At 59.7% G+C, this 56,755-nt stretch carries 50 protein-coding genes (1 of these 50 cut by a window edge); 24 read left to right on the forward strand and 26 right to left on the reverse strand.

What is annotated here, in order from left to right; translation table 11 throughout:
- Nucleotides 1-253: 253 nt before the first annotated feature.
- Together ACP7A4_RS15720 and ACP7A4_RS15725 are read right to left on the reverse strand one after the other, a co-directional pair.
- Complete coding sequence (locus tag ACP7A4_RS15720; RefSeq protein WP_426247742.1) at nt 254-1,747, reverse strand: CoA-acylating methylmalonate-semialdehyde dehydrogenase; 1,494 nt, start codon at nt 1,745-1,747, stop codon at nt 254-256.
- An 81-nt stretch (nt 1,748-1,828) separates the two neighbouring features.
- On the reverse strand, nt 1,829-3,178 hold the full coding sequence (locus tag ACP7A4_RS15725) for an aspartate aminotransferase family protein (RefSeq protein WP_048364310.1): 1,350 nt from the start codon (nt 3,176-3,178) through the stop codon (nt 1,829-1,831).
- A gap of 123 nt (nt 3,179-3,301) precedes the next feature.
- Here ACP7A4_RS15725 and ACP7A4_RS15730 point away from each other — a divergent pair, with 123 nt between their 5' ends.
- From ACP7A4_RS15730 to ACP7A4_RS15740, 3 genes are all read left to right on the forward strand, one after another.
- A complete protein-coding gene (locus ACP7A4_RS15730; protein WP_426247743.1) occupies nt 3,302-4,222 on the forward strand; it encodes a LysR family transcriptional regulator in 921 nt (306 codons plus the stop codon).
- Between the two features lie 61 nt (nt 4,223-4,283).
- Nucleotides 4,284-4,886: an IMPACT family protein gene (locus ACP7A4_RS15735; RefSeq protein WP_426247744.1), complete on the forward strand. Its 603-nt coding sequence runs from the start codon at nt 4,284-4,286 to the stop codon at nt 4,884-4,886.
- Nucleotides 4,887-5,295: 409 nt separating this feature from the next.
- A complete protein-coding gene (locus tag ACP7A4_RS15740; protein WP_059761704.1) occupies nt 5,296-5,979 on the forward strand; it encodes an SDR family oxidoreductase in 684 nt (227 codons plus the stop codon).
- A 34-nt stretch (nt 5,980-6,013) separates the two neighbouring features.
- Here the strand turns inward: ACP7A4_RS15740 and ACP7A4_RS15745 are convergent, their stop codons facing one another.
- Nucleotides 6,014-7,099, reverse strand: a complete 1,086-nt coding sequence (locus tag ACP7A4_RS15745) for a calcium:proton antiporter (protein ID WP_426247745.1) — start codon at nt 7,097-7,099, stop codon at nt 6,014-6,016.
- A gap of 224 nt (nt 7,100-7,323) precedes the next feature.
- Between ACP7A4_RS15745 and ACP7A4_RS15750 the strand changes: the two genes are divergently transcribed.
- Nucleotides 7,324-8,277 carry an adenosine deaminase gene (locus ACP7A4_RS15750; protein ID WP_048364315.1) on the forward strand — a complete coding sequence of 318 codons (954 nt, stop codon included), beginning with the start codon at nt 7,324-7,326 and terminating at the stop codon, nt 8,275-8,277.
- Nucleotides 8,278-8,346: 69 nt separating this feature from the next.
- On the opposite strand, the gene ACP7A4_RS15755 is transcribed toward ACP7A4_RS15750, so the two are convergent.
- Nucleotides 8,347-9,252 carry a LysR family transcriptional regulator gene (locus ACP7A4_RS15755; protein WP_059761701.1) on the reverse strand — a complete coding sequence of 302 codons (906 nt, stop codon included), beginning with the start codon at nt 9,250-9,252 and terminating at the stop codon, nt 8,347-8,349.
- A gap of 122 nt (nt 9,253-9,374) precedes the next feature.
- On the opposite strand from ACP7A4_RS15755, the gene ACP7A4_RS15760 reads away from it, so the two are divergent.
- Both ACP7A4_RS15760 and ACP7A4_RS15765 read left to right on the forward strand, forming a co-directional pair.
- A complete protein-coding gene (locus ACP7A4_RS15760; RefSeq protein ID WP_059761700.1) occupies nt 9,375-10,388 on the forward strand; it encodes a zinc-binding alcohol dehydrogenase family protein in 1,014 nt (337 codons plus the stop codon).
- Nucleotides 10,389-10,512: 124 nt separating this feature from the next.
- Entirely contained in the window at nt 10,513-10,683 is a 171-nt protein-coding gene (locus tag ACP7A4_RS15765) for a hypothetical protein (RefSeq protein WP_371260596.1), read from the forward strand.
- Between the two features lies 1 nt (nt 10,684).
- On the opposite strand, the gene ACP7A4_RS15770 is transcribed toward ACP7A4_RS15765, so the two are convergent.
- Both ACP7A4_RS15770 and ACP7A4_RS15775 read right to left on the reverse strand, forming a co-directional pair.
- Nucleotides 10,685-11,881 carry a multidrug effflux MFS transporter gene (locus tag ACP7A4_RS15770; protein ID WP_059761699.1) on the reverse strand — a complete coding sequence of 399 codons (1,197 nt, stop codon included), beginning with the start codon at nt 11,879-11,881 and terminating at the stop codon, nt 10,685-10,687.
- A gap of 117 nt (nt 11,882-11,998) precedes the next feature.
- Nucleotides 11,999-12,205 carry a heavy-metal-associated domain-containing protein gene (locus ACP7A4_RS15775; protein ID WP_426247746.1) on the reverse strand — a complete coding sequence of 69 codons (207 nt, stop codon included), beginning with the start codon at nt 12,203-12,205 and terminating at the stop codon, nt 11,999-12,001.
- 147 nt (nt 12,206-12,352) lie between these two features.
- Between ACP7A4_RS15775 and ACP7A4_RS15780 the strand changes: the two genes are divergently transcribed.
- The 3 genes from ACP7A4_RS15780 to cueR all read left to right on the forward strand — a co-directional run bounded on the left by ACP7A4_RS15780 (nt 12,353) and on the right by cueR (nt 15,633).
- A complete protein-coding gene (locus ACP7A4_RS15780) occupies nt 12,353-12,733 on the forward strand; it encodes a hypothetical protein (RefSeq protein WP_203302986.1) in 381 nt (126 codons plus the stop codon).
- 97 nt (nt 12,734-12,830) lie between these two features.
- The gene (locus tag ACP7A4_RS15785; protein WP_426247747.1) at nt 12,831-15,218 is read left to right on the forward strand and encodes a heavy metal translocating P-type ATPase; all 2,388 of its coding nucleotides are present in this window, start codon (nt 12,831-12,833) and stop codon (nt 15,216-15,218) included.
- Nucleotides 15,219-15,231: 13 nt separating this feature from the next.
- Nucleotides 15,232-15,633, forward strand: a complete 402-nt coding sequence (gene cueR, locus ACP7A4_RS15790) for a Cu(I)-responsive transcriptional regulator (protein ID WP_048364321.1) — start codon at nt 15,232-15,234, stop codon at nt 15,631-15,633.
- 13 nt (nt 15,634-15,646) lie between these two features.
- Here the strand turns inward: cueR and ACP7A4_RS15795 are convergent, their stop codons facing one another.
- The 3 genes from ACP7A4_RS15795 to ACP7A4_RS15805 are packed head-to-tail and all read right to left on the reverse strand — an operon-like array spanning nt 15,647 to nt 18,404.
- Nucleotides 15,647-16,453 (reverse strand): sulfite exporter TauE/SafE family protein, encoded by an 807-nt coding sequence (locus ACP7A4_RS15795; protein WP_059761695.1) that lies wholly within the window; start codon nt 16,451-16,453, stop codon nt 15,647-15,649.
- Between the two features lie 7 nt (nt 16,454-16,460).
- The gene (locus tag ACP7A4_RS15800) at nt 16,461-18,026 is read right to left on the reverse strand and encodes a bifunctional protein tyrosine phosphatase family protein/NAD(P)/FAD-dependent oxidoreductase (RefSeq protein ID WP_203302989.1); all 1,566 of its coding nucleotides are present in this window, start codon (nt 18,024-18,026) and stop codon (nt 16,461-16,463) included.
- A gap of 48 nt (nt 18,027-18,074) precedes the next feature.
- Complete coding sequence (locus tag ACP7A4_RS15805; protein ID WP_059761694.1) at nt 18,075-18,404, reverse strand: ArsR/SmtB family transcription factor; 330 nt, start codon at nt 18,402-18,404, stop codon at nt 18,075-18,077.
- A 92-nt stretch (nt 18,405-18,496) separates the two neighbouring features.
- Here ACP7A4_RS15805 and ACP7A4_RS15810 point away from each other — a divergent pair, with 92 nt between their 5' ends.
- On the forward strand, nt 18,497-19,360 hold the full coding sequence (locus ACP7A4_RS15810) for an MBL fold metallo-hydrolase (protein ID WP_426247748.1): 864 nt from the start codon (nt 18,497-18,499) through the stop codon (nt 19,358-19,360).
- Nucleotides 19,361-19,406: 46 nt separating this feature from the next.
- Here the strand turns inward: ACP7A4_RS15810 and ACP7A4_RS15815 are convergent, their stop codons facing one another.
- Together ACP7A4_RS15815 and ACP7A4_RS15820 are read right to left on the reverse strand one after the other, a co-directional pair.
- Entirely contained in the window at nt 19,407-20,300 is an 894-nt protein-coding gene (locus tag ACP7A4_RS15815) for a PA4780 family RIO1-like protein kinase (protein ID WP_048364325.1), read from the reverse strand.
- A gap of 207 nt (nt 20,301-20,507) precedes the next feature.
- A complete protein-coding gene (locus ACP7A4_RS15820; protein ID WP_426247749.1) occupies nt 20,508-21,302 on the reverse strand; it encodes an AraC family transcriptional regulator in 795 nt (264 codons plus the stop codon).
- Between the two features lie 82 nt (nt 21,303-21,384).
- On the opposite strand from ACP7A4_RS15820, the gene ACP7A4_RS15825 reads away from it, so the two are divergent.
- Complete coding sequence (locus tag ACP7A4_RS15825) at nt 21,385-22,416, forward strand: bile acid:sodium symporter family protein (protein ID WP_059761691.1); 1,032 nt, start codon at nt 21,385-21,387, stop codon at nt 22,414-22,416.
- A 58-nt stretch (nt 22,417-22,474) separates the two neighbouring features.
- Here ACP7A4_RS15825 and ACP7A4_RS15830 read toward each other — a convergent pair whose 3' ends face one another.
- Nucleotides 22,475-23,749 carry an acetyl-CoA C-acetyltransferase gene (locus ACP7A4_RS15830; RefSeq protein ID WP_059761690.1) on the reverse strand — a complete coding sequence of 425 codons (1,275 nt, stop codon included), beginning with the start codon at nt 23,747-23,749 and terminating at the stop codon, nt 22,475-22,477.
- A gap of 122 nt (nt 23,750-23,871) precedes the next feature.
- Between ACP7A4_RS15830 and ACP7A4_RS15835 the strand changes: the two genes are divergently transcribed.
- The 7 genes from ACP7A4_RS15835 to ACP7A4_RS15865 all read left to right on the forward strand — a co-directional run bounded on the left by ACP7A4_RS15835 (nt 23,872) and on the right by ACP7A4_RS15865 (nt 30,837).
- On the forward strand, nt 23,872-25,224 hold the full coding sequence (locus ACP7A4_RS15835) for a 3-oxoacyl-ACP reductase (protein WP_426247750.1): 1,353 nt from the start codon (nt 23,872-23,874) through the stop codon (nt 25,222-25,224).
- Between the two features lie 3 nt (nt 25,225-25,227).
- Nucleotides 25,228-26,082, forward strand: coding sequence for a MaoC family dehydratase (locus ACP7A4_RS15840; protein WP_059761688.1), 855 nt, complete (start codon nt 25,228-25,230; stop codon nt 26,080-26,082).
- 149 nt (nt 26,083-26,231) lie between these two features.
- Entirely contained in the window at nt 26,232-26,537 is a 306-nt protein-coding gene (locus ACP7A4_RS15845) for a MazG-like family protein (protein ID WP_048364331.1), read from the forward strand.
- Complete coding sequence (locus tag ACP7A4_RS15850; protein ID WP_426247751.1) at nt 26,534-27,283, forward strand: methyltransferase domain-containing protein; 750 nt, start codon at nt 26,534-26,536, stop codon at nt 27,281-27,283. The genes ACP7A4_RS15845 and ACP7A4_RS15850 overlap by 4 nt, the downstream gene beginning before the upstream one ends.
- Nucleotides 27,284-27,307: 24 nt before the next feature.
- Nucleotides 27,308-27,934, forward strand: a complete 627-nt coding sequence (locus ACP7A4_RS15855) for a DUF4136 domain-containing protein (RefSeq protein WP_059761686.1) — start codon at nt 27,308-27,310, stop codon at nt 27,932-27,934.
- Between the two features lie 24 nt (nt 27,935-27,958).
- Nucleotides 27,959-28,558, forward strand: coding sequence for a DUF4136 domain-containing protein (locus ACP7A4_RS15860; protein WP_059761685.1), 600 nt, complete (start codon nt 27,959-27,961; stop codon nt 28,556-28,558).
- A 275-nt stretch (nt 28,559-28,833) separates the two neighbouring features.
- Nucleotides 28,834-30,837 (forward strand): pilus assembly protein TadG-related protein, encoded by a 2,004-nt coding sequence (locus tag ACP7A4_RS15865; protein ID WP_426247752.1) that lies wholly within the window; start codon nt 28,834-28,836, stop codon nt 30,835-30,837.
- Here ACP7A4_RS15865 and ACP7A4_RS15870 read toward each other — a convergent pair.
- Nucleotides 30,834-33,587 (reverse strand): PAS domain-containing sensor histidine kinase, encoded by a 2,754-nt coding sequence (locus ACP7A4_RS15870; RefSeq protein ID WP_426247753.1) that lies wholly within the window; start codon nt 33,585-33,587, stop codon nt 30,834-30,836. The genes ACP7A4_RS15865 and ACP7A4_RS15870 overlap by 4 nt on opposite strands.
- On the reverse strand, nt 33,584-34,024 hold the full coding sequence (locus ACP7A4_RS15875; RefSeq protein WP_426247754.1) for a TadE/TadG family type IV pilus assembly protein: 441 nt from the start codon (nt 34,022-34,024) through the stop codon (nt 33,584-33,586). The genes ACP7A4_RS15870 and ACP7A4_RS15875 overlap by 4 nt, the downstream gene beginning before the upstream one ends.
- Nucleotides 34,025-34,095: 71 nt before the next feature.
- On the opposite strand from ACP7A4_RS15875, the gene ACP7A4_RS15880 reads away from it, so the two are divergent.
- Together ACP7A4_RS15880 and ACP7A4_RS15885 are read left to right on the forward strand one after the other, a co-directional pair.
- Nucleotides 34,096-34,569: a prepilin peptidase gene (locus ACP7A4_RS15880; protein ID WP_426247755.1), complete on the forward strand. Its 474-nt coding sequence runs from the start codon at nt 34,096-34,098 to the stop codon at nt 34,567-34,569.
- Between the two features lie 119 nt (nt 34,570-34,688).
- Nucleotides 34,689-35,468, forward strand: a complete 780-nt coding sequence (locus ACP7A4_RS15885; RefSeq protein ID WP_426247756.1) for a response regulator transcription factor — start codon at nt 34,689-34,691, stop codon at nt 35,466-35,468.
- A gap of 127 nt (nt 35,469-35,595) precedes the next feature.
- Here the strand turns inward: ACP7A4_RS15885 and ACP7A4_RS15890 are convergent, their stop codons facing one another.
- Genes ACP7A4_RS15890 through cpaB form a run of 8 tightly spaced genes read right to left on the reverse strand, consistent with a single transcriptional unit; the run spans nt 35,596 to nt 43,017 of the window.
- The gene (locus ACP7A4_RS15890; protein WP_059761679.1) at nt 35,596-35,865 is read right to left on the reverse strand and encodes a DUF3613 domain-containing protein; all 270 of its coding nucleotides are present in this window, start codon (nt 35,863-35,865) and stop codon (nt 35,596-35,598) included.
- Between the two features lie 13 nt (nt 35,866-35,878).
- The gene (locus ACP7A4_RS15895) at nt 35,879-36,571 is read right to left on the reverse strand and encodes a tetratricopeptide repeat protein (protein ID WP_059761678.1); all 693 of its coding nucleotides are present in this window, start codon (nt 36,569-36,571) and stop codon (nt 35,879-35,881) included.
- Between the two features lie 14 nt (nt 36,572-36,585).
- The gene (locus ACP7A4_RS15900) at nt 36,586-37,470 is read right to left on the reverse strand and encodes a type II secretion system F family protein (protein ID WP_426247757.1); all 885 of its coding nucleotides are present in this window, start codon (nt 37,468-37,470) and stop codon (nt 36,586-36,588) included.
- A gap of 1 nt (nt 37,471) precedes the next feature.
- Nucleotides 37,472-38,356 (reverse strand): type II secretion system F family protein, encoded by an 885-nt coding sequence (locus tag ACP7A4_RS15905; RefSeq protein ID WP_426247758.1) that lies wholly within the window; start codon nt 38,354-38,356, stop codon nt 37,472-37,474.
- 10 nt (nt 38,357-38,366) lie between these two features.
- Complete coding sequence (locus tag ACP7A4_RS15910; protein ID WP_426247759.1) at nt 38,367-39,644, reverse strand: CpaF family protein; 1,278 nt, start codon at nt 39,642-39,644, stop codon at nt 38,367-38,369.
- Nucleotides 39,641-40,831 (reverse strand): pilus assembly protein, encoded by a 1,191-nt coding sequence (locus ACP7A4_RS15915; protein WP_059761674.1) that lies wholly within the window; start codon nt 40,829-40,831, stop codon nt 39,641-39,643. The genes ACP7A4_RS15910 and ACP7A4_RS15915 overlap by 4 nt, the downstream gene beginning before the upstream one ends.
- Nucleotides 40,828-42,054, reverse strand: coding sequence for a type II and III secretion system protein family protein (locus tag ACP7A4_RS15920; RefSeq protein WP_059761673.1), 1,227 nt, complete (start codon nt 42,052-42,054; stop codon nt 40,828-40,830). Before ACP7A4_RS15920 ends, ACP7A4_RS15915 begins: the two co-directional genes overlap by 4 nt.
- Nucleotides 42,055-42,081: 27 nt before the next feature.
- A complete protein-coding gene (gene cpaB / locus ACP7A4_RS15925; RefSeq protein WP_426247760.1) occupies nt 42,082-43,017 on the reverse strand; it encodes a Flp pilus assembly protein CpaB in 936 nt (311 codons plus the stop codon).
- A 343-nt stretch (nt 43,018-43,360) separates the two neighbouring features.
- Here cpaB and ACP7A4_RS15930 point away from each other — a divergent pair, with 343 nt between their 5' ends.
- Both ACP7A4_RS15930 and ACP7A4_RS15935 read left to right on the forward strand, forming a co-directional pair.
- Nucleotides 43,361-43,588, forward strand: a complete 228-nt coding sequence (locus ACP7A4_RS15930; protein ID WP_426247761.1) for a Flp family type IVb pilin — start codon at nt 43,361-43,363, stop codon at nt 43,586-43,588.
- A gap of 51 nt (nt 43,589-43,639) precedes the next feature.
- Nucleotides 43,640-44,050 (forward strand): response regulator, encoded by a 411-nt coding sequence (locus ACP7A4_RS15935; RefSeq protein ID WP_059761671.1) that lies wholly within the window; start codon nt 43,640-43,642, stop codon nt 44,048-44,050.
- Between the two features lie 108 nt (nt 44,051-44,158).
- Here the strand turns inward: ACP7A4_RS15935 and ACP7A4_RS15940 are convergent, their stop codons facing one another.
- The 3 genes from ACP7A4_RS15940 to pbpC form a co-directional block, all read right to left on the reverse strand.
- Nucleotides 44,159-45,841: a ShlB/FhaC/HecB family hemolysin secretion/activation protein gene (locus ACP7A4_RS15940; protein ID WP_203303001.1), complete on the reverse strand. Its 1,683-nt coding sequence runs from the start codon at nt 45,839-45,841 to the stop codon at nt 44,159-44,161.
- A gap of 182 nt (nt 45,842-46,023) precedes the next feature.
- Nucleotides 46,024-47,973, reverse strand: a complete 1,950-nt coding sequence (locus tag ACP7A4_RS15945; RefSeq protein ID WP_426247762.1) for a collagen-like triple helix repeat-containing protein — start codon at nt 47,971-47,973, stop codon at nt 46,024-46,026.
- Nucleotides 47,974-48,353: 380 nt separating this feature from the next.
- Nucleotides 48,354-50,696, reverse strand: a complete 2,343-nt coding sequence (gene pbpC / locus ACP7A4_RS15950) for a peptidoglycan glycosyltransferase PbpC (RefSeq protein ID WP_426247828.1) — start codon at nt 50,694-50,696, stop codon at nt 48,354-48,356.
- A gap of 87 nt (nt 50,697-50,783) precedes the next feature.
- Here pbpC and ACP7A4_RS15955 point away from each other — a divergent pair, with 87 nt between their 5' ends.
- Nucleotides 50,784-51,077, forward strand: a complete 294-nt coding sequence (locus ACP7A4_RS15955; protein WP_048364350.1) for a hypothetical protein — start codon at nt 50,784-50,786, stop codon at nt 51,075-51,077.
- Nucleotides 51,078-51,126: 49 nt separating this feature from the next.
- On the opposite strand, the gene ACP7A4_RS15960 is transcribed toward ACP7A4_RS15955, so the two are convergent.
- The gene (locus ACP7A4_RS15960) at nt 51,127-56,019 is read right to left on the reverse strand and encodes an alpha-2-macroglobulin family protein (protein ID WP_426247763.1); all 4,893 of its coding nucleotides are present in this window, start codon (nt 56,017-56,019) and stop codon (nt 51,127-51,129) included.
- Nucleotides 56,020-56,193: 174 nt separating this feature from the next.
- On the opposite strand from ACP7A4_RS15960, the gene ACP7A4_RS15965 reads away from it, so the two are divergent.
- Nucleotides 56,194-56,755, forward strand: partial view of an MATE family efflux transporter gene (locus ACP7A4_RS15965; protein WP_426247764.1) — the beginning only. 785 nt of this gene lie beyond the right edge of the window; only the first 562 of its 1,347 coding nucleotides appear in the window; its start codon is at nt 56,194-56,196; its stop codon lies off the right edge, out of view.

The raw sequence follows: 56,755 nt of genomic DNA on the forward strand, positions 1-56,755 counted from the left end.
TTACACGCTGCTGTCAACACCTCATTTCCTGCTTCGATGATTTGAAGCTAGCATCGCCGAAAACCGTTCAACTCATTGATACTCAAGGAGTTTTCCGTTTCGACTACGCCGGAAGTGGGGCGAATTATAGGCCGCTGGAATCCTGCGTCAAGCACTGATTTCACATTTCTGTCAAATCGCTATAAAAGTGCAGAAATGCAGAGGCCAGCCTTAAGGCTGGCCTCTCGCCAGGTATCGTGCACCTACCTGCGTCTTACAAGCTCGGGAAAGCGAACTGCGATGCTTCATGACTGGCGCGTTGCGGCCAGCGCTGAGTAATCGCTTTGCGACGCGTGTAAAAGCGCACCCCGTCCGGCCCATATGCATGCAGGTCACCAAACAAGGAGCGCTTCCAGCCACCAAAGCTGTGATAGGCCACCGGCACAGGTAACGGCACGTTAACCCCCACCATCCCCACTTCGATCTCATCACAAAACAGACGTGCCGCCTCGCCATCACGGGTAAAGATGCACGTTCCGTTACCGTACTCGTGATCGTTGATCAACTGCATCGCTGCCTCCAGGCTATTCACCCGAACGATGCACAAGACCGGTCCAAAAATCTCCTCTTTATAGATACGCATTTCTGGCGTCACACGATCAAACAGGCAGCCGCCCAAAAAGAAGCCTTCCTCGTGATCCTTAACACTCAGCCCGCGCCCATCCACCACCAGCTCTGCGCCAGCAGCTACACCTTGCGCCACATAGCCGCTGACCTTGTCACGCGCCGGGCCGGATACCAATGGCCCCATGTCCAGACCGCATGAAGTTCCCGCGCCAATTTTGAGCGCCTTGATCTGCGGAACCAGCTTGGCCACCAACGCATCCGCAACCTGATCGCCCACACACACAGCAACAGAAATCGCCATGCAGCGCTCGCCGCACGAACCATAAGCTGCGCCCATCAACGCACTCACCGCATTGTCCAGGTCAGCATCCGGCATCAGCACCGCATGGTTCTTCGCACCACCCAGCGCTTGCACACGTTTGCCGCGCTTGGTCCCTTCGGCATAGATGTACTCAGCAATCGGCGTCGATCCTACAAAACTCAGAGCTTTGACTTCCGGCGCCTCGATCAATGCATCCACAGCGGTCTTATCGCCATGAACCACGCTCAAGACCCCCTTGGGCAGACCCGCCTCTTGCAGCAACTGTGCTATTAGCAGTGTTGAACTTGGATCACGTTCCGAGGGTTTCAAGATGAAACAGTTACCGCACACAATCGCCAACGGGTACATCCACAGCGGAACCATGGCTGGAAAGTTGAAAGGCGTAATCCCGGCAACCACACCTATCGGTTGAAAGTCTGACCACGCATCAATGTTCGGCCCTACGTTACGGCTGTACTCACCCTTCAAGATTTCCGGAGCCGAGCACGCGTACTCAACGTTCTCAATCCCACGTTTCAACTCGCCCGCAGCATCTTCTAACGTTTTGCCATGCTCTTCGCTGATCAACTGTGAAATGCGCGATTCGTTCTGTTCCAGCAACTGCTTGAACCGGAACATCACTTGAGCGCGCTTGGCTGGAGGCGTATTACGCCAAGCCGGAAACGCCGCCTTAGCCGTGTCTATGGCTTTTTGAACGGTCTCGCGGCTGGCCAAAGGCACCTGATGAATCACTTTGCCTGTCGAGGGGTTATACACATCCGCCGTACGACCGGCGTCACTCACCATCTCACCATTGATCAAATGTTGAATCGTGCTCATTGCAACTCCAAAAACATGCTTGCAGGCGTGAACGGTACACGCCTGTCCAAAAACGAAAATGTCTCTTCTATATAGAAGGGATCAGTCGACCTGATTCAACGCCTCTCCCACTGCATCGAACAATCGATCCAATTCTTGGGGTTTGCTGTTAAACGTTGGCCCAAATTGAAGCGTGTCACCGCCAAAGCGCACGTAGAAACCCGCCTTCCACAGTTTCATTGCCGCATCGAAAGGCCGCACGATCGCATCGCCATCTCGCGGGGCAATCTGAATCGCTCCGGCCAAACCATAATTGCGAATATCGATTACGTTTTTAACGCCTTTCAAACCATGCAACGCATTCTCAAAATACGGCGCTATTTCAGCCACGCTTTGTACCAGGCTTTCTTTTTGTAGCAGATCCAGCGCGGCAATCCCCGCAGCACACGCCACGGGGTGCGCCGAATAGGTATAACCGTGTGGGAACTCAACCGCATACTCAGGCGTAGGTTGATTCATGAAAGTCTGATAAATCTCGGTGGTCGCAATAACGGCGCCCATCGGAATCGCACCGTTCGTGACCTGTTTGGCGATGCACATCAAATCCGGTGTGACGCCGAAGCTGTCAGCGCCGAACATCGAGCCGGTACGACCAAATCCGGTAATCACCTCATCGAACACCAGCAAGATGTTGTGCTGATCGCAGATTTCACGCAGACGTTTCAGATAACCCTGCGGCGGGACCAGGACACCAGCCGAACCCGCCATCGGTTCGACAAACACAGCGGCGATGTTCGACGCGTCATGCAACTCGATCAACTTGAGCAGTTCATCAGCCAACGCGATTCCGCCCAACTGCGGCATACCGCGCGAGAATGCGTTGCTGGCCAATAGCGTGTGCGGCAAATGATCGACGTCCGCCATCGCCTGACCAAACATCTTACGGTTGCCGTTCACACCGCCCAGGCTCGTGCCGCCAATGTTCACGCCGTGGTAACCACGGGCACGACCAATCATTTTGGTCTTGGTCGACTGGCCCTTCAGGCGCCAATAAGCACGCACCATTTTCACTGCGGTATCCGCACACTCGGAGCCTGAGTCCGTATAGAACACATGATTGAGCGTACCTGGCGTCAGCTCGGTGATTTTCTCGGCCAACTGAAACGACAGCGGGTGTCCATACTGAAAGGCTGGCGAGTAATCCAGCGTGCCCAATTGTTTGGCGACCGCTTCCTGGATCTCGGTGCGGGTATGTCCAGCCCCGCACGTCCACAAACCTGACAATGAATCGTAAATTTGCCGACCTTTGTCATCCGTCAGATAACTGCCTTTGGCGCCGATGATGAAACGCGGGTCGCGATGGAAGTTACGGTTTGCCGTGTAAGGCATCCAGTGAGCATCCAGCTTGAGCTGGCTAGCCACGTTTAACTCGGCGTTTTCAGGCATGTTCATCAGCAAAACCTCGCAAGACAGAAAGCAGCGTGGGATCCAAATCCTTGTTGCAGCTAAATTGCCACGCCTATAAAGTCGGTGAAATCCAACTTTTCTAACCTTTAGTTAGGTGCTTACTAAACTATGAGCAATCGCCGCTCCGATGCTTTAGCGCAAGTCAGTGACTTTGATATACGCCTGCTGCGCATCTTTCGCAGCGTTGTGGAGTGCGGCGGGTTTTCAGCGGCCGAAACTGTTCTTGGTATAGGCCGCTCAGCCATTAGCCAACAAATGAGCGACCTGGAGCAGCGCTTGGGTTTGCGCTTGTGCCAACGTGGGCGAGCAGGGTTTTCCCTGACAGAAGAAGGTCGCGAGGTGTATCAGTCGTCGCTGCAATTGCTCGGTGCCCTTGAAAGCTTTCGTACAGAGGTCAACGGCCTGCATCAACACCTGCGCGGCGAGTTGACGATCGGCCTGACTGACAACCTCGTTACCCTCCCCCACATGCGCATCACCCATGCACTGGCCCAACTCAAAGAGCGTGGCCCGGACGTGCAAATCCAGATCCGCATGATTTCGCCGAATGAAGTCGAGCAAGGCGTGCTCGATGGACGCCTCCATGTAGGGGTGGTGCCTCAGGCCAGCGCACTCTCCGGCCTTGAGTATCAGCCGCTCTACAGCGAACGTTCGCTGCTTTATTGCGCCGTTGGCCATCCGTTGTTCTATGTGGATGACCATCAGCTACCCGATCAACGGCTCAATGAACAAGACGCCATTGCGCCAACCTTTCGCCTACCGTCCGATATTCAAGCGCACTACCAGGCACTCAACTGCACCGCCAGCGCCTCGGACCGTGAAGGCATGGCGTTTCTGATTCTTACCGGGCGCTACATCGGCTACCTGCCAGACCACTACGCCAGTTTGTGGGTTCAACAAGGCCGCCTGCGCGCTCTTAAACCCGCAGCACGCTTTTATGACTTGAGTCTGGCCTCGGTCACCCGCAAGGGTCGGCGCCCGCACCTGGTACTCGAAAGTTTCCTTGAGAGCCTTGAAGCGACACGCTAACGTTCGCCCACCTTGTACCCCATCGCGATGGTCCTAAACCTGCCTCCAGCCCGGAACTGATATGCCCTCAACCCTGACCGGCCTTTGCGAGTATCGCGAAGAAATCCGTAAAAGCCGCTTTATCACCTTCGCCGCACCGATCACCAGCGCCCAACAGGCACATACGTTTATTGATCAACACAGCGACCTCAACGCCTCCCACAACTGCTGGGCGTGGAAACTGGGCGATCAATACCGCAGCAGCGATGACGGAGAACCCGGCGGCACTGCCGGACGCCCGATTTTGTCCGCGATAGAGGCCCAGGACTGCGATCAAGTTGTGGTCTTGGTGATTCGTTGGTACGGCGGTATCCAATTGGGGACTGGCGGGCTGGCCCGGGCCTACGGCGGCGGGGCAAACAAATGCCTGCAAAATGCCGACAAGTTTCCCTTGATCACGCGGGTGGCACTGCGGTGCGCATGCAGCTTCAGCGAATGGGTGTTAGTCAAACTGCGTATCAGCGAGCTAAATGGCGTACTCCGCGAAGAAACCTTTACCGCTAACGGCGTTGATTTACAGCTGGCCATAGCCGAAGAACACATTCAGGCACTGCAACAACAACTTGCCGACCTCAGTCGCGGCAGGATTGTGCTTGAACGTTATCCACTCAAAGCGAATGACTGATCGCCCTTATTCCCACACAAACAGTTGCCCACAGCCACTGTGCACCCGACTGTGGATAACCTGAGCAAACACGCCTGAAAGCCACGGCCTGCGGGGCTTACAGAACTTTGTACGTTTTATGACCAATTCCACCCCGCTCACTTAAAACTGTCCTACAAACAGTGCGTTAAGCGTCTTTATTGCCCTAAGACACTTATCCCGCAGCGCTTATAACCCTGCGCACGAGTTGCACACAGTTCCTGTGGAGCAACCTGTGGATAACCCGTGCAAACCCAACGCGAATGCGCTGCCTGTAAAGTCCGCCTCAGTCTGTACGTTTTTTAACCAACCCGTATGGGTGTGCATCCGCCCCGTGAAGGAGTAAAACCTTCAGCGGTGATCCCTTCCTTCCTCTATAAGGACGCAACTTATGACTGTAAAAAAAGCACTCATCATCGGCGCATCACGTGGGCTGGGCTTGGGCCTGGTGAAAGAACTTTTGAACGATGGCTGGGACGTCACGGCCACGGTTCGCAATCCGGACAATGCACAGCCCCTTAAAACGCTCGGCGCGGTGCGTGTCGAACAACTGGAAATTGACGAGCAACAGGCCATCAAGGCACTGAGCAAGAAACTGGACGATGAGGTTTTTGATCTGGTCTTTATAAACGCCGGTATCAAAGGCCCGGACGATCAACTCTCGGGGGATGCCAGCCTTGCCGACATCGGCCAACTGTTTCTGACTAACAGCGTGGCACCGATCAACGTGGCACAGGCTTTTGTCAGCAAAATCCGAAAAGGCAGTGGCGTTCTGGCCTTTATGAGTTCCGGCATTGGCAGCATCAAGTCACCCGACGCACCAGAAATGGCGCTTTACAAAGCCAGCAAAGCCGCACTTAACTCGATGACCAACACATTTATCGGCCAACTGGGTGAAGACCGCCCTACCGTGCTGACCCTGCACCCTGGCTGGGTGAAAACTGATATGGGCGGTGAAGACGCAGAAATTGATGTGCCCACCAGCACCCGTGGCCTGGTCGAACAGGTAAACGCGTACGCGGGCAAAGGTGGCCATCACTTCATCGACTACCAAGGTCAAACCATTCCCTGGTAAGCAGGCTGGGCGGTAGGCGTCTACCGCCCTTCAGTTAAAGGCCCAACAACGACAGCATGATGAACGTCGCAAACAGCACAAAATGCGTCATGCCTTCAATTGCATTGGTCTCGCCGTCATTCAAGTTGATGGCGCTGACCACCAGCGTGATCAACACCATCACCGTTTGCACCGGCGTCATCGCCATCTGAAACGGCTGACCGGTGTACAAAGCCATCGCCTCCATCACTGGCACGGTCAAAATAACCGTCGACAAAGAAGCACCCAACGCCACGTTAACCACCGACTGCATCCGATTGGCCAATGCTGCGCGCAAAGCCGTCAAAATTTCCGGGGCCGCAGAGATCGCCGCCACCAGTATCGCCGTGATGACCGGCGGTGCCCCCGTCCCTTCCAAACCAAGGTCGAGGGTCTTGGACATCACTTCAGCCAGTGCGCCGATCACAATGATGCCGAACACCAACACCCCAATCGACAACTTCAAATGGGCGGGCGAGCCTTCAGGGGCGCGCTTGCGGCCTTTTTTCTCCGGGTAGCTGTAGCTGAAAAAGTAGCTGTGCGGCCCGACTTGCATGCGCAGGAACAAGGTGTAAAGCAGCACCATCGCGCCAATGGTGAACGCCGAGTAAATTTTCCAGTCTGCTTCGGGGATAAATTCGGGCACCACCATCGACACGCCCATGGCGGTCAAAATCATCACACTGTAGGTGCGCGCAGAGTCGTCGTTGTAGGACTGCTCACCGTGCTTGATGCCGCCCATCAACGCTGCCAAGCCGAGGATGCCGTTGATATCGAGCATCACAGCCGAATAGATCGTGTCCCGTACCAACGTCGGTGATGCTTCATTGCTCATCATGATCGCGAGTATTACGACCTCAACCAACACGGCTGACAGCGTCAGAATCATCGTCCCATAGGGGTCACCAAACTTTTCGGCCAAGACTTCGGCGTGATGGGCCACGCGCATGGAGGCACACACGATGGCCGCGATCAGCACAAAGCCTGCGATCAATGCCGTCATCTGCCCGCTGCTGAGCAACCAATGCTCCAGCGGGAAGGCCACACACGCCATAACAATCGCCAGCAGCAGGAGTTTTTCATCTTTCAATAAAGTCAGCATCGCGAGCCTTTTTGCCTGAGAACCAATACACGTCGTTGGGTTACAGACTGCCGCAGCCCGCTAACGTTTCGTTACATATTAGTTCACGACCCGTGTCACTCGATGGATTCAAACCTGTGCAGTCACCGCGCGGGGACAAATAGCTTGGTCGGGTTTTACCAAATATGTCGCAGCTGACCTGTAGAATGCCGCCATCTGCACCTGATTTGATGAGAAAAACTGTTATGTACGACTGGCTCAACGCCCTGCCAAAAGCTGAACTGCATTTGCACCTTGAAGGCTCTCTGGAACCTGAACTGCTGTTCGCCCTGGCTGAACGCAACAAAATCGCCCTGCCGTGGAACGACGTTGAAACGTTGCGCAAAGCGTACGCGTTCAACAACCTGCAAGAGTTCCTCGACCTGTATTACCGGGGCGCTGACGTCTTGCGTACCTCGCAAGACTTCTATGACCTGACGTGGGCGTACCTGTTGCGCTGCAAAGAGCAAAACGTGATTCATACCGAACCGTTCTTTGACCCCCAGACCCACACCGACCGTGGCGTGCCGTTCGAAGTGGTACTCAACGGCATCGCCGCTGCACTCAAAGACGGTGAGCAGCAACTGGGCATCAGCAGCGGTTTGATCCTCAGTTTCTTGCGCCACCTGAGCGAAGAAGAAGCCGAAAAAACCCTCACCCAAGCCCTGCCTTTTCGCGATGCTTTTATTGCGGTCGGCCTGGACAGCTCGGAAATGGGCCACCCGCCCAGCAAGTTTGTGCGCGTGTTTGACCGTGCCCGTGACGAAGGCTTCCTGACCGTTGCCCATGCAGGTGAAGAAGGCCCGCCCGAATACATCTGGCAAGCCCTCGACCTGTTGAAAATCGAGCGTATCGACCACGGTGTGCGAGCGATTGAAGACGAACGACTGATGGCGCGCATCATCGAGGAGCAAATCCCGTTGACCGTGTGCCCGCTGTCCAACACCAAGCTCTGCGTGTTTGATCACATGTCGCAACACAACATCCTCGAGATGCTGGAGCGCGGTGTGAAGGTGACCGTGAACTCCGATGACCCGGCGTACTTCGGCGGTTACATGACCGAGAACTTCCACGCGCTGCACACCCATTTGGGCATGACCCAGGATCAGGCCAAGCGCCTGGCGCAAAACGGTCTGGATGCCCGTTTGGTCAAGCCGTAAACACGAGCGCCACCAACGCTGCGATCTTTTGAGCGAGCACCGCAAAACGATCGCAGCCTTGGGCAATTGCTACAGGTCACGCGCCAACATTGCACAACGCTCACTGAGCATGTCACGCAACAATTTCACCGGTTTACTCAACTGCGCGCGGTGTGCACACAGCATATTTAATGGCGCCCGCTCGCCCTCAAGCTCTGGCATCAGCACCTTGAGCCTTCCCGCACGCACATCTGCCGCCACGTCCAGCCAAGACTTGTAAGCAATGCCCGCCCCGGCCAACGCCCACAAACGCACCACATCAGCATCATCGCTGAACCTGTCGCCGCTCACTGTCAGCCCCAACTCTCGCTTGCCATCATGAAACTGCCAATGGTCGTGCACCCGTGTGCCGAGCATGTACAACAGGCAATTGTGTTGCAGCAATTGTTCAAGCTGGCGCGGTTCGCCAGCGCGCGCGATATAGGCGGGCGAGGCACATAACACCCGGCGATTGTCCGGCGCGACCGGCAACGCAACCAAACTGGAGTCCTCAGGTTCGCCATAGCGCAAGACGATGTCCACCGGTTGGCGAAACAGATCAACAATCCGATCCCCCAGCAGCAGCCGCACCGTCAGCTTCGGATGCTCACGCTGAAACTCATCCAGCCACGCCAGCAATACATTGCGCCCGAAGTCCGAGGGTGCTGACAGCTGCAACACGCCACTCACTTGATCCTGCCCGCGCGCCAAAAGCCGTCGTCCTTCATCCAGACTGCTCAGTGCCTTGCGTGCATAGTCGAGAAAGCCCTGGCCTTCTGCGGTCAAACGCAAGCTACGCGTGGAGCGCGCCAGCAAGCGCGCGCCCAGCTGAGTTTCGATCCGTTTGAGTGCCGCACTCGCTACCGCAGGTGACATGTCCATTACTCGCGCAGCCGCAGACAAGCTGCCCAGGTCAGCGGCGCGTACAAACAATTGCAGGTCGTCAAAACGCAGCATGGTGAATAAAACCGTCGATTATCAAAAAAATATTGAAAGAGCCTGCTGTTTTAGCCGGTTTTACTGCGCGGTGAAATAGCGAATCATCGCCTTCTCCAGTTTCCCTTCACAGGATGCGCCCCATGAAAGCTGTCGCTTACTACCATTCGCTGCCGATTCAAGACCCGCTGGCCCTGCAAGACATCGAGCTGCCCGAACCGATTGCCGGGCCACGCGACCTTTTGGTGGAGGTCAAAGCGATCTCGGTCAACCCTGTGGACACAAAGGTGCGTGAAAACGTACAGCCCGACGCGGGCACGGCCAAAGTCCTGGGGTGGGACGTAGCGGGCGTGGTCAAGGCCGTCGGCAGTGACGTGAGCCTGTTCAAGGTGGGTGACAAGGTGTTTTACGCAGGTTCCATCGCCCGCGCAGGGGCCAACAGTGAGCGTCATGTAGTCGACGAGCGCATTGTCGGGCACATGCCAAAGAGCCTCGGTTTCGCTGAAGCCGCGGCACTGCCACTGACCGCCATCACCGCATGGGAGTTGTTGTTTGAGCGCCTCGCCATCGCCCAAGGCCAAACGGATTTGCAACAAAGTTTGTTGATTGTCGGCGCAGCAGGCGGCGTCGGCTCCATCCTGACGCAACTGGCCAGCCAGCTCACGGCGCTTAAGGTGATTGGCAGCGCCTCGCGTCCTGACACTCAAGCCTGGGTACGCGAGCTGGGCGCCGACGTTATCGTCGACCACAGCCAGCCGTTAAGCGCCGAGCTGAAACGCCAAGGCATCGACGCCGTCACCCACGTGGCCAGCCTGACCCAGACCGATCAGCATCTGGACCAACTGGTCGAAGCGCTGGCCCCACAGGGCAAGCTGGCGTTGATTGATGACCCCAAGACCCTCGACATCACCAAGCTCAAACGCAAAAGCCTGTCGCTGCACTGGGAGTTTATGTACACCCGTTCGCTGTTCCAAACCCAGGACATGATCGAGCAGCATCACCTGCTGAACCGCGTCGCCGAGCTGATTGATGCTGGCACCCTGCGCACCACGGTCGGCGAGCACTTTGGCGCCATCAACGCGAGCAACCTGCGACGTGCCCATGCACTGCTGGAAAGCGGTAAAGCCAAGGGCAAAATCGTACTCGAAGGGTTCTGATCAAACACGAGAAGGGACGGATGCGGCCATTTTTCAACCGTCAGTCAGAGACTTGATGCCCGTCATATTTCATCGCGTTTTCGGGCATACACTGGCCTCCTTTGCGAACCTGAGGAGGCCAGAAATGAAAATCCTGATAAAAGCGTTAGCAAGATCCCGCGACTGCCAATGGCAAGTTCAAATCGACCAGCAAGCCGTTAACTTTCGCAGTGAATCCGAGGCCAGAGCCTTTGTGGATACACTGCGAACACGCCTGCAAGCCCCGCACAGATTGCCTGAGCGCATGGCGGGGTAGATCAGATCGACGTTTGAGCGGCAATCCGCGCGGTGTACAACCGCCGGGTTGCCACCGCAATCGCCACTGCCAGCACACCGCACAAGCTGATGACCATCGCCATCGGCATGGCACTGCCATCATGCAGCAACCCCACCAACCAGGCGGCCGCTGCGGCCACGCTGAACTGCAAGCAACCCAGCATGGCCGACGCACTGCCAGCACGTGCGCCCTGCCCGCTCATTGCACACGCCGAGGCATTCGGGATGATGCAGCCAAGGCTGGCGATGCAGATAAACAGCGGGATCAATAGCGGCCACAGCTGTTCAGTGTGCAAAGAACTGATCGCCAACAGCGTCAAGCCCGCCGCCAGATACACCCACACCATGCGCGACAGCAAAAAGGCCGGGCCGCGTTTGGCCAGCAAACGGGCGTTGATTTGCGCCACCAAAATAAAGCCTGCGGCGTTACTGCCAAACAGCCAGCCGTAGTGCTCGGCGGGCACGCCATACAACTTGATGAACACAAACGGCGAGCCCGCGATATAAGCAAACATCCCGGCCATTGCGATCCCGCCGGTCAATGCATGCCCCAGAAACTCGCGATCTTTGAGCAACCGACCGTATTGACGCAGCGCACCCGACAGCGGTTGACGCGGCACGTTGGCCGGCAAGCTTTCCGGCAGGCCCAATGCCACTGCCAAGGCCGCCAGGGCGCTGAAGCCCGTCAACACGATGAAAATCGCTTGCCAGCCATACAGATTGACCAGCAAACCACCGAGCATCGGCGCCAGAATCGGTGCCAGCCCCATGACCAGCATCAGTTGCGAAAACACTTTCGCCGACCCCACCGCATCGCACTTGTCGCTGACAATCGCCCGCGACAGCACCATGCCCGCACACCCCCCAAGGGCTTGCACAAAGCGCGCCCCTATCAGCCATTCCAGCGACGGCGCAAACGCGCAGGCAAAGGAGGCCGCAGTGAACAGCCCCACGCCAACCAACAAAGGCAGGCGCCGACCGAAACGGTCCGCGATGGGGCCGTACACCAACTGGCCAATGGACAAGCCCAGAAAATAAACGGCCAGCGTGAGCTGGATGTGCTTTTCATCGGTTGCGAATGCTTGCGCCATCGCCGGGAAGCCCGGCAAGTAAAAATCGATGGCCAAGGGACCGAAGGCGCTTAAGGCGCCCAGAATCAGGATGGTTCTAAAGTTCATCAGGTGTCCAGGTCATGCTGCTGTCTGCGCGGCCCGATAGTCTAGCCGTGCCTGAACACCTTGAACATAAAGATAGCGAGCTAGCTAATAAAAACCTGACGCGCCACCGGCAAAAGTTTATTCACCCGGGGCGGTACGCGCTTCAAACCCGGCCGTGGTGATGACGTCGATGATTTGCACGGCGGGCAGAGGGCTATCAACTTTGACCATATGGCTCGCCCGATCCACTTCTACTTTGGCGTCTTTGTCTAAGCTCTGCACCGCACGGGTCACTGCACCCACACAGCCGCCACAGGTCATACCGTCAACTTTAAATGTTTGCATGATGATTGCTCCTTGGTTAGAGAGGCGTTGAGTGTTGGCCTTGCCATCGTGGCAAGGTCAAGCGTGATGTTGCCAACCGATGCTGGCAATCTGTTTCGCGGTCGGCCAAGCTGCAAACCTTATGATTTAAAAACAGGATACGTAGCCATGCGCTGGTCCGCTTTGAGCCTAGTCAGCCTTTTGGGCCTTGCCAGCTTGCCGATGTGGGCAAATGCGAGTGAGGACTACGGGGTGTTAATCATTTCCCGCGAACGTCTTGAGGTGCCCACCAACTGTGAGATTGGCCTCTATGTAAATGACCAACTGGCCGGACGCTTGTTCCAGGAACAAGCCACAGCGTTCAATTTCCCGCCGGGCAAAATCAGCTTGCAGCTCAAACTTTTGCCCGGGCAAGTCCCAGGCTGCTTGCCCGGCATGCTCGCGACACCTTTACAAGCCATTACCTTGAAGGCAGGCGATGTCCGTAAATATCGCATTGCCCAGAAAGAAAAAGGGATGTACCTGCTACCCGCCAAGCTGGAGTATTAAGCGCGACTCAAAGGTCGCAAGTCACGATCAACAAGGGGCCTTGACCTTGCCACGGGGTCAAGGTCGATTCTATGGATAGATAACTTCTTGAGGAGGATTGCTCGTGCCCACCCAATACGACCTGCCTATCGCTGGCATGACCTGCGCCAGTTGTGCTGGACGCGTGGAAAAAGCCCTGGCCAAAGTGCCCGGCGTTACAGCGGTCAGCGTTAATTTGGCGACTGAACAAGCCCGCGTCGAAGCGCCCGCCGACAGCCTGCCTGCACTGGTTGAAGCCGTCGCCCACGCCGGTTATAGCGTGCCCAGCCATAGCCTGGAGCTGAGTATTGGCGGCATGACCTGCGCCAGTTGTGCGGGTCGTGTTGAAAAAGCACTGGCCAAGGTCGCCGGCGTCAAAAGCGTCAGCGTCAATCTGGCCAGTGAGCGGGCACATGTCGACTTGCTGGGCCACGTCGATCCCGCCGTACTGATTGAGGCTGTTGGCCAAGCAGGCTACACCGCTCAATTGACCGACAATGTGCAAGCCGTTGAAGACGATCAACACACACGTCTGCGCCGTGAGCGATGGTCCTTGGTGGCCGCCATTGTGTTGGCGTTGCCGCTGGTGTTGCCGATGTTGGTCGAGCCTTTTGGCCTGCACTGGATGCTGCCTGCGTGGGTGCAATTTTTGCTCGCCACCCCGGTGCAATTCATTCTGGGTGCGCGCTTTTATGTCGCCGCCTGGAAAGCCGTCAAAGCCGGTGCGGGCAATATGGACCTGCTGGTCGCGCTGGGCACCAGTGCCGGTTATGGGTTGAGCCTGTACGAATGGGCCATCGCAGCGCCCGGCAGCATGCCGCACCTGTATTTCGAAGCGTCTGCGGTGGTCATCGCCCTGGTGCTATTGGGCAAATACCTCGAAAGTCGCGCCAAACGCCAAACCGCCAGCGCTATCCGCGCGCTTGAAGCGTTGCGCCCCGAACGCGCCCTGCGAGTGGTCGATGGTCAGGAACAGGACGTAGCCATCAGTGACTTGCGCCTCAACGATCTGGTGCTGGTCAAACCCGGCGAACGTTTCCCGGTAGACGGCGAAGTGGTCGAAGGTCAAAGCCACGCCGACGAAGCCCTGATCAGCGGTGAAAGCCTGCCCGTGCCCAAGCAGCCTGGGGATAACGTCACCGGCGGCGCCATCAACGGCGAAGGTCGCCTCGTGATCAAAACCCTGGCCCTGGGCACCGAAACCGTTCTGGCCCGCATCATTCGCCTGGTTGAAGACGCGCAAGCCGGTAAAGCCCCGATTCAGAAGCTGGTGGATAAAGTCAGCCAGATTTTCGTCCCGGTGGTGTTGCTCATTGCCTTGGCGACCTTACTCGGCTGGTGGTTCTATGGCGCGCCAATTGAAACCGCGCTGATCAACGCCGTGGCCGTACTGGTGATCGCCTGCCCATGCGCACTGGGCTTGGCCACACCGACCGCAATCATGGCTGGCACTGGCGTCGCGGCCCGCTACGGCATTTTGATTAAAGATGCCGAAGCGCTGGAGCGCGCCCACGAAGTCAGCGCCGTGGTGTTCGACAAAACCGGCACCCTGACCTCCGGCACCCCGCAAATCGCTCACTTCAGTGCGCTGGATGGCGATGAAGCACGCTTACTGCAAGCAGCAGGCGCCTTACAACGTGGCAGCGAACACCCCTTGGCCAAAGCCGTGCTGGACGCTTGCGCGGCGCGAAACCTGAGCGTGCCCGACGTCACCGACAGCCAGTCACTGACCGGGCGCGGCATTGCCGGCACGCTGTTGGATCGGCGGCTGGCGCTGGGCAATCGTCGCCTGCTGGAAGAAACCGGCCTCAACCCCGGCACCCTTGCCGACGCGGCCACCGCCTGGGAGGCCGAAGGCCGCACCTTGTCGTGGCTGATCGAGCAAAGCCCGCAGCCCCAAGTGCTGGGCCTGTTTGCCTTTGGTGACACGCTCAAAACCGGCGCGCTGAGCGCGGTGCAGCAACTCACCGAACGCCACATCAGCAGCCACCTGCTGACGGGCGACAACAAAGGCAGTGCCCGGGTTGTGGCCGAGGCACTGGGCATTAAAGACGTACACGCCGAAGTGCTGCCCGCCGACAAAGCCGCAACCGTGGTCGAGCTGAAAAAGACCGGCGTGGTGGCGATGGTCGGCGACGGCATCAACGACGCCCCGGCGCTCGCCGCAGCCGATATCGGGATTGCAATGGGCGGCGGCACTGACGTGGCCATGCACGCAGCGGGCATCACGTTGATGCGCGGTGATCCGCGACTGGTGCCCGCCGCCCTGGAGATCAGCCGCAAAACCTACGCCAAAATCCGCCAAAACCTGTTTTGGGCGTTTATCTACAACGTGATCGGTATTCCGTTGGCCGCCTTTGGCTTCTTGAACCCAGTGCTGGCGGGCGCCGCAATGGCCTTCTCCAGCGTCAGCGTGGTCAGTAACGCACTGTTACTGAAGTTCTGGAAACCCAAGGACCTTGAGTGAGGAGACAGTCGTCATGAATATCGGCCAAGCCGCCAAACACAGTGGGTTGAGCGCCAAGATGATTCGTTATTACGAAGCCACCGGCCTGCTCAAGCCTGCCCACCGCAGTGACAGCGGCTACCGCCTGTACAGTGACGAGGACTTGCACACCCTGGCGTTTATCAAACGCTCGCGGGACCTGGGGTTTTCATTGGAAGAAGTCGGCAAACTGCTGGCCTTGTGGCAGGACCGCCAGCGCGCCAGTAGCGATGTAAAAGCCCTGGCGCGTCAGCACATCGACGAACTGAACCAAAAGATCGTCGAACTGAGCAGCTTGCGCGACACCCTGCAAGACCTGGTTGACACCTGCCAGGGAGATCACCGCCCCGACTGCCCGATTCTCAAAGGGTTGGAGTCGGGGAGTTGCTGCGCCTGAATCGGCTGTTTCGTCAAAGGCTCATCATGAGCACTTTGGCGAACATCAACACACTGACCGCCGCACATAGCACCGCAAAACCTTGTTGCAACAACTGAGCGGACACCTTGGGTGCAATCATTCGGCCCACGATCATCCCGGCGAGTGTCGCCGCAATAAACACCACACCGTCGCCCGACAGGCTCACGCCCTGACGCATCAAGTTGCCCAGCGTGCCAAGCGACACCAGCGCCACCACCATCAGCGAAGTGGACACCACCGCGTGGATACGCACGTCACTGAACTTACGAAAAGCCGGCACGATCAGAAAGCCGCCGCCCACACTCAACAACCCGGTCAGCAAACCCGATGTAGCGCCGATCGACACCAGCGTCATGCTGCACCGCGCATTCCAGGTCAAACGCCCGGTGCTCGGGTTGAGCATGCAGTTTTTCTCCAGCACACTTTCGCTCGCGTCCTCGCGCGCATCGGCTCGCGCCTGCCAAAACATGCGCCCGGACACAAACACCATCACCGCGCCAAACAGCAGTACCAGCACCTTGGCCGGCAACAGCTTGGCCAGATACAACCCCAGCGGCGAAGTGATTGAGCCGATCAACGCCATCAACGCAGCCGCCTTGTAACGCACCAGGCCTTTACGCAGCCCGTCCAGCGCACCCAGCGCCGCCGCCGTGCCCACCGCCAACAAGGCGACAGGCGTCGCTTGCGCCAGGGTCCAGCCCAAACCCAGGGTCAACGCCGGAATCGCCAGAATGCCGCCCCCGGCGCCGGTCAACCCCAACACCACGCCCACCAACATACCTAACAGAATGATCAACATGGCCGGCTCAGTTATCCGAGCAGTCGGTGAACCACTCGCGCCCTTTGAGCATGCCTTGCCAATAAAACCACGGCAGGAAAGAGGCCTTGAGGAACCACGCCGAGGAGCGTGCCACGCTCGGGTCCAGCGCGAAGGTGGGCAGCAGTTTCCCGCCATAACCGAATTCGGCCAGAATCACTTTGCCTTTTTCGACCGTCAGCGGGCAGGAGCCATAACCGTCATAACGCTTGGGCAATGCCGCCCCTTTGCGCAAAGCGATCAGGTTTTCAGCCACTACCACGACCTGCTTGCGCACTGCCGCTGCGGTTTTGGCATTGGGCGTACCGCACACATCCCCCAGCGCAAATATGTCGGCATGACGCGGGTGTTGCAGCGTGGCCGGGTCGGCCTCAAACCAGCCGCCACTGTCGGCCAACGGGCTGCGGCGAATCACATCCGGTGCTTGTTGCGGCGGGACGACATGCAGCATGTCGAAGGTTTTGGCATGCCGCGTGACGTGGCCGTCAGCATCGGTCACCTCAAACCACGCGGTTTTGTTCGGGCCATCAACCTTCACCAGCGTGGACTGGAAGGCCAGCTTGGCCTTGTAGGCTTCAACGTATTTCATCAGCGGCGGCACAAAGATGGGCACACCGAACAGCACGGTGCCCGCCAGGTTGAACTCCACGTTCATGGCATCCAGCACCCCCTGTTTGCGCCAATGGTCACAGGCCAGGTACATCGCTTTTTGTGGCGCACCTGCACACTTGATCGGCATGGGCGGTTGGGTAAACAGCGCAGTTGCGCCGCGCAGAGTGCGCACCAGCTCCCAGGTATAAGGTGCCAGGTCGTAGCGATAGTTGGACGTCACACCGTGCTTGCCCAACGTGTCTTCCAGCCCTTCTATTTTTTCCCAGGCCAGCTCAAGCCCCGGGCAGACGATCAATTGTTGATACGCCAGTTCAGAGCCATCACTCAACAGCACCACCTTGCGCTCCGGGGCGAAAGCCGACAGCGACGCCTTGATCCATGTCGCGCCTTTGGGCATCACCGCGGCGGTGGCCCGCACGGTGTTTTTAACGTCATAGGCGCCACCGCCCACCAGCGTCCAGGCGGGCTGGTAGTAATGCTCGGCACTGGGTTCGACCACCGCAATGCGCAGCGCTGAATCACGTTTGAGCAAACTGGCACTCACCGAGATACCCGCCGAGCCACCGCCAATCACCACCACGTCGTAGGCGGCCTCATCGCGAGCCGGTTGGGTGGCTGACTCATACAGTTTGGAAGAACGGTTGCCCGTGCGGCAGAAGGCCAGAATCGGTGTGGGCAGTTGCGCCAGCAATGCGCGCATCTGCTCAACATCCTGCGCGGTGGCGCCACGGGTGCTTATCGGCAGGTATACAAACCTCAGGCCCAGAGCTTGCGCCGCCTGCTGCAAGGCTGCGTGCTCGGGTTGTTGGGGCCCACCTTCATGATCGGGCCGATTGCACATCACAGTGGCAAATCCCAGCGCGGCTAATGAGTGGAGATCAGACTGACCGATTTGACCCGCCACCGAAAAGGACGCGTCGATTCGCTTGATGTTTTGCTCCATTGAGCACTCCAGGCACCGTAAAAATGAAAAATCAGGTCTCGCCGCGCGTCACTTTTTCAGCGCTTGGCCGCAGTACAAACCCGACAGGGTTTGCATCACAGAGACCACTTCGAAACTGGCGAGCGAGTAAAAAATAAACTTGCCCATGCGCCGGGTATTGACCACCCCTTCATCACGCAAGACACCCAGTTGTTGAGAAAGCGTAGGCTGTCGAATACCTGTCAGCGCTTCAAGCTCGCCCACGTTGCGCTCACCCTGGGTCAGTTGGCACAGCAATAACAGGCGATCTTCGTTGGCCAGCACCTTGAGCAGCGTGCACGCTTTGGACGCAGAGTCGCGCAGTAGCCCGATTTCTTCGCCAGTAAGTTGAGCACTCATGTGAGCCTCCGTGACATGATGGCCGACAGTTTACGATTCGATAATATATGTTTCAATATATTGATTACTGTATCAATTGATGTGAGGCCGCCATGCTCCCCGAAATCAAGGGCTTTTACGATCCCGCAACGTCCACCGTCAGCTACGTGGTGTACGAAACCAACGGTTGCGCCTGCGCGATCATCGACCCCGTACTCGATTACGACGCTAGCGCCGCACGTATCAGCACCCACAGCGCAGACCTGATCGCTGAGTTTGTGCAGGCACAGGGCCTGACCGTGCAATGGCTGCTGGAAACCCACGCCCACGCCGACCACCTGTCCGCCAGTGCCTACCTCAAGCAAAAACTGGGGGGCCAAATCGGCATCGGCGCGCCCATCACTCACGTACAACGGGTGTTCCGCGACATTTATAACCTCGAGCCTGAGTTCAGACAGGACGGTTCGCAATTCGACAAATTATTTAAAGCCGATGACATGTTTTACATCGGCACCCTTGAAGTACGCGCGCTGCATGTGCCGGGGCACACACCGGCCGACATGGCCTACCAGATTGAAGGCAACAGCATTTTTGTCGGCGACACCTTGTTCATGCCCGATGTCGGCACCGCGCGATGCGACTTTCCCGGCGGCGATGCGCGCCAGCTGTATCAATCCATCCAACGCCTGCTGGCGCTGCCGACCGACACCCGCCTGTTCATGTGCCATGACTACCCGCCCGAAGGCCGCGACGTCGCGTGGTCAACCACGGTTGGCGAGCAACGCGCGAGCAATATCCATGTGAATGACAGCATCGACCTTGAAGCTTTTGTGACGATGCGCACCACCCGTGACGCCACGCTCTCTGTGCCGCAGCTGCTGATCCCGGCGATCCAGATCAACATCCGCGCGGGCAACCTGCCACCGGCCGATGACAGTGGCTTGTGCAGTTTGAAAGTGCCGCTGAACCGGTTTTGAACGGGCACAAAAAATCCGGCCGAAGCCGGATTTTTCATTGCGCGAATCACTGCATCCAGGGCGGAGGCGGCTCTTCGGTTTTACCAGGGGGCGCGTCATCGGCAGCACGTACCGCCTGACGACGTTCTTCGTCCAGACGTGCTGCTTCAATCTCACGAATAACGCCGCCGACATCTGCCAGCTCGTCCGGCTCGTCAAACTCGCCTGTCAACACGCTGCCAGGGTGCAAGGTGCCCGCTTCGTAAAGCGCCCACATTTCCTTGGCGTATTTGGTGCTCTTCAATTCAGGCGCAAAACGCCCGAAGTAAGACGCCATGTTGCCCACATCACGTTCCAGCATGCTGAACGCGTGGTTGTTACCCGCCGCATCAACCGCTTGCGGCAGGTCAATAATGACCGGGCCAGTCGGTGTGAGCAGTACGTTGAACTCGGACAAATCACCGTGAACCAAACCGGTGCATAGCATCAGCACAATCTGCTGAATCAGAAACGCATGGTATTCACGGGCTTGATCCGGCTCTAGCACCACGTCGTTCAGACGCGGCGCAGCGTCGCCGTATTCATCGGCCACCAGCTCCATCAACAGCACGCCCTCAAGGAAGTCGAACGGTTTGGGAACCCGCACACCCGCGCCCGCCAGACGGAACAGGGCGGCAACCTCGGCGTTCTGCCAGGCGTCTTCGGTTTCTTTGCGACCAAACTTCGAGCCTTTGGCCATCGCTCGGGCCTGACGGCTATTGCGAACCTTGCGACCCTCCTGATATTCGGCGGCCTGGCGAAAACTTCGTTTATTAGCCTCCTTGTAAACCTTGGCGCATCGCAGCTCATTGCCGCAACGGACTACGTACACAGCTGCTTCTTTACCACTCATGAGTGGGCGCAGCACCTCGTCGACCAGACCGTCTTCGATCAGGGGTTCTAAGCGTTTTGGAGTCTTCATCAGCTTTTATTGTGGGTCCTTTATTACCAAACACGCGAATGTCACTCGTTATACGGCAATCCGCGCATCTCGGGGAGAGGGGCACCGTGTTCCAAGTCGCTTGCAAGCACTCCCTGTGCAGATAAATCTCGTCTGTCGCCTCGTGCGTCAAACGCTCTGGATGATAGACGAGCGCCAGATTTTGAACAGCGTCTAATCCTTGCGGCCTCAACCTTGGCGAAACAGCTCCCCCGGTGTAAAGCCAAACATTTTTTTGAACGCCGCGATAAACGCCGAAGTGGACTCATACCCGCAGGACAGAGCGGCACGAGTGACATGCCCGCCCTCCTCCAACACCCGCAATGAGGCCAATAAGCGCGCCCGCTGACGCCAGCCGCGAAAGCTCAAACCTGTCTCACGCTGAAACAATCGCATCAGGGTTTTGTCTGACATGCCCAAACGGGCCGACCACAACCCCACGTTGACTTCGGCATCGGGCGTTGCAATTAATTCATTGCACAACACCAGCAATCGCCCATGACGCGGTAACGGCAACGAAAAACCGACCTCAGGCAAGTTCGCCAACTGGTCCAGCAGCACCTGCACCAGCCGCTGCTCAGGGCTACCACCTTCGGGGTAGTTCACCGGCAATGCACAAAAGCTTTTAATCAACTCGCGGGCCAGTGGCGTGACCTCCAGCACCCGGCACTGTTCGGGCGCCCAAAGACAATCCTCGCGGCGCACATACAAGCTGCGCATTTCCGCGCGCATCGAGGTGAGCACCTCATGCTCCAGCCCCGCCGGAATCCAGATGCCCCACTGCGGTGGCGCAAAGAAGCTGCCTTCGTTGGTATGCACGCCCAGCACGCCGCTAATGGCGTAGGAGAACTGCACCCAATCGTGCTGATGGCGTGGCGTCCACGAACCGGCGCCCAAACTCTCGGCCCGCGCATAGAGCGGTCGCGGCAGCACAGCAAGCTCAGGTATTGCCCGCTGGGGGCCACGTTGTCCGTTTGGCGGCATGAATTGGCCTTATATCGCAAGACGACTATTAAGGCCGACGTTAGGCTATGTCATCAATTCTTACAATGTCCCGGTACCTGCCATGTCCGTGCTCAAACACTTAAAACGCGTATTCACCGACTGGTTTCTGTGCGGCATGTTGCTGGCGACATTGCTGGCGTATGTGTTTCCGCGTTTCGGCAGCACAGGTGGCGCCATGCACGCCGAATGGGTGATCAACATCGGTGTGTTTCTGGTGTTTTTCCTGCACGGGGTCAACCTGTCCAGCGAGCAAATCAGTCACGGCCTGAAAAACATGCGCCTGCACCTGATGGTGCAAGGCTTCACCTTCATCGTCTTCCCGCTGCTGTGGCTGCTGGCCGACACACTGCTGGGCACGCGCATTGCGCCGTTGCTGATGCTCGGCTTCTTCTACTTGTGTGCCTTGCCATCGACCATTTCTTCTTCCGTGGCGCTCACCGGCAGCGCAGGCGGCAACGTACCTGCGGCAATTCTGAATGCCAGCCTGTCGAGTGTGCTGGGGATATTTTTAACCCCGTTACTGGTGAGTTTCGTGGTGGGCAGCGGCTCGGGCGGGATTGATCTGGGTGCCACCCTGCTCGATCTGTGCGCCATGTTGCTGCTGCCCCTGGTGCTTGGCCAACTGGTGCGCCCGCTGTTGGGGCGCTTCTTCGCCCGTCACAAGCGATACACCAACATCGTCGACAAAGTGGTGATCCTGCTGCTGGTGTACGCCGCGTTCTGCAACTCGATGGTCTCGGGGATGTGGCAACAACAAGGGGCTGCGGTAATCCTTGGCGCCTTCATCGGCAGCGCGTTGTTGCTCGCGGCGATCTTGTGGATGACCACCCGCACCGCCCGCGCCCTGAAATTCAGCACTGCGGATGAAATTGCCGCGGTGTTCTGCGCCAGCAAAAAATCACTCGCCGCCGGTGCGCCGATGGCCGCACTGATCTTCGGCGCCAACCCGGGGCTGGGGCTGATTTTGCTGCCGATCATGATCTACCACCCATTGCAGTTGATCGTGTGCTCGGTGATGGCAGAGAACTACGCAACGCGCACTCGGCAAGAGGCACAACACCTCGTTCGCGCGGCGGCCCCCGCTCCGTTGTAGGCGCTGGCGAAGGGGCGAGTGTTTGAACCTCTCAAAGCTCGCAGCCTTCGGGCCTGGGTTAACGTTCGATGATGGCGGTTACACCCTGCCCGCCCGCCGCACAGATCGAGATCAACCCGCGGCCACGGCCTGCGGCGTCGAGTAACTTGGCCAAGTTGGCCACGATGCGCCCGCCCGTCGCGGCAAACGGGTGCCCCGCCGCCAGCGAGCTACCTTTGACGTTGAGCTTGCTGCGCTCAATGGCACCCAGCGGTGCGTCCAGGCCCAGCCGGGTTTTGCAATACTGGGGGTCTTCCCACGCCTTCAACGTGCACAGCACCTGCGCGGCAAACGCTTCGTGAATCTCGTAGTAGTCAAAGTCCTGCAAGCTCAAGCCATTACGCGCCAGCAGCCGTGGGACGGCATACACCGGGGCCATCAGCAAACCTTCGCCACCCTGCACGAAATCCACCGCTGCCGTTTCGCCGTCCCGCAGATAAGCCAAAATGGGCAACCCTTGGGCCTTGGCCCACGCTTCACTGCCCAGCAACACGACCGAGGCGCCGTCGGTCAGCGGCGTGGAATTGCCCGCCGTCAGCGTGCCTTTGGCACTGCGCTCAAATACCGGCTTAAGGGCAGCCAGTTTTTCCAGGGTCAAATCCGGGCGCAGGTTGTTGTCACGGGTCAGCCCCAGAAACGGCGTGACCAAATCATCTTCCCAGCCCTCGTGATACGCCGCCGCCAGCGCCTGATGACTGTGCAAGGCCAAGGCATCCTGCTCGGCGCGCGGGATGGCCCAGGTTTGCGCCATCAGCTCACAATGCTGGCCCATCGACAACCCGGTGCGCGGCTCGCCATTACGCGGGAACGCAGGCTTGAGAAACTGCGGGCGCAATTGCAACACCGTCTTGAGCTTGTCCAGCGGTGCCTTGGTGCGATTGAACTGCAACAGCCATTTGCGCAGGCCGTCATTCAACCCGATCGGCACATCGGACGTGGTGTCGACACCGCCTGCAACCCCGCACTCGATCTGCCCCAGCGCAATTTTGTTGGCCACCAGCAAGGCCGCCTCCAAGCCGGTGCCACACGCCTGTTGCAGGTCGTAGGCCGGGGTTTGCGCGCACAGCCGCGAGCCGAGCACGCACTCACGCGTGAGGCCCAAATCCCGCGAATCCTTCAGCACGGCCCCGGCCACCACTTCGCCCAACCGCTGGCCGTGCAAGTTAAACCGTTCGATCAGCCCTTCCAGCGCGGCCGTCAACATCGCCTGATTACTGGCGTTCGCATACGGCCCATTAGCGCGGGCAAACGGAATTCGATTACCGCCAATAATCGCCACACGGCGCAGAGTCATACGTTTTCCCCTTTGATTGAGTCGCCATTTGTCGTTACAAGCGTAGGCGTTATCACCCTTAACGAACGACCCTTGTCTTTTAGTGGTCAACCCTTTGAACCCCATGTGTCGGAGAGTGTTCCATGTCAGACCGTTATATCGACTTCGCCAACTCATTCCTCGGCCAGCGGCTGGTCAGTGCAGTAGGGCTTGCGTCACCGGTGCGACTGGAACGCTGGCAGGCTGGCCGCTTGCGTCCGGTCGAAGGCCCGTTACTGCTTGGCGGCGGACCGTTGGTCGGGCAAGTCAATCACTTTGCCAGCAAGCTCACCGACGCGGTTTTCAGTTATGGCCCCGAACCGCTGGTGGCCACCCCGTGGATTCCAGGCCAGGGGCCCACCCTCAAGGCCGTGGTGTTTGATGCCAGCCACCTGCTGCACACCGATCAACTCAAGCAACTGCGCGAGTTTTTTCAGCCATTGCTGCGCAGCCTGCAACACAGCGCCCATCTCGTGATACTGGGGCGCGCGCCCGAAACCCTGAGCGACCCGTTTGCCGCCAGCGCCCAGCGCGCGCTCGAAGGCTTCAGCCGTTCATTGGCCAAGGAGCTGCGCAACGGCAGCACCCTGCAACTGCTGTATGTGGCCGAGGGCGCCGAGGACCAGCTCGAAGGTGCGCTGAGGTTCTTTCTGTCACCCAAAAGCGCGTTCATCAGTGGCCAAGTGTTGCGCCTGACCCCGTGTGCAACCCACGTCACCGATTGGACGCGGCCGCTGGCCGGGCGCAAGGCATTGGTCACCGGGGCGGCGCGCGGCATCGGTGCCGCCATCGCCGAAACTCTGGCCCGCGATGGTGCCGAGGTCACGTTGCTCGACGTACCGCAGACCAAAAATGACCTTGAAGCGCTGGCTGCGCGTTTGGGCGGGCGCAGCATCACGCTAGACATTTGCGCGCAAGACGCCGCCCCACAGCTCATCGAGCAATTGCCGGACGGTGTCGACATCGTGGTGCATAACGCCGGTATCACGCGGGACAAAACCTTGGCCAACATGACCCCCGAGTTTTGGGACGCGGTGTTGGCGGTCAACCTCAACGCCCCGCAAGTGCTGACCAAAGCCCTGCTGGACAGCGGCACCCTGCACGATGACGGCCGGGTGATTGTGCTGGCGTCCATCAGCGGCATTGCCGGTAATCGCGGGCAGACCAACTACGCCGCCAGCAAAGCCGGGCTGATCGGTTTGGCCCAAGCCTGGGCACCGTTGCTGAGCGAGCGCGGCATCAACATCAATGCGGTGGCGCCAGGGTTTATCGAAACCCAAATGACCGCGCATATTCCGTTTGTGCTGCGTGAAGCAGGCCGACGCATGAGTTCACTGGGCCAGGGCGGCTTGGCGCAAGATGTTGCCGAAGCCGTGGCGTGGCTCAGCCAGCCGGGGTCAGGCGCGATCAGCGGGCAGGCGCTGCGCGTGTGTGGCCAAAGCCTGTTGGGGGCATGAGCCATGAACGTTAAGTGGCTCGACCTCGACACTGCGCCGCACTTGCCCGCGCTCTATGCCCATGCCGCGACCAAACGCAGTATCACCGGCGACACGTTGCCCGAAACAGGATTGCGCTGCTGGGTGGCGGTTCAAGCCAAACCGCTGCAAGCGTTTCGCGCTGTCTGCGATGTGCCCGATAGCCCGCTTTTACCGCCGACGTATCCCCATGTACTGGCCTTCGGGCTGCAAATGCAGTTGCTGAGCGACCCACACTTTCCTTTCCCGCTGCTGGGGCTGATTCACCTGAGCAATCAGATTCGGGTGTTACGGCCTATGGGCGGCGTCACCCAATTGCGCATTGGCGTCTACGCGCACAACCTGCAAAAGCATGCCAAAGGCGCGACGTTCGACGTGGTCACTCAGGTGGATGACCTGCTCGGCCCGCTGTGGGAAGCGCAAAGTACCTTGCTGTGCAAAGGCGTGGAAATGCCGGGCGAGGTACCCGAGCATGCCGCCAGCGTGGTCAGTGGCATGAGCGAACTGACGCGCTGGTACGCGGCAAACGACATTGGGCGCCGCTACGCGAAAGTGTCCGGTGACTACAACCCGATTCACCTGAGCACTGCCAGCGCCAAGCTGTTCGGTTTGCCGAGTGCCATCGCCCACGGCTTGTGGCTCAAAGCCCGCACGCTGGCGGCACTGGGTTCACACCTGCCCGCAGCGAATATTGAGATCACCGCCGACTTCAAAAAGCCGGTGCGCTTGCCCAGCGAGGTTATTTTGCTGACCAGCGCGGCGGGTTCCAGTGGCGACTTTCAGCTCAATGGCCACGGGGACCTGGTGCACATGACAGGGCGCTGGCGACCGTTGGGATAACGCGTAATCGCGGCGGTAAACCCCGTAGGCTGCGAAGCGTTGCGTCGCCACGGGTTTGGCGACAGACAACGCGCAGCCTGCAACAGCGACTACTTGCACCAAGGCGCATTCAGTCGCAAGCTTTGCGCCTTCTGGAGAGCACACCTGCAATGAACCTCGACGAACTGACCCAACGCCTGCACCGTATCCGCGATAACAACGACTGGAAGCCCTTTCACAGCCCGAAAAACCTGGCCATGGCGGCCAGCGTCGAAATGGCCGAGCTGGTGGAGATTTTTCAATGGCTGAGTGAAGACCAGTCGCGCCAGCTCCCGGCTGAAAAACTGGCACACGCCGGTCAGGAAGTAGGCGATATCGTGTTGTATCTGTTGTTGCTGTGCAGCGAACTGGGCCTGGACATGAACGAAGTGGTGCGCAGTAAATTAGCCGACAGCGAAAGGCGTTTCAGCAAATGAGTGACCGTCACTTCGATCAACTGGCCACCCGCTTCGCCGAAAAAATCTACGGCGGCGCCAAAGGGGCTATTCGCCTGGCCGTGTTACAGGCCGACCTTGAAGAGTCGCTGCCAAAACGCCCGTTGCGCGTGCTGGATATTGGCGCGGGGCTTGGGCATATGTCGCTGTGGCTGGCCCAGCAAGGCCACGACGTGACCCTGGCCGAACCGGCCGCGCCCATGCTCGACGGCGCACGTCAGCGCTTCGCCGAAGCAGGCCAAAGCGCTACGTTCATTCAAGCCTCATGGCAAGAACTGCCGGGCCAACTGACTGAACCTTACGACCTGGTGTTGTGCCATGCGGTCCTTGAATGGCTGGCCGAACCCCACGCGATCTTGCCCGTGCTGCATCAACTGACCGCTAAAGACGGCTGGCTGTCACTGGCGTTTTATAACCGCGATGCGCTGATCTATCGCAACTTGCTCAAGGGTCACTTTCGCAAGATGCGCAAGAACGACATGGCTGGCGAAAAACAAAGCCTCACCCCACAGCAGCCGCTCGACCCACGGGAGCTGGCAACGGCGATGCAAGGCTTATGGCAGGTCGAAACACAAAGTGGCGTGCGCGTGTTTCACGACTACATGCCGGTCGAGTTCCAGGCGCGCGCCGAACTTGACGCGCTGGTTGAAATGGAACTGGCGCACCGTCGCCATCCCGCCTTCGCAGGTTTGGGCCGCTACCTGCATTGGGTGTGCCGCCCGGTTTAATCGCTCACGTTTGAGGGGAGCCTCATGTATCGCCGCGTTGGGTTAATTGTTTTGAGCCTGGGGCTGGGCGCCTGCCAAAGCCCCAACCCTTATACCGCCACCTCGCTGCCGATGCCGGGTGCACCGGCGCATGCCGCCAATGCAGTGGACTTAAGCGCCTACCCGGCCCCGCCCCGCGATTACGGCCGCTACCAAAGCTGGGGCTGGCTCAAGGGTCGCCTGCCCGCAGGAACGGCGTGGGCCGACTCGGCACAGATCGCCGACGCGGTGAGTAATGCGCTCGATCAACGCGGTTTGCGCCCGGCGCAACCCAACCAGGCGCCTGACCTGTGGGTGAGCGCAGATTTACACACAGAAAAACGCTTGCGTCAGGTTCAGGACGACTATGGTTATGGGGCTGGATACGGCGGGGTCTATGGAGACCGTTATGGTCGCTATGGCAACCAATACGGTATGTACAACACCGTGCCCATCGTGCGGACCTACGAAGTGGAAGTCATGGTAGTGCGGCTCAGCCTGTATGACGGTAAAACCGGCGAACCCGTGTGGAGTTCCAGCGCTGAAACCAGCAGCAAGGGCAGCCTGAGCGAACGCGAAAAAGCGTTGCGCGAATCGTTGAACACAGCAACACAGGCCTATCCTCCTCATTAAGACTTGTTGAAGTGGAGAGTCATCATGCTACGTCGTATCGCGCTCGTGGGGCTGGCGCTGTTACTCAGCGCTTGCGAATCCATGCAAGTCACACACGATTACAACCCTTCAGTCGACTTTGCCAACTACCAGACGTGGGCCTGGAAAGAACCCGCCCTGCAATTTGTGCCCAATAACCCGATGCTTAAAAGCGACCTGACCCTGCAACGCATCACGCAGGCGGTGGCGTATCAGTTGGACCAGCGCGGGTTGCGCCAGGTGACGCCTGCTACCAAGGCCGACCTGTGGGTGCAGACCTACCTGATCGTCGCCGAGCGCCAGGAGCAAGTGGTCACTAACTACGGTTATGGCTACGGCGGCCCTTGGGGTGGACCGTGGGGCGGTTATTGGGGCGGCCCATGGGAAGGTTACTGGGGCCGCCCGGCTTACGATGAGGTGCGCAACATCAACTACCAGGTGGGCACGTTGCAGATCGACCTGATAGATGCCAAAACCGACAAGCTGGTATGGCGCGGCAGTGCTGAAAAGGTGGTCGACACCAGCCCCACGCCTCAAGAGCGCAGCGCCGCCATCCATGAAGCAGTGAGCAAAATCCTCAGCGACTACCCGCCTAAGCCGAAATAGGGCCACGGGTGCGCATCGTTAATCGCTGACGTCTATTGCGCGGCTGCGTAGCGGTCGTAAAACCCTGGAATGTGGTGCATCAAGCACAGCGCCGTTATCAGGTTTACGATCGCTTCGCACTCGCACGTTGCCTTCGGCCACTGCGACGGTGGCCATGAGTTGGCCGCTCAGTCACCAAAGCTGGCAACTCGCCAGCGCACGGCGCACACCTTGACTACACTCCTTTTCACCCTTGGAGAGTTGCGCTCGGCAGCAAGCCGGCAAAGGAGTGCTCGATGTCTCCCCAATTGCGTGGCGTGTGCTTAAGCGGCCCCCGGCAACAACGGGGTGCAATCGGTTTGATCGCAGCACTGACCCTGGGTCTGGTGCTGTTGTTCATGTTGCTGGTGGTGGACAGCGGGCGCTTGTATCTGGAACAGCGCAAGTTGCAACGGGTTGCCGATGTGGCCGTGCTGGAAGCCGTCAGCCGGGGCGGCAATTGTGCAGCAGCCGCCGGTTCGAACACCGCCACGGTCTACTCCGTCGCCAGCGCCACACGCAACAGCTTCACGCCCTCTACCACCCAAACGGTGAGCGCCACCTGCGGCACGCTGATTACCGGCAGTGACAAACTGCGCAGGTTCAGCGCCGATGCGAACAAGTCCGACGCCATCCGCGTTATCACCACCACGGTGGTCCCGACCAGCGTCGCGGGTGGGTTATGGGACCTGTTTTCCAAAGGCACCTTTGGCTTTAACACCCGGTTGACGGCAAGTGCGGTGGGGGCGTCACCCAACGCCACACTGGCGCAAATCAGCATTCGCAGTACATTGGCGAGTGTCACCACAAATTCACAGGCCGCCGTGCTCAACGCCGTGATCGGCGGGCTGGCGGGGGGCAGCCTCAACCTGACCGTGGGGGGCTGGGATGGGCTGATCAAGAGTGATATCAACCTGCTCAGCTATATGAACCAGTTAGCCATTGACCTGAAATTGACCGCGGGGGATTACACCAGTCTGCTTGCAGCCAAAACCAACCTGACGCAACTTATCCAAACCGCCGCCACCGTAATGAATGCCAACGGTGCAACCGCCGATGTGAAAGCGGCGTTGTTGGGGTTAGAAACGGCCGTAAAACTAAACCCCGCTGTGGTCACGCTGGGCGATTTGCTCAAGCTGCAAACTGCAAGTTCCACCGCCGGGCTAGACGCCAATCTACAACTGATGCAGTTGCTTCAAGCATTCCTTCAGGTGGCGAATGCCAACAACGCCGTAGCCCTGACGTTGCCGGTCAACATCCCGGGCGTTCTGAGCGTCACCGTGCGTTTGAAAGTGATAGAACCACCGCAGTTTTCAGTGGTGGGCGACCCAAGCAAGCAAAACCTCTTCGTACGTACAGCGCAAGTTCGGGCATTGATTTCGTTGAACGTTCCGTTATTGAGCAACATCGCCGGCTTAACCAATGCCATCACCGACCTCGTCGGCGGTCTGACGCCGGTCCTCAACAGTCTGCTGAGCCTCAATCTGGTCGCCACATTGGGTAATGCGCTTTGCCTGCTGGGTGCTGGTTGCCAACAGCTCGACGTTCTTCTGCTACCCACCCCGCAAATTGATATCAGTGTTGATGCCGCCTCTGCCACTGCGCAGGTCACAGGGTATACCTGCCCGACAGGTAGCAGCGGCACCAAGAGTTTGACGGTTGCAACGACCAAGTCGTTGGCAACCATCCGGGTAGGTAAAATTGATCCTGTCACGGCATTCGCTTCCAGCGCCCCGCCTACGCCTCTGGCGGTGCCAATTGTGGATGTGGGGATAAAAACGTGTCACCGCATTCTGGGCCTGATCGGCACCTGCGGCGATCGCACCCCATTCGCAGGGGGCGGAATCGGCCTGACGGTGAACGCACAGGTTGCTCCGTCGCCCTCTTCGCAGACGCTGATCTTCTCCAAAAACAGCGTCCCGGATTACACCCCTACAAATCTCAAGCTGCCACCGACCATTCAAAGCACACCGGCCACCCAGGACGTTATCAACAGTCTGGGTACGACCCTGGCGGGTGTGAAAATTCAGGCGTATACCCCGTCGAACAATAATCCGTTAAGCACCGTTGTCCAAACTGCGACAAACGCCATCAGTGGAGTTGTGACGCTGCTTTTACCTTCGCTGACCAGTTTGCTGGGTTCTCTGCTGGACCCAATTGTTAACAGTCTGCTAAAGACCCTCGGCATCAGCCTGGTCGATGTACAAATCGGCGCGAACCTCACCTGCGGGCAAGGCGGGCGTGCTCAATTGGTGCTTTAAGCGGTTGCAACCACGCCCGGCAACGTCACGCAAAACCGTGCGCCGTGTTCGGTGTTGCTGACGCTCAGACGCCCGCCCATGTTGTCGATGATCCCGTAGCTCACCGACAGCCCCAGCCCGGTGCCAACGCCAATCGGTTTGGTGGTGAAGAAAGGCTCAAAAATGCGCTCCAGCAACCGCGGATCAATCCCGCCCGCGTTGTCTTGGACCCATAGCTGTACAGCGTCGTGATCAGGTTGCAGGCCAAGGGCGATCCAGGGCTGGAAGTCGCGATCAGTCTCACGTTTGCTCAGCAGCGCATCACGGGCATTGACCACCAGGTTGATCAGCACTTGCTCCAGTTGATCGACGTGACCGCGCACTTGCGTCAGGCTTTGCAGCCCTTCACAACGCACCTCAACCCCTTTGCCCCGCAACCCTTCACTGAGCAACGACAAGGTGCCTTCGACGGCAACCGCAGGGTTGAACAGGTGTTGCTCTATTTCCGAACGCCGCCCAAATACCCGCATGTGATCCACCACCCGCGCAGCGCGTTGCACTTGGGCGTCGATGCGGTTGAGCTTGTCTTGCAGGTAATCAATTTGCACGTCGCCGTTGCTCAGGCGCTTGAGCACGTTGACGATGGCCATGCGCATCACGTTCAACGGCTGGTTGATCTCGTGCGCCAGCCCGGTCGCCATCTCGCCCAGGGTGGCCATTTTCGCGCTTTGGGTGAGTTGCTGTTGCGCACGCCGCACCTCGGTGTTGTCGCGCCCCACGGCCTGCACTTCGATCAACTGCCCCTGCGCATCAAATACGCCACGGTCCGACCACACCCACCACGCGTGTTCACGCCCCGGCAGTTGCAGGCTGATTTCGGCGGTGCTGACCGGGAACTCGGGGGTCAACGTGGCCAGGCGCTGCACAAACGCCTGATGCTGCTGCGCCGATAACCAACGGCTCAAATTGATCCCCGGCAGTTGGTGCGGCGCGCACTCCAGATAAGTTGCCAAGGGGCGGTTGCCAAAGCTGAGGGTCAGGTCGGGGCTGTAGCGACAAATCATCGCCGGTGAGTCTTCGACCAGCATGCGGTAGCGCTCTTCGCTGTGCCTGACCCGCTCAGCGGCCTCGCTCGCTTCGGTGATGTCCAGCCACAAGCCCACCGCTTCGACGGGCAAGCCCAAATCGTCGCGCAGCAGTTTGGCCTCATCGAGCAGCCAGTGATAAGCGCCGCCTCGATCACGCAGTCGATAGCGGCTGCTCACGCTGCCTTCACGCAGCAATTGGCGTGTGCGTGCGAAGTACTGTTCGCGGTCGTCGGGGTGTACCCATTCAATTAATTCGCCTGCCGTGCATTCTTCCAGCGTCCAGCCCAGCAAGGGCTGCAAACTGGCGCTGAAGAAGACGGGCAGTAACGCGCCCTCGGCATAACGTTGTACATAAATCACTGCGGGCGAACTGGCGATCACGCTGTCGAGCCGGGCATGCGCCGCAGCCGCCTGTTGCTGCTGGTTTTTAATGTCGCTGACATCGAGCATATAACCCACGATGCGTCGCGCGTCGCCTGCCCCCAGCACTTGCCCCTGAAGGCGATACCACATCGCAGGTTGTGTGCTGTCAGCCTGATGCAACCGGGCGCACAGCAAGCAAGCCTTGTCATGCACCAGCAGCTCATTGAAACGGCTGGCCACTTCATCGCGATCAGCCGGGTGAAACAGCCCCAGCCATTGCTCGCGAGACAAATAAGCGCTCTGCCCCGGCACCACACTGGCCGCCAATGGCGGCGCCAGCTGGAGTTGCTCAAGGGCTGGCGACCACTCCCACCAGCCGCTGCCCAGTAACCCTTGCAACGCCTCCATGCGCTCCATCTGCCGGGCATGTTGAACCTCACGCAAGCGCCCCAACAACGGCCCTGCCAACGCCGCGCAGACTTGCAACCAATCGTTATCGCCCATCGCGGGCGGATGCGCAGAGGCCGGGTACATCCCCAACAACAACCACGCGCACACGCCCTGATGATCGCTGTAAGGCACCAAAAAACCGTCGGCATTGGCGAACAACCCGTTGAGCCTTGAATGTTCGCGGTTGCCGTGAAGGGGTTCAAAGCGCTGGGGGGCCTGGCCGTAAAGGCTGTCGAGTGCGCTGCCGGCGGGTTGATCGACCTCCCAGAGCGCCGGGGCGTCATGGCGATGAAACGCGCTGTAGATCGTCCATCCCGCTTGCGCGTTATCCGCTAAGGCCAAGGCGACGCACGGCACATGCCAGAGCTGCGCCACCTGTTGCAGCATGTCGCTCACCACCGCCTGTAAACGTGAAGGGCTGCATTGGCGCACTTGCTCGCTCATGTGCGTGGTGAGCAGTTGGCAACGTTCGCGACTGTGGGCCTGTTGGTTGCCCAGCAAGAGGTCGCTGATGTCCAACAGTTGCAGCAGCCAGCCGTCAGCGTGCGGTTGCACCCAGCCCCGGGTGTGCACAACGTGGCTGCCTGCCCCTTGAAACGTGAGGTCCAGACTTTGGCCCTGCCAGTCCACTGGCGTGCCTTCGAGTGCCAGCGTGCTGCCGGGCACCAGATAATCAATCAGCAAGCGCGCAGGGCCATTGCCCATGACCACACCGTGATGCTGCGCGCCGTGTATTTCCAGAACATGGCCCTGCGGGTCGAGCCGCACTTCAATCCCCGCCTCCAGGCGCGGCGCCGAACGGGCGGGCACAGGTGAACCCTCATGAGTGCGGCCCAGCAGGCGCCCGAACAAACGCTCGCCGGTGATCAAAATTGCAGGCTCGACTGGGCCGTCAACGTCGTCGGCAGATTGGGCACCCTGATGTTACCCGGCAGCACCAGCACTGGCAGGACCGTACTCAGCGCCGACGACGGCAGGCTGACCGTGACCGTCAAAACACCCGCGCTGTAAACCGCCGTTTTCTGCACGCTGCCCTTCAGGCCCGTGGGCACCCACGACAGTTGTTCGCCCAGCACGGTCAGCGCGCGCGCCTGCACATCCGCGGTGTAGGTACTGGGTGACACGGTGGGGTCCAGCGCCACACTGCGGCGCACCGCCTCAGCCGTCGAGTGATGGAATGATTGCATCAGCAACAGCGGCAAGCTGTAGCTGACAATCCCGTAAAACACTGCAAAAAACACCACAAACACCAGCGCAAACTCGATGGCAGCCGCGCCTTTTTGTTTTGTGCGAAGGCCTGTTTTCATGACTGCGTCTACCCTGACAACCACACGTCATATCAGCATAGAATCATTCGCCAAAAAGGGACGCCGAATACGTGACGCATTTAATCGTTCTGTTCATGTGGTTAGCGGCGTGTGCCATTCAAGACCTGTATCAGCGCCAGATCGCCAACACCTTAACGTTGGGTGGCACAGGGCTGGCGTTGTTGTACCTGCTCTGGAACGGCCATACCTGGCTCGGCGCGCCGGCCAGCGAGGGCGGCCTGGCCCTGCTGATTGTGCTGCTGTTGACACTGCCCGGTTACGCGCTCAATAAATTCGGCGCCGGTGACGTGAAGCTGCTGATCGCACTTGCTCTGGCAACCGATCGTCTGACGGTACTGGGCACGTTTATCGGTGCAGGTGTGTGCTTGCTGACGTGGACTCTTTTCGCGTCAAAAATCTTCCCGCTGATCTATCAACGGGTTACACCCTCTGAGACCCCGCCACTGGACGCCGCGCCAAAAAAAGCCCCCTTCGCGCCCTTCCTGCTGGCAGGTTTTAGCCTGACGACACTGTGCCTGACGTAGTTCAGACATAGGATTAGCTCCATGTACAGCGTGGGAAAGTAGGTCTACTTTTAAACAAGCTTCCTCAAGAAGAGGAAAGCTGGACGCCCTTAATTGGCTTGCCAGGCATGGAGTAACGCGTGAACACGCCCAGTCCTCTAATAAAAGTAATGGTGGTCGATGACCAACCGTTGATTGTCGAAGAACTCTGCGAGTTTCTGGAGAGCAGCGGTTACCGCTGCGTGCCATGTGCGTCGGGCCGTGAGGCGCTCGAAAGTTTCAAGGACGACCCTGAGATCGGTCTGGTGCTGTGTGATTTGCACATGCCCGACATGAATGGCATCGAACTGACCCAACACCTGCAAAAATTTGCGGGCAAAAAAAGGCTGTTTGAAAGCATCCTCCTGACCGGTCGCGCCGACAAACAAGACGTGATCAAAGCGCTGCGTTGCGGGGTCGCCGACTACTATCAAAAACCGGTCGACCTCAACGAATTACTCGAAGGTATTCAGCGTCAGGAAACACTGTTGCGCGAACGAATGAAGAGTGAACAACTCGGGCATTTGAACCAGAAGCTACAGTTCCTGGCCGACTCCATTGACGACCTCTACCAAGACATGGAAGCCGTGCGCCGCCCGCCTCGTACCACCTCCAGCGACACGGGTTCAAGCGAGGACAGCAACGCCTTGATGCCTGCCATCTTCCAGCAACTGTCGCCGCGCCAATTGGACGTGGCCCGGTTGGTGGGCAAAGGCCAGACCAACTATCAAATTGCCTGTGATCTGGGCATCACTGAAAACACCGTCAAGTTGTATGTCTCGCAGGTACTGCGCCTGACCCACATGAACAACCGTACTCAGCTGGCACTGGCCTTGTCCCCCAACGCCAACGCGCAACAGCACCGGTTGACGGCGCACTGACCCTTCCCGCGCTGTAGGCGCTCCGCCAGCCGGAGCGCCGTGGTTGAAGCCGCCGCACGCAACCTGCGCCAGCGGCTACGCACTGCATCCAGGCCGTCATCCGCTACCTGGGCCGCGACAGCCCCCATCAATTGGACTTGCCGCTCCCGCCACTCGATTCCTGTTTGTAATACTCGGGAATCTCATGGTCATAACTTTTCAACAAGCGTTGCAGGCTTTGTTCGCGCTCTTGCGGGGTGACCGTTTGCGGCACGGCTGACTGCGCTTTACCGCTGACTTGAATTTGCAACCAGTTTTCGGTTTCTTGCTGATAGGTGGACGATGGCCCAGGCTCGATGGCCCACACGCTCATCGGCATTACGGCCAATAACAACCCCATACGCACTGTTAACGGCATGGCACACCTCCAATTATTTTATGGCTGCAACCTGATCACTGGCCGCTTTGGCTGGCACCTTGAGCGCTTGGGCGCGCGCTTGGGCATCGCTCACTTGTTGCGGGGTCAAACCGGCACGCGTGACCAGCTCCGCCGCCTGCTGCCAGTTGTCCTGATAGATCAACAACGTCACCAAATTCAACGCCGCCAACCCGTCATCTTCCTTGCTCAGTTCCAATGCCGTCAGAAACTCGAAACGCGCATCGTCAACACGCAACAAATTCAGATACACCACGCCCAAGTCATTGCGGATGTTGGCATCGGTGGGCGCCAGCCGGGCGGCATTTTGCAGATACGTCAGCGCCTGTGCGTTGTCCCCACGCCCCACCGCCAACTGGCCCAGGCCATGTTCACCGTCAGCCGCCAAACAGGTGCCCAGCAACCCGCGATACAGCGGCTCAGCTTCGCTGCGCCCCAACTGGCGATAAATGCGCGCCTTGCGCAACTGCACTTGCCCGTAGCGCTCGGGCAGGCTTTGCAGGTTGGCCAGGCTGGCGTGCAGCTTGCCTTGCTTGGCCATGTCATCCGCCAGGTTCATGGACAGCTCCTGATCGCCACTCAACTTGGCGCAACTGCTGTTCAGGGCCAGCCACGGCGGATTACTGGCCCCAGGGGTCGCGCAGCCGCCTAACATCAGCAGCCCAAACGCAGCGATCACAGCTTTCATGCACACACTCCTGATCATGAGCCAAAGGCCCGTGAGATCGCGATAATGCTCGGCCCGCCCAATACCATCAGCAAGGCCGGGAACAGAAACAACATCATGACCACCGACATCTTGGCCGACATTTTTGAGATGTATTCCTGCATACGTGTAAGGCGCCGGTCATCGAGCAGGCTTTTCAGTGCCTGCAATGACTTCATCGCGCCGCCACCCTGTTGAATCAATTGCTGAAGAATCACACACGTGTCATCAAACTCGTCCACGGCCAGCAAGCTCGCGGCTTTTTGCAGTTCCTGGCTCAGCTCCAGCCCCGAGTCCACCCGGGCCAGCACCAGTCGCAACTCTGCGGTCAGCACCGGCAATAACTGTCGTGCTTCTTGGCTCAGTACCCGTAAAGCCTGTTCAACCGCCATGCCGGACTCAAACAGGATGCGCAGCAACGGGATAAACGTTGAAACTTCAGTGGCCACCTGCTGTTGACGCCGAACGGCTGCGAACGCCAATAAACGCTTGGGCAGCAGATAGCCAACCGCCATGCCTAAAAGCAGCACGATCCACACGTTGCCCGAGCGCGGATACAGCACTTCATGGCCCACAAACGTCAACCCGGCCACCACCACCGGGGTGCCAATCTGGAGCGCGGCAAACACCGAGCGCTGACCCGCTGTGCGCCAGCCCACGCGGTTGAGCAGTGTCTGTGTTTCGGAGTCGAGGGTGATGGAGCGCTGGCCGATTTTGCTGTTGCCCATCGCCCGCAGCCACACATTGAGCTTGCCGGCCCTGGTGGTCTCACCTTGTAAGCGCTGGACCACACGTTGCTGACGCAGGCGTTGCTGGATCACGGCATTGATCACCAGCGCCAAAGCGCCCAGCAGCAAAACGGCACTGATCAGCAACGCCATGTCATACGCTCCTTACCATCCGCCACAGCGCTAAACTGCCCATCACCTGCATCGCCAGAGCTGCCAGCAGTAAATGCTGCCCCGCTGAGTCGTTCCATAACTTGGGCAAATAGGCCGGGTTGGTCAGAGAGAAATACGCCACTAAAAGAATCGGCAGCACGCCAAGCACAATAGCGGTGATGCGCGTTTCACCGGTCATGGCCTTCAGTTGACGAGCGCCCTGATCACGCTCGCGAATCAGCACAATCAGGTTTTCCAGCAATTCGCTGGCGTTACCGCCATAGCGATGGTTGACCCTCAAGCCGAGCGCAAACAGACGAAACTCTTCACGTTCATACAACTGGGCAAAGTCTTGCACCGCGTCGGGCAAGCTCACGCCCAGCTGTACGTTGCGCGACACACGGCTGATGCCCGTTTTAAGCGGATCACTCGACGCCTCAATGGCCAGGAGCACGGCGTCAGCCAACGTGCGACCGGCCTTCAAGCTGCGCACGCAGTGATCAAGCAACTGCGGCAGTTGCTCAACCATGCGCCGCACCCGACGTTGATAGCGCCAACTGATGAACACCCTCAACAGCAACGGCGGCAGCAGCACACCCGCGATGAAAAATGACCACCCGCCCAGCAAACCAGCCACCGCGATCACACCCGTCCACAGGCCAATCCACAGCCCCAGGCGTTCAGAGGGCCGCCCTAACCCGGCTTGCAAAAAGGCCCGGTCCAACCAGGCCACGCCCACCGCCTTGGCGCCCGATTGAGGCTGCCCTTGGGCCAGGCGATCAAGCACCCGGCTGGTGGCAGGATCGCGCATCACATGAAAAACAATAAACAGCCCCAAGCCGAACATCAGCACCGCGAGCAAGAGCAATATCAGGGCCGGGATCATGGGCAGCGCCTCAACCGTGGAGATTCACAATCGGTTCACGACGCAATTTGTCGCCCGCCGGGTTGAGTGCTTCGCGCATAAAGCCAAAACCGGTGCGCCGGTCCAGTCGAAACAGGGTGTTGGTCACGTAAACGTCATCGCGCACGCCGACCACTTCCAGCACCTCGCTGACACAGCGGCGCCCATCGGGCATGCGCGTCAGTTGAATAATCACATCCAGGGCGGCGCAGATCATTTGGCGCAAGGTTTTCTCTGCCACCGTGCGCCCGGTCAGGCCCACCAGGGTTTCCAGGCGCAGCAGTGCATCCTGCGCAGTGTTGGCGTGCACGGTGCTCATCGAGCCGTCGTGGCCGGTGTTCATCGCCGTCAGCACATCGAGCACTTCGACGCCGCGAATCTCCCCCAGAATGATGCGGTCGGGGCGCATGCGCAGGGCGTTGCGAATCAAGTCGCTGGCTTTGACTTCGCCGTGGCCTTCGGCATTCGGCGGGCGGGTTTCCAGACGCACGACGTGCGGGTGCCCCAACTGCAATTCGGCGACGTCTTCAATGGTCACCAGGCGCTCGTACGGGTTGATCAACTGGCTGAGGATGTTGAGCAGCGTGGTCTTGCCGGTGCCCGTACCGCCGCTGATCAAAATGTTGCAGCGCTTGCCCACCGCCTCTTGAATAAACTCGTAAATCGCCTGGTCGATGGTTTGCATCGCCATCAGGTCAGTGCTTTTAAGCATGTCTTTACGAAACTTTCGAATCGACAGGCACGGGCCGTCCAGCGCAATCGGCGGGATGATCGCGTTCACCCGGCTGCCGTCCGGCATGCGCGCATCCACCATCGGCGAGGACTCATCGAGCCTGCGCCCCAGCGGCGCCAAAATACGCTGCATCACCCGTTCAACGTGGTGATCGTCAATAAAGCGCAGCTCGCTCTGGTGCAGGATGCCGTCGCGTTCAACAAACACCCGGTGCGGCCCGTTGACCAGAATCTCGGTAACGCCCGGGTCGCGCAGCAGCACTTCCAGCGGGCCGAAACCGGTCAGTTCGTCGACGATTTCTTCCGCCAAACGCTCCATTTCATAGCGCGAGATCGCCAGGTGCAGGCGGGATACGTACTCGGCAACTTTGTCCGTCACAAATTGCGACAACACCTGACGGGAGTCTTCAAGCAGGTTTTTGCCGGACTCTTCGATCGCATCGATGATGTAGCGATGCAGCACCAGTTTCAGGCTGTCGTGATCAGCATGCCCATTCTTGGTATGCAGGCCCGCACCGAATAATTTTTCGCCGCTCATTTAACCCCCCACAGGCGGTTCAACCAGTTGGCAGACGGTTTTTCCAGCCCCTCGGAACGTTTGGCAAAGCGCTCGCCCAAGGTTTTGAGGCCCTGACTCAGCGCTTCGCGCGGGGCCAACTCGAACAGGGTGGTGGCCTGGTTTTTGGCGTTCATGCGCAGTTCGTCGCTGGGGGGCAAGGTGGCCAGCACTTCAAGGCCAAAACTTTTGGCCAGTGCATCGGCGTCCGGCGCGACGCCGCGCAGGTAACGGTCCACCAACAGTCGCGCATGTTCGAGCTTCATGCCCTTGGCGCGCCACAGGTTGAGAATGGCCAGGTTGCGGCGGCAATCGAGTACGTTTTGATCGGTGTACCACAGCAACTTGTCGCAATGGCTGACAAAGGTGCGCAAGGCTTCACTGTCAGGCTGGCCCGTGAGGTTCACCACAATGTGCTGGAAGTGCTGACGCAAGGCGCTGAGCAACATGTACAACTCGGCGGCGCTGGTGTGCTCCAGCGGTTCGTCGCTGTCACTGTAGGCCAAAATCCGCATCCCGCCGGGGGCGGTGGTAAAGGCACTGTCGATCAGCGTGCTGTCCAGGCGGCGCAAATGCCGCAAGGCGTCGCCAAAGTAGAACGTGCTTTCAAGGCCCAACATCGCAATGCTGTCGCCACGCGGCAAACCCAAATCCAGCAACAGGGTGTGTTGACCGCTCTTTTGCACCACCAGCCCCAGATGACTGGCCAGCAACGCGCCGTCCGCATTGCACTGCGCGCTGTACATCACGGTCAAGCCACCCAGTTGCGCGTTCGGCGTGACCGCTGGCAGACGCTTGCTCAGGCGCCGCACCAGCCCTGCGACCTCGCTGGAACGCGAACCATAGGCGACAAAGTCACGCGCTCCGGCGCGCATGGCGTTGAGCACCAGTTGGTTGTCCATGCCATCGCCCAACGCAACAATCGCCAGCATCGGCTTGGCTTCCAGCGCGCCTTCAATCAACGCGCACTGGGCCACGACTTTTTCGCGGTCCAGCCCCACAAATACCAACCCGGCGAAGGTCACATCCACCAGTGCCAGCAGCTCGTCCAGGCTGCTGGTGCCCGCCCCCACCACTTGCCCCAGTGGCGCCAGCGCCCCCTGCAACCATTCAAGATCGGTGTTGTTGCGCGTCAGTGCGAGAAACGTCTGGCTCAGGCTTTCGCTCATTTGGATAACCCGCTACGGCGATTGAAATTGCCGTTTTCAAGGAAATACAGGCGATACCAATTGGGGTCGTAGTTGCGCAGTTTTTCGCCCGGCAACGACGGCAGTTGCGCGTTGGCCGCCAAGGGTTGAATCAAATGCGGGGTGACAATCATCAGCAACTCGCGCTCTTCGCGGCTGATGTTGGAGGAGCGGAAAAACGCCCCCAGAATCGGGATATCGCCCAGGCCGGGAAATTTATCCACTTGGGAGCTGTTGCGCGAGCTGATCAACCCACTGATGACAAAACTCTCGCCGTCGGCCAGCGAGATGCTGGTGTCGGTGCGGCGCACCGTCAGGCCGGGCACCAGCGTACCGGCGATGTTCACCGCATTGGTGTAATCCAGCTCACTGACTTCGGGGGCGACTTTGAGCAGGATGCGATCACGGCTCACCACTGTCGGGGTCAAGGTCAGGCGGATACCGAACTCCTTGTACTCAATCGACACGTTATCGCTGCCGCTGCTGGGCACCGGGATCGGCACCTCGCCTCCCGCCAGAAACGTCGCACTTTGACCGCTCAACGCGACCAGGCTTGGACGCGCCAGGGTGTAGGCAAAACCGCTGCCTTCCAGGGCATTGATCATCGCCCTTACCCGCCCGCCGCCAAAGCCGATGTTGAAGTACTTGTTATTGGCGGGAGGGCCGCCCGTGATGATGTTTTCGGCCGTGGTAATCAGCGCCCCAGGCGAGCCGAGCAGAAAGTTGCTGCCCATGCCAAAAATCGAAGTACTGGCTTCCTGAAGCTTGGTGCGGCTGACTTCGACAAAACGAATGTCGGTCTGTACCTGACTGGGCAAGGTCGGGTCTTCAGAGGGCGCAAGGGACGCCGTGGTGAAGCCGGTGCTGGCCTTGCCTTTGACGAACACCATGCTCTGGCGTGGCGATTTGGAGCACGCGGTCCAGACCATCAAGCTGGTGGTGCCGGGGGCGACGCCCGTGAGCAGAAAGGCACTGTCACCATTGGCCTGCACATCGGCAATGCTCGGGTCGCCCACTGCAATGCGGGTAATGCTGACCGGCGAATCCAGTGCTTGCTGGGTGCCTTGCGCCACTTCCAATACGGAGGGCAATGCCCCCAATGACGCGCAACTGGCCGAGGCCGCCGCGGCCATTTGCACACACACACCACTTAACACCAGCGTCCAGACAGCGCGTTTTAACAGCGGCACACAACGTTGACTCATGCTGGGCTTCCTTGCAGATCAGGAATTTTATTGGGCAGGCTGTTGGGCGGTTTGAGCGCCCCGAATAATTTCGATACCGCGCACCCGAGGGGCGCCAGCAGGGCGAGTGGCCGGGGCTTCGACCGGCCTTGCCATGGCTAATTGATTGAACTGATAAAGCCCGCGCCTGGCCGCTTGCACGTTGCTGGAGGCGTCTTCATCGCCCGACCAGTACTTGCTCAAACGCTGCTCTTGCGCGCTGCGCACCGCCAGTCGCAACGTCCCGGCCTGCGTCGCGAGCATTAATTGATTGACCAACGGTTCGGGAATGGCGAGCACCACCGTGCGCGCACTGACCCGGCGCGCCGCTTGCTGTTGCGCCTGCTCGGGCGTGGGTGCCGGGCTGGCGGGCTGGCCGTCACTGGTCAGCCCCAGTTCATCGCCCAGACTCAACACCCGCACCGCCGGCAACACCAGTTGCGCCGAGGGTTCGGGGTTGGCCGTGTCCTGGCGCAGGAACAACAAAATATCAACGTAATCACCGGGGCCAAACTGCCCGGCAGCACCGCTCACCTCGTCAATTGCCACGGCCAGCGCACGCTCGTCCGGGCGAATCATGCGCGCCAGCGGCCCGCCCACTTCGAAGCTTTGTTCGGTCAGCCAAGTGCCTGCATTGAGCGCGCGCCACGGCGTTCGCCCCACCGCCTGTTCGATAGAGGTCAAGCTGCCAACGGGCGCTGTACGCAATTTTTCCAGCGTCAAATCTTCGGCAGTCAGGGCCACATGCGGGGCTACATCACGGCTCAACACCACCACCGATTGCTTGGTCTGATCCTCAAGATTAGCGGCGCCCTGCTCCACCACTTGGGCCACAGGCACGGGGGCAACAGGCTGATTGCGGGTCAACATCAACCCCCAAAAACCGGCTGCAATGGCGCCTAAAAAAAGGACGGCGGCCAGTACCAGACTGCGACGATTGTTCATATTGGCACTCCCTTCCCACTGCGTAAGGCAGACGAAAAATCATTCGCAATCAGGTAGCTATGAACGTCAAGACGGCTTGCAACCATTTCGCTATTTGAAGGTAGCGCAGCTAGGACAAAACGCCATTACTGAGCGGATTATTTCTAGCTGATAAATCAGCCACTTTGATTTGTTTACCTTTTTTGGATCCGCTTCGCCTGAGCGGGATGGATTAATACTTTGTGATTAATCCTTTCTTACAGTTGTGAGCTTGAGCTTTGTTGACAATGCTGTGGTGGCAAATAGGAATTATGTCGCACCACCGTTACACAGTGCCCGCCTCGGCGCACTAAGGAGAAGTCAGATGCTTTTAGATACTGTTCTTAAAGTGTATGCGCCGGCACAGGCGTTTTGTGTCTATCACACCCAACAACTGATTAAGCGCAAGGACGGGGCGGCAGGTGTTGAATACGTGGTGATTGTGGGGATCGTTACATTGGCGATTATTCTTTTTGCCACCCCCTTTACAGATGCTATTAAAAGTACTTTAAACAAAGTGGTTACTGCCTTGGGCGGTACGACTGTGACGTAAGAGCACGTGCTGGGAATATATTTGAACGCTCCCTTTTTACAGGACTGCAAGATGACCGCCTCTTCGTCACGCCAACAACTGCTTCTTGTGGATGACGAAGAGGACGCACTTCTGGAGCTGGCCGAGCTGCTGGAGGGCGAGGGTTTTTGTTGCTTTACCGCGGTGTCAGTCAAGATCGCGCTGCAACAGCTGACCAAACACCCCGACATTGCGCTGGTGATCACCGACCTGCGCATGCCTGAAGAAAGTGGTATTGCGCTGATCAAGCGCCTGCGCGAACACACCGCCCGCCAACATCTGCCGGTGATTGTCATGTCGGGCCATGCCGACATGGACGATGTCAGTGATTTGCTGCGCTTGCAGGTGCTGGACCTGTTCCGCAAACCCATCTACCACGTACGCCTGTTCGACACCCTCAACAACCTCTTCCCATTGCCCACCCTAAGACTGGCTGAGCACTGATCCCCCGTCATTGTGAGCACTGCACCCCGCGTAGGAACGGCCGCCAGCTGCGATGTTTAACGTGGCAGGTCAAACATCGCAGCCTTGGTCAGCCACCCCAAGTACGTCTTACAACTGGTAACTGAAGCTCAAGGTGTAGCGCGGGCGACGGTTGAAGCTGTCCAGCGCCATGTCGGACATGGGTTTGGCCACTTCGAGGGCGATGTTGTAATAACGCTTGTCGCCAAAACGCAGGCCCACGGCCGCCGATGACATGTCCGAACCTTTGAACGGTAAATCGTTGAACCAGGTTTTGGCCTTGTCCAGCACCCCATACGGTTGCAGCAATTTCACCCACTCACCGTCCCGGTTAAAGCTGTAGTTGACCTCATACGCCACCCCCCAGCCTTTGTCGCCGGAGGCTTGGTCGTCGGGGTAGCCACGGCCAAAGTTCTGCCCGCCAAACACCGCGCGCTCACTGTCGGGCAGGCTGTCGCTGCTCCAATACAACGCGCCGGACATCACGCCCTGCCAGTTTTCAAAGAAGGTGTCGCTCTGTACGCCCGACAGGCGCAGGCGGAAAAAATCGAGGTCGTATTGGTTACCGGTCAGGCTGGTTTCGCTCTTGGCACCCAAGCCCTTCATGCCCTGATACAAACCGGCGCTGACGATGCGCAATTGCTTGGCATTGGATTTGCGCCAATCCCCCTCAAACGCCAAGGCGCGCACATCGGTTTTTTCGCTGATGCTGACCGGAAAACCGACCACATCGTAATCCGTTCTGTCGTTCACCCCATACAGACGCGTGCCGACGCTGAGCCACTGGTTAGGCGCGGCAATCAGCGGGTGGCTGACGCCAATCGAGAAGCGATCATTCTCGCGGTGCGGTTTGAGTTCAAAGCCGTCGCTGGTGGCAATGCTGCTGCCGGGGTCGCTGCGATAACGCGCACCGTACAGGCTCAACTGGGTGCCTTCGGCATTCAGGTATTGGCTGTAGTCGATGCGGTAGTAATGTTCTTTGTCGTTACCCGGCGGGAACAGCCCGCTCAACGTCAGTTGCTCAGCCATCGCCGTTTGCGAGTTGCTGCTCACACCCAACAACGCCTGCGTGCTGTCACGGCTGCCTTGGGTGAGGCTCATGCTGGTGGTGAACGGCTTGCGGCTGGCGTTGATGGTCAAGGTTGAGGCGCCATCGGTGGTGCCCGGCGGCGGCACTTGCGCTTGCAGGGTGACGCCCGGAATGCGGCCCATCAACGTTGCGTAACGGTCAAAGGTTTTACGCGTCAAAGGGCGCTCGCCCTTGAGCTTGTCCACCAACTCATCAATAAAGCCTTTCACCCGACCGACATCGCCTTGCACGGTGTAGTCACGAATGTAGCCTTCCACCAGCACCACCCGCACCAGCCCTTGCGCAAAGTCCTGCGGCGGTAGATAGGCGTAAGACAGCAGATAACCATCGGTTTGATAGCGCGTGGTGAGGGTGCGCGTGGCATCGATCAGTTGTGCCAGGCTGATTTCATGCCCAAGCAGCGGTTGATACGCCGCGCCCAACTCCTTGAGCGGGTACACCGTGCCCCCTTCAATCTGCAATTTACGAATGGTCAGCTTCGTGCCCATGACCAGCGGCGGTGGTTCGACGGCCCCAGGCTTGGGTAGTTGCAACGCAGGCTTTTGCGGGCGATAAGCATCGACCGGCAGGTTGGGCGTGGGCAGGGTTTGCATCGTGTCATTGCTGTTGAGAAAACGCGGCAGCGGCTCAGCCAACGCATACGGGGTCAAAGCCAGACACAGAAGAGGAACGCAAGTACGCATATGACACTCCTTGGTCAACAACCGCGACATGACGAGGTGGACGCGTCGTCTGACTGCAACGCTACCCGGTGCAATTCCTACATTCCTCGCATGAAAAAAGACGAGAGATTCATCTGAACCTCTCGTCTCAACCAACTGTAGGCGCTGTAGGTAAGGCCGTCGAACCGGCCAGGTGCAATTCGTTAGTTTTTCTTGCCCAGATTGCCCAGGCCACCGAGTACGCCACCCAGACCACCGGTTGCAGCCCCGCCCTGGGCGGGTGTGCCACCGTTCAACAGCCCCCCGACAGCCCCCACTGTAGCGCCCACGGTATTGACCGTTTGACCGACCGCGCTCACCACTTGATTGTTGCTGCCCGCATCCACTTTGACCCCGACACTGCTGACTGCACCGCCCACTTGATTGAGCAGGCCACTGACCGGTGCGCCCACGCCCGTCGCCGCCCCGACGTTTTGCGTGACCGTCGTCACCGCACTGGTGACCGGGTTAAGCGCGGTGCCGACCGTGGTGGTGACTGCGGCCAAAGGCGCTCCGGCTGCGTTATTTGCGACACCTGTGCCGCCCAACGCCCCACCGATGGACGCCACGGTATTGCCCAGGGCATTGCCATTAGCGCCCGCCGCATCCACCACACCGCTGGTGCTGCCACCTGCCAGACCGGTGCTGACACCGTTGACCACGCCACCGACGGTTTCCAGCAAGCCGGCGCCAGCGATGCCCGGCAAACCACCTGAACCACCCCCCGCGCCACCTCCGGTGGCCGGAGCAGGATTGACATAGCCCCCGGCTTTATCGGTTGCACCCGCGACGCCGCCCAACACACCCCCTACCAGGCTGGTGACCGGGTTGCCATTACCCGTGCCCGCCACCTTGTCACCGAGGCCACCCACCACCGTGCCTACTTTGTTCAGCAAACCGTCCACGGGAGCGCCAACGCCTGTCGTTGTGCCCACTTTGCCGGTGACGTTTTCCACCAGCGAGATCACCGGCACCAGCACTTTGTCATTCACCCCGCCCGTCACCTTACCCAACGGTCCGGTCGTGACAGAGCCGGTCAAGGTATTGCCAAGCATCGTGACGGTATTGCCCAAATTGCCCACCACACCGCCAGTTGCGTCCGTGACTTTATTCACGACACCGCCCACCACCGGTATCTGGTTGATCGGCGTGTTGTCGATCAGGGTGCTGACACCCGTGCCCAGCGATGTGACACCTTTACCCAGGTCGCTCACCGCAGTCGTCGCGCCTGCCACAGTGATGCCCAGCGAGTCTTTGTCAGTGCCCAGGGTGCCGATGCCCTTGGTGATGCCGTCTGTGACCGAGGTCACCGCATTACCGGTATTGACCACCAGACCGCCGGCTGCGCCTACCACCGGTACGGTGGTCAAGGTGTTGCCCAGGCCACTGACCGTTGTGCCCACACCGCCGAGCGCCGTGCCAATCTGGCTGACAACCTGACCGGTGACTAACGGCGTGGTCCCTGCGCCAGTGCCTCCGCCTGTTCCACCACCGGTGCCGCCGCCCGTTCCGCCACCGGTGCCGCCGCCCGTGCCACCGCCAGTTCCGCCACCGGTGCCACCGCCCGTGCCACCGCCCGTGCCACCACCCGTTCCGCCACCGGTGCCGCCGCCCGTGCCACCACCAGTTCCGCCACCGGTGCCACCGCCCGTGCCACCGCCAGTTCCGCCACCGGTGCCACCGCCCGTGCCACCGCCCGTGCCACCACCAGTTCCGCCACCGGTGCCGCCGCCTGTGCCACCACCAGTTCCGCCACCGGTGCCGCCGCCTGTGCCACCACCAGTTCCGCCGCCCGTGCCACCACCAGTTCCGCCGCCATCGCCGCCGCCCGTGCCACCACCAGTTCCGCCGCCATCACCGCCGCCTGTGCCACCTCCGGTTCCGCCGCCATCGCCGCCGCCTGTGCCGCCGCCAGTTCCGCCACCATCGCCACCGCCAGTTCCACCATCGGTTCCGCCGCCCGTACCGCCATCGCCTCCGCCTGTGCTGCTGTCGGGGGTACTGGCAGCCACATGACTTTTAGAACCGCCACCGCCGCTGCTGCAACCCGACAGGCTGACAGTCATGACCAACAGTAAGGCAGTACTTGTTTTTAACCACAGTTGAGTATTCATGATCGATTCCCTTGCACCTGCTTGCCTGAGTTCGAAAGTTCTCTGCTCTGTCGTCAGAGATACGTTCATCCGTTACAGACATAACAACCCCAAGGGTCCGTTTGAACAATTCACAACTTGGTATTAACCCCTTATATAACGAGGCGTTTAATACTCTTGGGGATTAATACTTAGGGAGGGATCAGGGTTAAAAAAACCCTGGATATCACGGATTTCTCACGTTTTAAAAAACTTCGTCAGCCGACTATAACGAACGCTATAACCGTAATTGACACCTTGGCTGTAGTCGCTGCCGCAGGCTGCGATGGACTGCCTGGCAGGCCCGTTTCCTCGACAGCCCCACGGGCTTAAGCGCAACCTGCGCCAGCAACTACAGCGAGTTACTCCACCACGCTGAACCCAACCCGCGCAGTTTGCCCGCCTTCGTCGAGTACGCTCAGCTCATAACGCCCGCGTTGCTCAAGCGTGGTGCTGAGTGAGTCCTGGTGAGCGCTGTCGCCCAATGGCGCGCCATTGAGAAACCACCAACGGCGCCCGTCCCCACCCAACGCCGACACCGTGAGCCGTAGCGCTTGCACACTGGCGGCAGGCTGGCGCAAACGGTCACCGTCGCGCACGCCCACAATCGACAGCGGCGTGACCGAATGCAGCGCAGGCGGCGGGCACTGCGTGGAGGCTTTGGGCAAGCGCGCTTCACGTCGCTCAACCCTGGGCAGCCACGGCTCCAGCGGCGCAGGCCACAGGGCGACGTCTTGCTCCTGCGCGCCGGGGCACTGCGCCCCCACACGTAAACCTTGTGCATTGACCCATATCGTTTCGCGCAAGCCCACGCCCAAAGGTTGGTCCGCCGCCAGCAAGGTGGGCGGCGTGGTGTGATCCAGCGTCCAGGCAAAGCGCTGGCGTCGGCAGTTAGGATCTGCCTTGTTCAGCGGCTGCCCCAACGGCCAACAAATGGCCGCCACCCCGACATTGCCCGGCACCGCTTGCACCGGCGCGACAATACCGCGCTGGCTGTCGCGGTTACTCAATACATCGTGCACTTGCAGCATCAGCGGTGCTGCCGACGCCAGGCCGAACTGGCCGGGCACCGGCGTGCCGTCAGGGCGCCCGATCCACACGCCAATCAAATAACGCGGCCCCACGCCTATCGCCAGTGCATCGCGAAAGCCATAACTGGTGCCGGTTTTCCACGCCAGCGACGGCCGCTGCACCAGTTCGGCACGAGGGTCACGATCAGGGCGTGCCTGACCACTGAGGATGCGCCGGATAACCCATGCTGAACCCGGCGATAACAAACGACGCTCGTGGAGTTCATCGCTGGGTTGCAAGCGCAAATTGGCGCTTTTACCGTCGCGCGCCAATGCGCTGTAACCACTGACCAGGTCTTCCAGTCGGCTGCCTGCGCCGCCCAGAATCAATGCCAGATTCGGTTCCGCCAGCGCAGGCAAACTCAAGGGCACGCCGCCATTGCGCATGTGCGCGGCGAACCGTTTCGGCCCGTAGGCTTCGAGCAATTGCACCGCAGGCAGGTTAAGCGACATGGCCAACGCCGCGCTGGCCGACACCGGGCCACTGAAGCCCATCGAGAAATTCCCCGGCCGGTAATCGCCGTAGCGCCGTGGCACGTCTTGCAGCAGTGACTCGGAATGAATCAGCCCTGCGTCCATCGCCATGCCGTACAAAAACGGCTTGAGCGTGGAACCCGGCGAACGCAGCGCGCTGATCATGTCCACATGGCCAAAGCGCCGCGTGTCGTTGATGTCCACCGACCCCAAGTACGCACGCACCGCCATGTTCTCGGTCTCGACCACCACAATGGCCGCCGAGGTGTGGTCGGGCAACCGGGCGCGCCAGCCCAGCAGCAGGTCTTCAAGGCGACGCTGCAAGTTGGCATCCAGTGTGGTGCGGATCAGCGGCGGGCTGTGGGGGCGATTCAAGCGCCGCGCCAGCAACGGCGCCAGGCTTGGCTCCAGACGTGGAGCCAGCAACAACGGCTCTTGCAGTGCTTCGTCCACCGCCGTTTGTGGCCACACCCGGTACTCGGCCACGCGCCGCAGCACTTTGTCGCGCGCCACCTGCGCCCGCGCCGGGTGCCGGTCAGGGCGCAACCGGCTCGGGGCTTGTGGCAGCACGGCCAACAGCGCCGCTTCGGAATGCGTGAGGTGCTGCGGCGACTTGCCCAAGTAGGCCCAACTGGCCGCCGCAACACCTTGCAACGTGCCGCCAAACGGCGCGCGATTGAGGTACAGGTTGAGGATCTGGTCCTTGGACAAATGCCATTCCAGCTGCGCCGTGCGCCACAGTTGGCGCACCTTGCCGGTCAGTGTGCGATCGTGCGGATCGAGCAGGCGCGCAACTTGCATCGACAAGGTGCTGCCGCCCGACAACACGCGCCCGCCCGTGAGGTTTTGCCACGCCGCACGCCCCAGCGCCAACGGGTTAACGCCGGGGTGACGGAAAAACCAGCGGTCCTCATAGGTCAGCAACGCGTCGAGGTAATACGCCGACACCTGGTCCGTGCTCACCGGGTAGCGCCACACGCCGTTGGCATCGGCGAAGCGCCACAGCGGTGTGCCGTCTTCGGCCAGCACCACGCGGGCCAAGTCATCCTTGGGCAACGGCAGCGGCCACACGCGGTCGGCCAGCCACAGCAAGGCGCACGCCAGTAGCACGCTGGCGAGGCTGCAGCACAGGATCTTTTTAAGCCGGGTCGACACTAACATTCGCGGGTTACGCAACTTTGCATCCTGACTGGTTGCCCAATGGGTATCTCTGGCACAGTGGCCGTCTTATTAATCGGAACATCCCCCATGCACGTCGAAAGTTTTGTTGGAAATCTGGGCCTATGGTTGGGCACGTTGGTGCGCTGGATCGTCGAAAGCCTGAGTGGCCTGTTCAACGCGATCACCCAGGCGGGCGGTAATTTCATCGATGGCATGGCCCGTGCGCTGGGCATGGACACCTCGATCGTGAGCATCGCCGTGCTGGTCATCGGGTTGCTGTTTTTGTACAACGCGGTACGCGCCTTCATGCGGGCGTCCATCATCGGTGGCGTCATCTGGCTGCTATTGGGGCTGTGGGTGTTGAGTTGGGTCATTAGCTGAAACACCGTGCAGCAGGAGCGAGCGGGCCTCACTCCTGCTGTAGGGGGAGTTAGCGGCCCTTGATCACCATGTCACCCGGTGTTTCGCCTACGGCTTGCCAGTTGGGACGGTACATCGACTCCACTTGCGGTGGCGGCACACGGTAGGTGCCAGGCGTCACGGCCCGCGCCAGGTACAACAAGTGCGCGGTGCCATAACCGTCCAGGTTGAGGGCGGCCACGTAACGGTCGTCGCGATACTCCTGATGCTGCACGCTGGCGTTCTGCATCGACTCGCGCCATTGCTTGACCTGGCTGCTGGCGTTTTCAAGGCTGGCAGCGCTCTGGCCCAGGTTCTGGTTTTCCAGTTCAAGCCCCGCTGGCAGCAAGTCCACCACCAAGGCATCCGGTACGCGCTGCTTGGCCGTTACGGCCAGGTGCACCAATACCAGATCGCCGCTTTGCAGGTTTTTCAGGTTCAACGGTTCGCCGTTCATGCCCAGATAGTCACGGCGGATGCTCATGTTTTCACCCCCCGCGGCGGGTGCCTGCTGTGGATAACCCGAAATCGTCAGCTGTTGGTACACCGGTACGCTGCCTTGGTTGCGCAGGGTCAGCGGTGATGCCAACAACGGCCCCTCCAGTTTGAGCCCCGGCTGGGCGTTGTTCAGCTCACGGGTTTGGCCAGCGCTGGTGAGTTGCGCCGACCAGTCCTGCTCAGGTTTGCTCAGCAAATCACGACCGGCGAGGAACAACGAGTTGCGCTCCTGGGTCGACAACCACGGGTTGGCGGCCAGTTGGTCAGACAGCGCGAATACACGGGCTTCGCGCTGGCCGCTCATCAGGTTGTTTTCTTCGAGCAGGGCCACAATCAGCGCCTGATCACGCAGCGGGCTGCCGTAATCACCCAGCCACTCATTGGCTGTGCGGGTCACGGCCAAACCCGCCACCAAGGCTTGATCGGCGCGAGGCTGGTCACCCATCTTTTGCAAGGCAATCGACAGTTGCACCAGCGGCAGACCCGAACGCGCATCACTGCGACGCTCAAAAATACTGCGCAGCGCCCCCAACGGTGCTTGTTGACTGCGCGCCAATACCAGGGCGGCGTACGCTTGCACGGCAAAGCGGGTGTGATCGAGGTTGTTGCTGTAATCAGCTTCGATCAGGTTGCGCTCCTGCACGTATCGCAGCAGGCGCTCGCTGGCCTTTTTCAGCGCGTCAGGCGGCACCGCGTAACCTTGGTCGCGGGCGCGCAACAGGAAGTCGGTGACATACGCCGTCAGCCAATACTCTTCCTGACCGTCTGCGCCCCACAGGCCGAAGCTGCCGTTGTAACGCTGCATGCCCAGCAGGCGTTCGATGCCCATCTCGATTTTGCGTTTACGCTCGGCATCCGGCTCGCCTTCAAGGCCCAGCCGTTTAAGCAAGGCTGCATCGGCATACAACGCCGGGTACAAACCACTGGTGGTTTGTTCGGAGCAACCGTACGGGTACGCCTTGAGCGCGCGGATCTGTTCGCCCAGGTTCAACGGCGGACGGCTCGACAGGCTGAGCATGGCTTCACGCCCCGCCGGCTCGAACGCCTGCAACTCGCCTTCGGGCAGGCTCCACGGTTGATCGTTAAGCACGGCGCGGTAATGTTTGAGCAGCGCCGGGTACGCCGGGCGCACGCCCAAGGTCCATTGGCGGGTGAACGGCGCCAGTGTTTCACCGGGCAGGTTCAGCCCGTTGACCGTGACGTTCACCTGCCCGGTGCCGTAGCCGCCCAGGGCTTTGACCGGGATCTGCAAGGTGCTGCGCTGACCGGGGCTGAGCGTCACTTTTTGCGTGTCCAGGCCCAGCAGGCTGAGTTGACCTTCGGTGTTCAAACGCACATCGAGGGTTTGCGGGGTGTCGGTGAGGTTGGACAGGTCCAGCGCCAGCCGGGTCTCGTCGCCGCCCGCCATGAAACGCGGCGCAGCCAGCTCGGCCACCAGCGGTGCGGCGACCACGGTGGTGGCTTGTGCCATGCCGTAGCGGTCGTCGGTCCAGGCTTGCGCCATCAAGCGCAGCTCGCCGTTGAAATCGGGAATGTTGACGCTGACTTCGCCTTCGCCCTGCTCGTTCAGGGTCACGGGGGCGCTTTGCAGCGCGACGATGGTCACGCTGGTGGCCGGGCGCTTGCCGCCTTTGGCCAGCGCCGCGTCACCGCCGAACGCCATGCTGGCCAAACGGCCCTGCCCGGCTTCGATCAGTTGCCCGTAAATATCCAGTTGGTCAGCACCATAGGCCTTGCGCCCAAACAGGCTGGCGTACGGGTCGGGTGTCGGATAGTCGGTGATATTGAGTACACCCACGTCCACCGCCGCCAGCAACACATGGGCTTGTTTGGGGATGCTGCCGTCTGCATTTTTGGCGTGGATCTTGACCGTCAGCGGTTGCTTGGGACGCATCTTTTGCGGGGCATCCAGCGTCAGCGCCAGCTTGCGCTGTGAACGATCCAGCGGCAGGTGCAGCACGCCCACGGCGCGTTTCGGGGTGATGTTGGTTTTGCGCTCGCCGGGACGAATCACCAGCGCGCTGACATACAAATCGTGACGCGCCCAGCGCGGATCCAGTTTGACGTCGAAGGTTTTGCCCTCGGCCGGCACGTCGATTTCTTCCCACCACAGCGGACCGTCGCTGCCTTCAACCAGCAAGTAGCCTTTGCCTGCGGCGGGCGGTGTGACGGTGACTTTGGCCGTGTCGCCATCGGCATACGCGGCTTTGTCCAAGGCCAGCTTGACCTGATCGGGACGCACCGCACCGCCTTCGGCGTTGTCTTGTGCCTGATACCCGGCCCAGAATCGCAGGCTGCTGATCAGCCCGGTTTTCGGGTCTTGCACTTCAACCCGGTACGGGCCCCATTCCACCGGGAAACTGACTTTAGCCGTGCCGCCTGCCTTGAGGCTCACGGTTTCTTCGCCCAGATTCAAAAACTTCTCGTTGTAGTGATAGCTCCAGCCATCGTTGTCCGAGTAGTTCCAGTAGTAGTCACGGCGCTCACGAATCAGCCGCACGTTGACGTTATCGGCCGCCAGTTTGTTGCCCGCGTTGTCCGCAATCAGCACCTCGAATTCAGCCGGGCCGTCGCCGTTGGTTTCAGTGCCCTCAAACAGACCGCGCACCCCCGGCAGGCGTTCGGCTGGCCACACCGGTTGCACCAGTCGACGGGTAATGGGGCGTCCGCCCGACTCTTGCAAACTGGCTTGCACGATCAATTGCAGCGGCGATTTGGCGTCACTCCACTTGCTTTCAAGGCTGATGGTTTCTTCGCCTTGCGCGTTGAGCACGCTTTCATCGAGCTCAAAGTCCTGGGTCAATTCCTGTTCGGTCACCGAACCAAATTGATAGCCGGGTAAGGCTTTAACCGCTTCACGCAAAGGACGCACATAGACCTGACCACTCAGGCGATTACCGGCCGCCGGGGCGCCGTACAAATAGCGGCCATTGACCTGAATCTCGGCGGTTTGATCGGGGCGCAGCGGCGTATCGCTGCCCTTGAGTTCCAGCGCCAGGCGTTCGGGCAGGAAGTCTTCAACCAAAAACTCATAGAGCTGCGGCTTGCCGTCACCCAGATCAAACACCAGTTGCCAGCGCCCGGTCGGGGCTTCGCTGGCCAGTTGCAGCGGGTATTGGTAGAAACCCGATGCATCCGGCTCCCAGACAAACTTGCGGCTGACCTGCTCGTCCGGGCGACGCACTTCAACACTCACCGGCTGTGGCTTGACCGGGTTGCCATCACGGTCGCGCAGCAAGGCGTTGAGCAACACGGTTTCGCCGGGGCGATACAAATCACGCGGGCCAAACACAAAAAATTGCAGCGGGTGCGCCCGCGGGCCGCCGATGTCGAACTCGGCCAGGTCCAGCGCGGCGGTGTTCAAACGCAGCAGGCTGGTTTGATCGCCCTGACGCGCCAACAGCACCTCGGCCTTGGGTGGCAATGCCAGCTCGGCATGGCCGTCCTTGCCGGTCTTGCCTTGGGCGAGCATTTTGCCTTTGCCATCGAGCAGTTCCAGCTCCACGTCGCCCAGCGCACTGCCGCCTTCCAGCGCCTGAGTGAAGACATCCAGACGCGTCTGATAACGGTGTACCGAAAGGCCAATATCACTGAGCGTGAACAGGGTGGCGGGGGTTGAATAGTTGTAAGTGCCGCTGGCTTTCATCACCGCCAGGTAAACCCCCGGCTGCTGCAACGGTTTGATGCCCGAGGTGGGCAGGATCACGGTTTCGCGGGTATTGCGTGCCGGATTCAGGTCAAAGCGCGCGCCGTATACCAGGTCGGCCATGCCCAGCAGGTCCTTGGCTTCATAGCTTTGCAGGCTGCTGTTGCGGCCCCATTGGCTGAGAAACGCCGGCAAGGATTCGGGCTTGACCCGAAAGAACTCCACATCGACTTTATCGACGTTCAGCGCGATGACGGGCAAGCCTTCGGCCAGACGGGTCGGCAGCAGCGTGCCGCGGCTGGCGAAGCCGACAGTGGGTTGCAAGTCGCGGGTTTCGAGACGGCTGACATACTCGCTAGCCAGTTTGGCGTCGTTGACTGCCCGCAAACCGGGGTCAACCGTGAGGATCAATTTGCGCTGCGGCTCAAGGTGGCGCAGGCGCAACTCCATCAAGTTGTCGGAGAGTTCCCAGGCACCGTCGACCTTGCCGGTCTTGGCATCCACCAGATGCAATTTATCGCCAAAATGTTGCTGCGGGTCCAACGGCACCGAGAAACTCACGGACAAGGTGCTGGCACCGTCCAATTGCACTTCGGAAACATCCACCACGCTTAACTCGCGCCCGGCGTAGCGCTCGGCAAGGGTTTTGACATCCTGCACCGGTTTGGCGGCTTGCGCTGCAACAGACGCCGTGGGCGCCGCAGGCTTGCCGGAAGAGGAAGAGTCGCAAGCGCTCAGCAGCGCCAGCGCGCAGGCCAGGAACAGTCCTTTGTTAAACATGGTGTACTCGTTGGCTAGGCATTTAAGCGAGGGACTATATAACAGCGCGCCGCGTGTAGTCGCTGTCGAGGCACGAAGGCTGCGATCGATGGTCGCCTCTCGCCGCCTTCGTGCCTCGACAGCCACTACGCCAGCCATCATCCAGTTACAATGCCGCCCCCTTAAGGAGCCTGCATGTCGTCTTCCCTGCTTGCCGACTGGCGCGACCGCCTCACCCATCGCCGGGTTTGGGCGCTGGCGGCGCCGATGATTTTGTCCAATATTTCTGTGCCGCTGGTGGCGCTGGTCGACAGCACGGTCATCGGCCACTTGCCCCACGCCCATCAATTGGGTGCCGTCGCCGTGGGCGCCAGCCTGTATGTGTTCCTGGCCTGGATGATGGGCTTTTTGCGCATGGGCACCACCGGTTTCGCCGCCCAGGCCGCCGGGCGCGGAGACGGTACGGCGTTGCGGCAAATTTTGTTGCAAGGCTTGTCTCTTAGCGTGTTGCTCTCCCTGTTTCTGGGGGCCATTGCGATTCCGTTCAGCGGGATCGCGCTGAGCGTGATGCAGCCCTCAGCCGAGCTGCACGCGTTGACGCTGGACTTCTTCCACACGCGCCTGTTTGGCTTGCCCGGAGCTCTGGCCACGTATGCGTTGGTCGGCTGGTTTTTGGGCACGCAAAACGCGCGGGCACCGCTGGCGATTTTGCTCACCACCAACCTGGTGAACATCGCCCTCAACCTGTGGTTTGTCC

Origin of the sequence: Pseudomonas sp. TWR3-1-1 (assembly GCF_049896545.1) — a bacterium.
Taxonomy (GTDB): Bacteria; Pseudomonadota; Gammaproteobacteria; order Pseudomonadales; family Pseudomonadaceae; genus Aquipseudomonas; species Aquipseudomonas weihenstephanensis.

What these genes read in the sequence shown, in the direction of transcription:
- ACP7A4_RS15825 (WP_059761691.1), top strand. Translation starts at nt 21,385, where the DNA reads ATGTCCGTGCTCAAACACTTAAAACGCGTATTCACCGACTGGTTTCTG.
- ACP7A4_RS15860 (WP_059761685.1), top strand. Translation starts at nt 27,959, where the DNA reads ATGCTACGTCGTATCGCGCTCGTGGGGCTGGCGCTGTTACTCAGCGCT.
- ACP7A4_RS15945 (WP_426247762.1), bottom strand. Translation starts at nt 47,973, where the DNA reads ATGAATACTCAACTGTGGTTAAAAACAAGTACTGCCTTACTGTTGGTC.
- ACP7A4_RS15940 (WP_203303001.1), bottom strand. Translation starts at nt 45,841, where the DNA reads ATGCGTACTTGCGTTCCTCTTCTGTGTCTGGCTTTGACCCCGTATGCG.
- ACP7A4_RS15830 (WP_059761690.1), bottom strand. Translation starts at nt 23,749, where the DNA reads ATGACTCTGCGCCGTGTGGCGATTATTGGCGGTAATCGAATTCCGTTT.
- ACP7A4_RS15835 (WP_426247750.1), top strand. Translation starts at nt 23,872, where the DNA reads ATGTCAGACCGTTATATCGACTTCGCCAACTCATTCCTCGGCCAGCGG.
- ACP7A4_RS15960 (WP_426247763.1), bottom strand. Translation starts at nt 56,019, where the DNA reads ATGTTTAACAAAGGACTGTTCCTGGCCTGCGCGCTGGCGCTGCTGAGC.
- pbpC (WP_426247828.1), bottom strand. Translation starts at nt 50,696, where the DNA reads ATGTTAGTGTCGACCCGGCTTAAAAAGATCCTGTGCTGCAGCCTCGCC.
- ACP7A4_RS15750 (WP_048364315.1), top strand. Translation starts at nt 7,324, where the DNA reads ATGTACGACTGGCTCAACGCCCTGCCAAAAGCTGAACTGCATTTGCAC.
- ACP7A4_RS15780 (WP_203302986.1), top strand. Translation starts at nt 12,353, where the DNA reads ATGCGCTGGTCCGCTTTGAGCCTAGTCAGCCTTTTGGGCCTTGCCAGC.
- ACP7A4_RS15955 (WP_048364350.1), top strand. Translation starts at nt 50,784, where the DNA reads ATGCACGTCGAAAGTTTTGTTGGAAATCTGGGCCTATGGTTGGGCACG.
- cueR (WP_048364321.1), top strand. Translation starts at nt 15,232, where the DNA reads ATGAATATCGGCCAAGCCGCCAAACACAGTGGGTTGAGCGCCAAGATG.
- ACP7A4_RS15745 (WP_426247745.1), bottom strand. Translation starts at nt 7,099, where the DNA reads ATGCTGACTTTATTGAAAGATGAAAAACTCCTGCTGCTGGCGATTGTT.
- ACP7A4_RS15935 (WP_059761671.1), top strand. Translation starts at nt 43,640, where the DNA reads ATGACCGCCTCTTCGTCACGCCAACAACTGCTTCTTGTGGATGACGAA.
- ACP7A4_RS15915 (WP_059761674.1), bottom strand. Translation starts at nt 40,831, where the DNA reads ATGAGCGAAAGCCTGAGCCAGACGTTTCTCGCACTGACGCGCAACAAC.
- ACP7A4_RS15755 (WP_059761701.1), bottom strand. Translation starts at nt 9,252, where the DNA reads ATGCTGCGTTTTGACGACCTGCAATTGTTTGTACGCGCCGCTGACCTG.
- ACP7A4_RS15795 (WP_059761695.1), bottom strand. Translation starts at nt 16,453, where the DNA reads ATGTTGATCATTCTGTTAGGTATGTTGGTGGGCGTGGTGTTGGGGTTG.
- ACP7A4_RS15865 (WP_426247752.1), top strand. Translation starts at nt 28,834, where the DNA reads ATGTCTCCCCAATTGCGTGGCGTGTGCTTAAGCGGCCCCCGGCAACAA.
- ACP7A4_RS15900 (WP_426247757.1), bottom strand. Translation starts at nt 37,470, where the DNA reads ATGGCGTTGCTGATCAGTGCCGTTTTGCTGCTGGGCGCTTTGGCGCTG.
- ACP7A4_RS15875 (WP_426247754.1), bottom strand. Translation starts at nt 34,024, where the DNA reads ATGAAAACAGGCCTTCGCACAAAACAAAAAGGCGCGGCTGCCATCGAG.
- ACP7A4_RS15805 (WP_059761694.1), bottom strand. Translation starts at nt 18,404, where the DNA reads ATGAGTGCTCAACTTACTGGCGAAGAAATCGGGCTACTGCGCGACTCT.
- ACP7A4_RS15910 (WP_426247759.1), bottom strand. Translation starts at nt 39,644, where the DNA reads ATGAGCGGCGAAAAATTATTCGGTGCGGGCCTGCATACCAAGAATGGG.
- ACP7A4_RS15895 (WP_059761678.1), bottom strand. Translation starts at nt 36,571, where the DNA reads ATGAAAGCTGTGATCGCTGCGTTTGGGCTGCTGATGTTAGGCGGCTGC.
- ACP7A4_RS15760 (WP_059761700.1), top strand. Translation starts at nt 9,375, where the DNA reads ATGAAAGCTGTCGCTTACTACCATTCGCTGCCGATTCAAGACCCGCTG.
- ACP7A4_RS15740 (WP_059761704.1), top strand. Translation starts at nt 5,296, where the DNA reads ATGACTGTAAAAAAAGCACTCATCATCGGCGCATCACGTGGGCTGGGC.
- ACP7A4_RS15930 (WP_426247761.1), top strand. Translation starts at nt 43,361, where the DNA reads ATGCTTTTAGATACTGTTCTTAAAGTGTATGCGCCGGCACAGGCGTTT.
- cpaB (WP_426247760.1), bottom strand. Translation starts at nt 43,017, where the DNA reads ATGAACAATCGTCGCAGTCTGGTACTGGCCGCCGTCCTTTTTTTAGGC.
- ACP7A4_RS15810 (WP_426247748.1), top strand. Translation starts at nt 18,497, where the DNA reads ATGCTCCCCGAAATCAAGGGCTTTTACGATCCCGCAACGTCCACCGTC.
- ACP7A4_RS15920 (WP_059761673.1), bottom strand. Translation starts at nt 42,054, where the DNA reads ATGAGTCAACGTTGTGTGCCGCTGTTAAAACGCGCTGTCTGGACGCTG.
- ACP7A4_RS15775 (WP_426247746.1), bottom strand. Translation starts at nt 12,205, where the DNA reads ATGCAAACATTTAAAGTTGACGGTATGACCTGTGGCGGCTGTGTGGGT.
- ACP7A4_RS15890 (WP_059761679.1), bottom strand. Translation starts at nt 35,865, where the DNA reads ATGCCGTTAACAGTGCGTATGGGGTTGTTATTGGCCGTAATGCCGATG.
- ACP7A4_RS15905 (WP_426247758.1), bottom strand. Translation starts at nt 38,356, where the DNA reads ATGATCCCGGCCCTGATATTGCTCTTGCTCGCGGTGCTGATGTTCGGC.
- ACP7A4_RS15765 (WP_371260596.1), top strand. Translation starts at nt 10,513, where the DNA reads ATGAAAATCCTGATAAAAGCGTTAGCAAGATCCCGCGACTGCCAATGG.
- ACP7A4_RS15770 (WP_059761699.1), bottom strand. Translation starts at nt 11,881, where the DNA reads ATGAACTTTAGAACCATCCTGATTCTGGGCGCCTTAAGCGCCTTCGGT.
- ACP7A4_RS15725 (WP_048364310.1), bottom strand. Translation starts at nt 3,178, where the DNA reads ATGAACATGCCTGAAAACGCCGAGTTAAACGTGGCTAGCCAGCTCAAG.
- ACP7A4_RS15730 (WP_426247743.1), top strand. Translation starts at nt 3,302, where the DNA reads ATGAGCAATCGCCGCTCCGATGCTTTAGCGCAAGTCAGTGACTTTGAT.
- ACP7A4_RS15820 (WP_426247749.1), bottom strand. Translation starts at nt 21,302, where the DNA reads ATGCCGCCAAACGGACAACGTGGCCCCCAGCGGGCAATACCTGAGCTT.
- ACP7A4_RS15800 (WP_203302989.1), bottom strand. Translation starts at nt 18,026, where the DNA reads ATGGAGCAAAACATCAAGCGAATCGACGCGTCCTTTTCGGTGGCGGGT.
- ACP7A4_RS15735 (WP_426247744.1), top strand. Translation starts at nt 4,284, where the DNA reads ATGCCCTCAACCCTGACCGGCCTTTGCGAGTATCGCGAAGAAATCCGT.
- ACP7A4_RS15840 (WP_059761688.1), top strand. Translation starts at nt 25,228, where the DNA reads ATGAACGTTAAGTGGCTCGACCTCGACACTGCGCCGCACTTGCCCGCG.
- ACP7A4_RS15720 (WP_426247742.1), bottom strand. Translation starts at nt 1,747, where the DNA reads ATGAGCACGATTCAACATTTGATCAATGGTGAGATGGTGAGTGACGCC.
- ACP7A4_RS15845 (WP_048364331.1), top strand. Translation starts at nt 26,232, where the DNA reads ATGAACCTCGACGAACTGACCCAACGCCTGCACCGTATCCGCGATAAC.
- ACP7A4_RS15850 (WP_426247751.1), top strand. Translation starts at nt 26,534, where the DNA reads ATGAGTGACCGTCACTTCGATCAACTGGCCACCCGCTTCGCCGAAAAA.
- ACP7A4_RS15855 (WP_059761686.1), top strand. Translation starts at nt 27,308, where the DNA reads ATGTATCGCCGCGTTGGGTTAATTGTTTTGAGCCTGGGGCTGGGCGCC.
- ACP7A4_RS15815 (WP_048364325.1), bottom strand. Translation starts at nt 20,300, where the DNA reads ATGAAGACTCCAAAACGCTTAGAACCCCTGATCGAAGACGGTCTGGTC.